Origin of the sequence: Pseudophaeobacter arcticus DSM 23566 (assembly GCF_000473205.1) — a bacterium.
Classification (GTDB): domain Bacteria; phylum Pseudomonadota; class Alphaproteobacteria; order Rhodobacterales; family Rhodobacteraceae; genus Pseudophaeobacter; species Pseudophaeobacter arcticus.
Map to the genome: position 1 here is coordinate 1 of NZ_AXBF01000007.1, position 57,671 is coordinate 57,671.

The following is a 57,671-nucleotide window of genomic DNA, read 5'->3' on the forward strand; positions in this document are numbered from 1 at the left end:
GTGATGGCCGTGGCGGAGCAGGCTGGCCAAGAGGATGAGGCTGGCCAAGATAGCCAGGACGGGCAGCAGGAACAGGGCGCCGAGGCTGTTGCAGCGGCAGGCGACTGGCTGCGCGCCCAGGCCGTAGCGGGGCTTCGCCCGGCGCAGGCGGCCTTTGGGCAGCTGCTGCTGACCCGCGGTGAGGCCGCGGCTGCAGCGCCCTGGCTGACCAAGGCCGCCGCGGCCGGGGAGGTGCAGGCCCAGCATGATCTGGGGCGGCTTTATATTCAGGGCGACGGGGTGCAGCAGGACTATGTGCAGGCGCATAAATGGCTCAATGTGGCGGCGGCGGGGGGCAGCTCTGCCGCCCTTGAGATGCGCGCCGTGGTGGCGGATCTGATGACCCCTGAACAGGTGGCCGAGGCCCAGACGCTGGCCCGGCAGTTCTTTGCGGCGGCCAAGCCCAATGTCCTGCCCAGTACAGCCCCCAATGTGGCCCCCAGTGTGGCTCCCGGTACAGCCCCCGGCGTGGTGACAGAATGACCGGGGCGGGTGGCATCGCGCAGCCCCGGCGGTTGGGGCTGTCACGGGCTCTTTTGAGGGGGGCTGCGATTATACTGGGTGCGGGCGTTTTGATCCCCGAGGCCCAGGCTCAGCAGGCAGGACAGGCTCAGCAGGCAGGACAGGCCCCGCAGGGGGAACCGGCCAAGAGTGCACAGGCGTTGCAACCGCTACGGGCCCAGGCCGAGGCCGGCAATGCCCAGGCGCAGTATCAGCTGGGCCGCTATCTGCACCGCGGCGAGACCGTGCTGCAGGACTATGCGGCGGCGGCGCAGTGGTTTCGCCGGGCGGCAGATCAGGGCGTTGTCGAGGCCCAAAGCCAGTTGGGGCAGATCTATCTCTATGGCCTGGGGGTGGCACAGGATCGCAAACAGGCCCTGCACTGGCTGCAGCTGGCCGCCCAGTCGGGCAGTGCCGAGCCGCTGTTTCAATTGGCCAATTTTCTGGAACAGGCGCCGCCGCCGCTGGCCGATCCAGCCCGGGCGGCGCGGCTGTATCAGCGGGCCGCGGATCTGGGGCATGGCGATGCCGGTGTCAGCCTTGGGGTGCTGTATCAAAACGGCATCGGGGTGGCGCAGGATCTGGACCGCGCCCGCCAGCTTTATGAGGCGCCGGCCGCAGCGGGCCATGCCCGCGCCCTGAACAATCTGGGCCTGATCTACGTGCGCGGTGAGGGGGTGGCCCAGGACTACGGGCGCGCCGCACAGCTGTTCCAGGCCGCCGCCAACCGGGGGCTGGCGGTGGCGCTGAACAATCTGGGCACGCTGTATGAAAACGGCTTTGGGGTGGCGCTGGACGAGACCCGGGCGCAGCAGCTGTACCGTCAGGCGGCAGATCTGGGCCGCGGCGGCGCGGCGCTGATCAACAGCAAACGTCCCGGTGCGCTTTATGCCGCGGATCTGGGAGCGCCGGATCTCAGCGCCGCCGGGATCGGCGCGCTGCAAAACCGGGCGCAATCGGGAGATCCGGCGGCGCAGTTCCAGCTGGCCTGGCTGATCCTGCAGCCCGAAAGCGGCGCGGGGCGCGGGGCGCAGCTGCAGGCGGTGCAGCTGCTGCAGGCGGCGGCTCAGGCGGGGCAGGCGGCGGCGATGGGCAATCTGGCGCTGCTCTATGTGGAAGGCCGGCTGCTGCCGCAGGACTATATGTTGGCCTATATGTGGCTGGTGCTGGCCATTGCCGCCGGTCAGCCCGAGGCCCCGGCGCTGGCCGCCAGCCTGGCGGCGCAGATCCCGGCGGCGCAGATCCTGGAGGCGCAGCAGCGCGCCCAAAGCTGGAGCAGCACGGCACAGCGCTGAGGCCGGGCACAGAGGTTGGGCACAGAGATCTGGTCCTGACTTTGGGCGGGCCTGGCTTGGGGGTCTGGCACTGGGGTCTGACTTGGGGGTCTGGCACTGGGCCCGGACTGTCACGCTGAGAGCGATCCAAATGAAACAGCCGCGCCTGATCAGGCGCGGCTGTTTTATGTCTGTCTGCGGCGGCGATCAGAAGTCGAGGCGCAGCCCATGTTCGATCTTGAAGGCGTCAGAGCTGGGCATCGACAGGCGGGTGACAATGGAGCCGCGCTCATTGGCAAAGCGCCGCTCGCGGTGGAAATCAACGCTCACCCGGTCGGTTTCATCGACATTTTCATAGTCGATCTCAAAGCTGTAGCTCAGCCCGGTCATCGGGTTAAAGACCTCGCGGCTAAAGCTCAGCCCCAGGCCACAGCCCAGACTGCTGTCATAAGAGGACATCTCGCAGATCACCCGGGGGGTCAGCGACATCTGGGCAAAGACAGAGCGCGGATCATCACCCTGCTGGCTGCCCAGCCCGGCGATCTCCACCTCGGCAAAGAAGCGGCCGCCGTTGTAATTGGGGATATCAATGCTGCCGGTGCTGGTCAGTCCCAGTTGGGTCGCGGTGACATCGGCATCCCCGGCCAGCGCATAGGCCAGATCCAGCCCGACCCGTGGGATGATCAGCAGCTTGTCCCGCTGATGCCGCCCCGACAGGGCGACCCCGGCATAGGCCGCGGCATAGTCATAGCTGCCATCCGCCTGGATGGTGCCGCCCGCATTGGCAAAGCTGAGATCAAAGCGGTGATGACCAAAGCCGCCGGCGGCGTAGTAATCCAGGAACAGGCCTGTGCCGAGCTGCCGGGCACCATAAAGGCCACCATTGACGCCAAAGCCGTGGATCGCACCATCTGCCAGCCCGGTCACATTGGTCCGGCTGAGATAGCCGCCCCAGAATCTGCCGCGCAGATCACTTTCTGACAGGAAGCGCTCGCGCTGGCGAGAGAACTGGACCAGCGCCTGGGTGCCGATGTTCTCCGTGCGGGTCAGGCTAAAGCTGCCCGCCAGGATATCCCGGCTGCCGGTGCCACAATTGTAGACATCATAGCCAAAGGTGCCGTCGCTGCCGCCGGTGCCGCCCTGGGTGTTGATGCTGCCATCCACGTCAAAGCTGGCCAGAGTGCCACAGCCCAGCCCGGCTTCACCCGCCTGCAGCCGCGCCAGCGCCCCCTTGGCGATGCCGCTGAAGTGACGCTGCTGGCTGCCCAGGGTGTCTTCAAGATCGTTTTTCAGGATCTCGGTCAGCGGCGCGCGGATCTGGTCGATCAGATCATCCGTCACGGTGACCTGCGCCAGGGTGAGGCCAAAGCCGTTAAACGAGGTATCGGCGGAGGTCACCGTGACCGTGGGCTGACAGCTGTGCGGCCCCTCGACAATGGCGTCGTCGATGGCGGTGATGGTCAGGACCTGGGCGCTGGCGTAAGTGACGCTGGTAAAGGTCGCCTGGGCTGGCGAGACACTACACTGGGCATCGCCGGCAAAGCTCAGCAAGACATCCTGGGTCGGCTGACCCATCAACACAAAGGACATCGAGGCGGTATCGCTGCCGCCCTCGGCGGCGGTGAGATCGGTATTGGTCACCGCAATGGTGGCAAAGTCATCATCATTGATGGTGGCAGCGCCGCTCAGGTCCGCGGTGGTGGCCGAAAGCGCCACCCCGGGGCTTGCCGTGGTCACAGCGGTGAGGGTCAGGGTGATGGTCTCAGCCCCCTCGATCAGCCCGTCTTCGAGCACCGGCAGATCAACCTGGGCCGTGGTGTCGCCGGCCAGGATGGTGACGCTGCCGCTGGGCGCGGTGTAATCGCTGCCCGAGGTGGCGGTGCCGGTCAGGCTGTAGCTGATGACGCTGTCCTGGGCGGTGGCCAGGCTCTGGCTGATGGTAAAGCCGGCGCTGTCGGGGATGGCGCCATTGGCCTCGGCGCCATTGTCGCTGGCGCTGACGCTGACCTCGATCACCTGGCAATTGGTCATCGGGATATTGTTGGCCAGCACATCCGGGTCGCCCGCCTCGATCACAAAGGTATCATAGAAACTGGGGTTGGCGGCCAGCGAGCCAGAGGCCAGAACCCCGGTGGAGCCCACTTCGGTCGAGCCCAGAACCGCCGGGTTGGCCGGCAGGAGTGAGGTCACATCCAGGGTGCCGGACGACAGGCGCGTGGTGCTGGCAACCCCGGTCGAGGGGTAGCTGTAGGCGACGCTATAGCTGCCGGGCACCAGGGCGAACCACTGGTATTCCCCGGTGGAGCCATCGCGTACGATATTGATGTTGTTGGAGATCCCGACCGTGCTGTTGGAGCCACTCGGGCCGGTGACGGTGATCCCGCCGCCGGACAGAATACGGCCATCGTCTTCGCAGTAGAAATAGCCCTGCGGATCATAATCGGCGCTGTCGACAATACCGTCGCCATCGCGGTCAGCAGAGCTGCTTTCCAGGTAATCGGGGACGCCATCGCCATCCGCATCGGCGGGCGGGGTGGGATCGGGGGTGCCGGTCAGATCCGCCGCAACGGTGAGACTATTGCTGTCCAGGTTGCCATTGCCAATGCCATCCTGCGCACTGCCGGCGGGCAGCGAGATGGTGATGGTGCCATCGTGATCCGGGGTCACGGTAAAGCTGTAGGTGGTACCGCTGCCGGTCAGCGCCGAGGCGCTGCCGCCGTCGATCACAAAGGCGGTATCGACCAGGCCGGTCACCGCTTTGCCAAACACAAGATCAACGCTAAAGGCGCTGCTTTGGGCCGTTGTCGGGCCGCTCAGGGTGGCGCTGGCCTGGCTGGTGTCCTTGCTGGTGGTATCGGTGGCGGCGGTGCCCGCCTGGCTGGCGCTGTCGGTCAGGATGACTGCAAGCGTCAGCGTGCCATCGCCCAGCCCGGAGACATCAATACCGGTGATCTGATCGCTGGCACTGGCAATGGTGCCGCTGCCGGTGACATCCGTGCCGCCGCCATCCGAAGAGATGGTATAGGCGTATTGGCTGCCAACCTCGGCGCTGGCAAAGGTAAAGCTGAGCGCGGTTTCAGTGCTGAGAGTGACCGGATCCTGATCAAAGCTGGCGCTGTAGCCGCTGGGCGCATTGAGATCCAGGGTCAAACTGGTGCTGGCCTGGTCCACCGGATTGCCAACGCTGTCGCTGGCATCCGCCGTCAGGCTGAGAGCGCCATCGCTGAGGGTGCTCAGGTCCACCACCAGGCTCCAGGTATTGCTGCTGACATTTGCGCTGCCAGAGACGCTGGCCGTGGCGCTGTCGGTGACAATGACGCTGACGCTGCGGCCGTCTTCCAGACCAGAGGCGCTGCCGGAAATGGTCAGCGCACCGGCCTCTGTGGCGGCAACGATGTTATCGCCGGCCAGGGGGCTGTCAAAGCTGACAGAGGGTTTGTCGGTGTCCAGGGTGAGGCTGGCGCTGGCCTGTGGCGTTGGCGTGCCTGCCGCATCCGAGACATCGGCGGTCAGGCTCAGCGGGCCATCGCTGAGACCGCTGAGGTCAATGGCCAGGGTCCAGACGCCAGCGTTGACACTGGCGCTGCCACTGGCCGTGCCACTGGCGCTGTCGGTCACGGTGACGCTGACGCTGCGGCCGGTTTCGATCAATGTGGTGGTGCCGGAGATGGGGGTGGCGGGGGCCTCGACGGCATTGACGATATCATCGCCGGCCAGCGGGCTGTCAAAACTCAGTGTTGGCAGCTTGAGGCTGGCTGAGGCGGGGCCGGAATTGCCCAGGCTGGAGGTCAGATCGCCGGTGGTATTGACCAGGGTGCCGCTGGTGCTGGCGATGACATCAACGCTGAGACCACAGCCGCTGCTGGCTGCAACAGCGCCGCCGGTATAGCTGATGGTGCCACTGCCGGCCAGGGCGGTCAGGCTGCCACCGCTGCAGGTGACACTGGCATTTGCCGGGCTGGCCACCACCATGCCGGCGGGCAGGGTATCGGTGAAATCCAGCGCCGTGGCTTCGATCAGGGCGCTGCTGTTGTCGATGGCAAAGCTGAGCGTGGTGCTTACCCCCAGGGTGGCGCTGCTGCTGGTAAAGCTTTTGGTAAAACCGGGCAGCGGTGCGGCGCTGACGGTCAGGCTCTGTGTTGCGGTCCCGGAATTGCCCAGGCTGGAGGTCAGATCGCCGGTGGTATTGACCAGGGTGCCAACCGCGGTCGCACGCAGATCCAGGGAGATGGTACAGCTGGCGCCGGCAGCGACGCTGCCGCCGGTATATGAGATCACCGACCCGCCCGGCACAGCCGTGGCGGTGCCCCCCGTACAGGTGACACCGGCATTGGGCGTTGGCGCCACCACCAGACCTGCGGGCAGGGTATTGCTGACATCCAGACTGCTGGCCGCCAGGGCAGAGGCGCTGTTGTCGATGGTAAAGGTGGCGGTGGTGACCCCGCCCTGGGCAATGGGTGCAGGTGACAGGGCCTGGGCAAAGCCCGGTGCCGGCTCCACCGAAAAACTGCCCGTGGCGCCACTGGCGGCAAAGCTGCCGCCGGCAGAGAGGTCGCCGGAGGTACTGCTGTAGCTGCCGGAGGAGGCCGAGCCGGGCAGGGAGACGGTCAGCGCGATGGTGCAGCTGGCACTGGGGGCCAGCTCGCCCCCAGTCAGCGTAATCAGGCCAGTGCCCGAAACGCTGGAGCCGCTGCCACACAGATCGCTGCCAGTGCCTGCGCTGACCACAAGGCCGCTCAGCACCGCATCCAGATCATCGCTAAAGCGCAGCGCGGTGAGGCTGGCGCTGGGGTCGGTATTGGTAATCACATAGGTCAGCGTGGTGCTGCCGCCTGCCGCCAGGGCCGGATCGGCAAAGCTCTTGCTGAAGCTGGGCAGGGAGGTGCTGGAGACGGTGAGATTGGCCGCGGCCACAGTGCCGCTGACAGCTATGCCACTGCTCATACCGCTGGGCGTTCCGGTGGCACCGACATAGGTATTGGCGCTGGCGCCTGCGGGAACCACCTGGGTGATATCAAAACTACAGCTGGCTCCCGCCGCCAGAGTACCACCGCTAAAGCTGAGGGTCGAGGTGCCGCTGAGGGCAGAGCCTGTGCCGCAGATATTCGACAGGGCGCCGGCACTGGAGGTCAAGCCAGAGAGCTGCGCATCCAGATCATCGGAGAACACAATGCTGTCGATGGCATGGCTGCTGCTCAGATTGGTGAGGGTATATTGTGTGGTGACCGTATCACCCGGCGCTGTTGCTGTGGTGGCATAGGATTTGACCAGCGAGAGCGCCGCGCCTTGCACTGTCAGCGTGTCGTTCATGGTCGGCAGGGTCACGGAGGTGCCGTTCAGCGTGCCGGTGACATTGGAACTGATCAAGGCATAAGACCCATCCGAGGCCCCGGCGGGCACCAGCAGATCAACGGAAAAGACGCAGCTGCCATTGGCAGGGACTTCGATCGACGAAAACAGGCCAGAGGTTGTACCGCTGGCGCTGCCGCTGCCGCCACAGAACCCTCCGGCGGGCAGCGAGGCCGGAACGATAGCCAGCGAGGACAGGGCAGAGGAGTAGGACTCGGTGAAAAACACCGAAGTATAGCCCAGGGTCGGATCCGGATTGGTCAGCGTATAGGTCAGGGTGATGGTTTCACCAGGCAGGGCGGCGCTGGGAACAAGGCTCTTGGAGACTTCCAGAGGCGCGCCTTCCAGAACCTGCAGGCTGTCGCTGCTGGCGGGCACCACCAGGGATTCGCCACCGGCGGTGCCGGTCAGGGTGCTGGTGGTATTGCTATAGGTGCCGTTGGAGACGCTGCCGGGGATCGACACGGTGGTCACCAGGCTACAGCTGGCACCGGGGGCCAATGTGCCGCCGGTGTAGTTCAGCAGGGTATCGCCGGCAGAGAGTGCCGCGCTGCCGCCGCAGCTGTTGCTGGTAATGGCAAGGGTGGCGCCGGACAGAAAGCTGCTCAGATCATCGCTGAAGGCCAGACCAGTGGCGGTATTGGGGGATTCCGCCGCGCTGGTGATGGTAAAGGTCAGGGTTGCGGTATCTCCCGCTCCCACACGGTCTTCGCTGAAATTCTGGACAAAGGTGAGATTGGCGCCGCCCTCAACCTGCAGGGTATCGCTGGCAGCAGGGCCGCTGACACCGCTGCCGCCCATGACAGCGGTCAGCAGGCTGGTGCTGCCCGCATAGTCGCCGGGTGTCGTCTCGGCAGGGATCTGCAGCACCAGCGGGATGGTACAGCTGGCCCCTGTCGCCAAGGCCCCCCCAGAGAAGGTCAGGATCACGGGGCTCGCGCTGGTCTGGCTCATGGTGCCGCCACAGACCGAGCCTGTGCCACTGGCGATGGTCAGCCCGGAGAGGTCATCAAAGCTCTCGGAAAAGCCGATGGCGCTGGCGGCCTCGGTGGTGCTGCTGTTGGTCAGGGCGTATTCAAGAGTGACGGTGTCGCCGGGGGCCACCGGATCGGTGGTATAGGATTTTGTCAGGCTGGGCGCGGTCAGATCCGGGTCGGCGATTGTCAGGCTGCTGCTGGCGCTGGGGCCGGTATAGGGCGTGCCGCCATAATTTGCCGTCACCGCACTGGTGGTATTGTTATAAGAACCGGGCGTGGCGCCGCCGGGCACCGTCAGGGTGACATCAAAGCTACAGCTGCTGCGCGCCGCCAGGGTGCCGCCTGACAGGATCAGGGTGGAGCTGCCGCTGAGGCTGGAGCCGCTGCCACAGGGATCGGTTGGCAGGCTGCTGGCCACCAGGCCGGTCAACATCGCGTCCAGATCATCGCTCAGCGCGATATCGGTGGCGCTGTCAACCGTGTCCAGATTGGTCAGATCAAATGTCAAGGTGACGCTGCCACCTGGGGCGACCTGGCTGAGATCAAAGCTTTTCAGCAGATCCAGCCCGGCTGTTGGCGGCGCCGGAACGGTCAGGGTCACAGCAGCGGTTTCGCTGGTCGTGCCGGGAATATTGTTGCTAAAGGTAACGCTGTTGCTGAGGACATAGCTGCCGCTGGTGACGGCCTGCAGCCCCAGGGTCACACGGCAGGTGCCGCTGGCTTCAAAGGTAGGACCGGCAAAATCAATGGTGCCAGCCTCGCTATCCAGATCCACGGTGCCGCCACAGTCTGTGGTCGCCTGCAGCGGGCTGCTGAAGGTCAGCCCGGCAGGCAGGGTCTCACTAAACGAGGGCGTGGTGTAGTAAAAGAAATCCAGGCTCGGCGAGCCGGGATTGGGGGCCACCGTGACGGTCATGTCATAGGTCAGCACGGTTGTATTGCCCCGTGTGACGGTGCTCTGGCTCAGGGATTTGCTGAAATTGGCGGCGGCGGCATTGACCGTCAGATTATCTGTGGCGGTGCCGCTATTGCCCAGATCAGAGGTCAGATCACCACTGGTAAAGACATGGGTGCCCACCGTGCTGGAGGTGACAGGCAAGGCAACCAGACAGCTGGACCCATTGCCCAGACGTCCGCCGCTGAAGCTGATGCTGGTGCCGCCGGCTGTGGCCGTCAGATTGCTGTTGCTGCAGGTATTGCTTTGGCTGCCGGCGGCAATGGTGACCCCTGTGGGCAGGGTGCCGCTAAAGGCCAGATCCTGCGCCGGGGAGCCGCTGTTATTGCTGATGGTGAAACTCAGCGTCGTCACATTGCCAGAGTTCATCGCGTCCGGAGAAAACTGCGCCGAGAAGCTGGGCACCGCAGGGCTGGCCATGGACAGGCCTGGCAACACAATGAGACCCCAGGCAAGAAGCAGATGTGAAAAGCGGCGCAGCAGATCGGTCATGGGTAATCCCGGAAATATGAGAGGTCTTCAAAATGCACGTTCCCCCTGCACGCGGCAGCTTACAGGGTTGCGGCAACCTAGGGCGGTGGCGCGCCCGGCAGCAATGGCGCATTTTCAAAAGAGAAAGTTTTTCGACAACTGTCGCAGATTGGCCAGTTTCCGCTGATGGCGCCAGTAAAAACCGCTCTGGTTGCGTAATATGCGCAGAAATTGCCCCCCAAAAGGGGCCTTCCTACAGCCGCCAGCACCGGCAAGATGCGGTCAAAATACGGCGCGGCGCCCCTCTGCGGCGGGCTATGTGACCCAGGGTATTTGAGCCGGATTATTTGACCCAGGGTATTTAAACCCCGGGCCTTTTACAGGCGGGCGTCTACAGGCGGGCGTCGCGCGCGGTTCCTTTTGGGCCCCTCACTCTGCCGGCTGGCGGCGAATGTGATAAAGCTGCCCCGGCAACAGCGGCCCCTGCAGGTGGGCCTCGGCCCCATCGGGCCAGCGGATGTGCAGCCCCTGGGCCGCGCCGCTCTGGCCGAGGCCAAAATGGACGCGCGCCGCATCAAAGCTCATGAAGCCGCCGCCGAGCTGGATCTCGCGGGTCTGGGTGGCCCCCATGTCCGATCCCGGCGCCATTTCCAGGGTGACACGGGCGCCAATGGCGGCGCGGTTGCCCCGCTGATCTTCCAGCTGCACCGCCAGCCCCGGCTGCTGGCCATTGTTGCGCCACAGGGTCAGCGGGCCATTGACCGGATGCGCCAGCAGATCAAGATCGCCATCGCCATCCATATCAAACTGGGTGGCGGAGGCGGTCATCAGGTAATCCTCCAGCCCCATCTCGCCCGAGGCCTCGCGGAAGCTGCCGTCGCCCGTGTTGTGAAAGAACAGATTGGAGGGCGAGACCTCATTGGGCACCCAGGTGCCATTGACAATATAGAGATCCTGCCAGCCGTCCTGGTCAAAATCCGCCACCTTGGTGTCCCAGCTCCAGCCGCCGACCTCAAGCCCGCGGGCCGCCGCCGTATCCGCATAGGCCGTGCCCTGCCAGTCCAGCAGCACATTGGCCCGCAGGATCTGCGGATGGCTGAGGGCAATTTCTTCGGCCAGGGGGGGACGGCTGGGTTTGAAATGCACATCACAATAGGCGCGCGGCACCACCTGCGACGCCGGGATCAGCGTACAGAGGCTGGCGTCGCGCTTTTGAATGGCCAGATCCTTGATCAGCATCGCCTTGCACACCTCCCGGTTGCGATCTGTCAGCGTCTGGCAGCGCCCGGCATAAGAAGGATCAAATCTGTTGCCGGATTTGTACCAGTCCTTGATCGCCATGTTCTGCTGGCAGGTGGCGCGGGCCTGGGTGTCCTGGATGGCATCGCAATAGAGCGCCAGCGGCTGCATCTTCAGCCGCTTGGAGACCCCGGAGGAGCGCCCGGCAATCTGTGCCAGATAGATCTCGGAGCGCCCATCATTAAACAGGTCCGCCACCTTGACCGCCATGGTGGTGGTGGTGGTATGGGGGATCAGCCCCTCGGGCTGGGTCACCATCTGCAAGCCCCCGGCGCCATCGCCGCGGTAAAAGTAATCGGGGATGTCAAAATCATTGCCGACAATCAGATCCTGGGCGCCGTCACCGTCAAAATCGCTGAACAGCAGCGACAGGGTCTCGCCGGGAATACCGGGCAGGTCGCGAAAGCTCTGACCGCTCAGCGCCCCATCCGGGTTAAACACCACCCGGTTGCGCGATTCCTCGCCCGGAATGCGCCGGTACCAGCCCGCCGCCCAGTTGCCGAGGCCAAGATCGAGATAGCCATCGCCATCCAGATCGGCAAAGCTCAGCGCCATGGAAAGCGGTGTCTCGGCCTGGTTTTGCACCGGGCTGAGCGGCGTGGCGCCAAAGGCACCGGCATGGTTGCGCCACCAGAAATTGCCCTTGAGGTAGCTGGCCAGGAACAGATCCAGCCAGCCGTCATTGTCGATATCCACCAGCACCGCATTAAACACATGCAGATCCGCCAGCGGCCCAAGATCCAGATCCACCCGGGAAAACTGCCCCTGGCCGTCGTTGGTATAAAGATACAGCCCCGCCTCGGTGGAGGCCACGGCCAGGTCGATGTCGCCATCGCCGTCGATATCGCCCGAGGACAGGCTGCGCCCCTCCCAGAAGGGCGGCCACATATCGCGCATGGAGAATTCCAGCGGTTTATCAATGCCAAATTCACTGGCCTCGGCGCGGGTGAACAGGGTTTTAGCTGCCGCTGAGCGCGGCGCAAAAGCCGTGGCGGTGATCTGGATCGCCGCCGCATCCTCGCTGGTCACCTGCGGCAGCGCAGCCGCCTCCAGGCCTGCGGCATCCAGGGTTGCCGCCTGGGCGGCGCTCCAGAACAGGCTGTCTGCCGGGGCGGGCTGAACCGCCTGTGGTGCCGCGCTTTGCAACAGCATCTCCAGGGCGCGCTGGCTTTGCCAGTTGTGATAGCTCTGCGCCCCGGCGCCGGCCAGAATGCCAAGGCTGGCAATGGCCGCCGCCAGCAGGGCGGCGGTGCGCAGCCCCAGCATCTGGTGGATGATAAAGAAGGAATAGATCGAAAAACTGCCCAGGGTCATCAACAGCGCCATGACATAGCCCTGCGCCAGCCCGCTGGCGATCAACACCCCACACATCACCACGTCAAAGCCGATCGGCACCGGCATGAACAGCCCCACCAGGGCCACCAGCAGCAGCACCCCCAGGCCAAAGGGCAGGGTGGTAATCATCGCCGAGGGCAGCAATGTGCCCACCAGGGCGCCGAGGAATCCCGCCGCCAGCATCAGCGGCACTGTCATCCGCACAATATACCAAAGATTGCTCAGATAGGCCTTGATCACCTCCCAGAAGGCGCGGATCAGCCCTTCGCGGTGGATGTCACCCGCTTTCAGATTGCCCGTCTCCAGATTACCTGCCGCCAGTTCGGCGGCGCTCCAGCTTGGCGGCACCGATCCGGTGACCTCTGCCTGTTGCGGATTCTCTGACGGGTCGGCGGAGGGCAGCAGGCGGCAGATCAGCGGCACCACCGCGAGGATGATCACCAGCGACAGCGCCACCTTGATCACCACCATATAAAACGGCACCAGCGCCAGCAGCATGGTCAGCACCACAAAGTTCAAACTGGGCGAGGCCACCATGGCCGACAGCGCCGTCTCGGCCCGCATCCCCGAGGCATAAAGCCCGCGGCCAATCGGCGCGGCGCAATTGGCACAGACCCCCAGGGGGGCACCGAGAAACAGCCCCAGCACGGAATTGGCAAAGCCGCCCTGCAGGCTGCGGCGGCGCAGATAGCCAAGTGTTGTCATAAAGCCGGCGGCAAAGAGGATGCCAAATGTCATCCCCTTCTTATTGGTATTGATCCAGTTCAGGGTTGAATAAAACACCCTCTCCGGGATGCTCATCGCCTCGGTCAGCGGGTATTTTGCCTCAAAGCTCAGCGGGTCTTCCAGCTGGATTGCCCCCGACATCATCAGCTTTTCATTCAGCGCCGGATAGCGCGAGCCGGTCCAGAACAGCACACAGAGCAGAGCCAGAAGCAGCAGCATCAGGACAAAGCGGGTGCCAAAACGAATGCCAAGCTGCCTGTGCAGCGCCGCGATGACCCCCCGGTCAGAGGTGTCAGGCTGGGGATTTGCGCTCATGGGATCTCTCTTTGATGTTCATCGTTGCGGATGGCGGCGGCATGCAACCACGCCGCGATCTGTACCTGTGCTTATGCCTGTGCCGCCAAGGCTAAAGCCCACAAGAGCCGGTGCCAAGCGACGACTTGAGCCGCGGTGCGAAACGCGCGCTTTTGAAGGCGCGCGCGGGGGATTGGGGGGTATCCCGGGTCTGGCGCCCTGCCCAAAGCAGACAGGAGGCCAGAAGGACAGGGGAGGACACCGGGCACAAAGGAGGGGGCGCCCTGCTTGTGTACCCGGATCAAGCCTGCTTCAGGCTCAGATCAGCCCTCGTTCAGGCGGGTTTCCAGCTCTGAAATCCGGGTGTTCAGCTGTTCGATATAGATATGTGCGGTTTCCAGCTCGTTCAGCATCCGCAGCATCTTTTGCGAGATATTGACCGGGATGGTCGGGCCGGTCGGACCAACCGCTGGCAGGTGTTTGTTGGCCCACATATCGGCGGCGTGATCCTCGATCGAGGGCACCTGATAGATCTCGGGGTCAAAGACCGCGTCACAGGGGTCGGCCGCAGTACAGACGCCGCCACCGCCGGTGGTGATCAGATGGCCGGGAATAGTGACATTGCCGGCCTGGTCCAGCAGCAATTCGGCATCGCCGGTGCCATCAAAAGACAGACGGAAGGTGCCGCCACCCAGGACCATTTTCAAATCGGGACCGGGGTCACTGCTGTCAGACATGATCAACGAGGTGGTCCCAGCATTGGAAACCGTGAGCGTGCCGCCCGTCGTCCCGTTGCCGGTGACATTCAGATTGCCGCCCGTCGAGACGCCAGCGGTGACATTAATATCGCCGCTTGCCACATTAATATCGCCGCTTGCGATATGCAGTTTGGCATTGGGGGATGCGGTGCCCAGGCCGATCTCCCCAGTCGACTCGATAAAGAGCGCATTGGATGGCGCCGAAGGCTGGATCCTAAGGGGCATGCGGCTGCCATTGGTGGCATCGCGCACAAAGAAATTGGCCTCGTTGCTGGCGATATCCCAGGTCTGCGGGGTAAAGCCGGAGGAGCCGTCCTGCTCAAGACGCAGGGTTGGGGAATCCCCATCCACCACATGCAGCTCGACCACCGGAGTGCTGGTGCCAAAGCCAATGCGGCCGCCGTCATCCGTATAGAGCGAATGCGACGGTGCATTGGCTTCGATGGTAAAGGGGGTGCGACCGCCATCGATATCATCGATGGAGAACTTGTCCTGCCCGCCGTTTGCCGTCTCGTTGAAGGTCAGCTGCCAGTCACGGCTTGGGAAACTGCCGGAATTGGAGGTATCCATGGCGCGGATCCGCAGGTTGTTTTCCTTCAGGCGGAGGGTGTCAAAGCCAAAGCTTTCGCCATTGGTGCAATCGAACCCGACGCAGAGGCTGTTTTGCACGATCAGGTCGTCAGTGATGACCTGATCCGCCTGCGCCACCCCGGCCATCAGACCCAGAGAGCTAACGCCTGCAATCAGGCTCCGCTGAAATGAAACTGTCATGATAATTCCTTTTATGCACCGCAGGTGTCCCTGCCTGTCGACTATTGGGGGAGGGTTCAGTCTTCGCGGATCTCTTCCGGGATGATGATCACCCCGCGAGACACCGTGAAGAACCCGGTCATATAAAACGCCTTGGCCTTGGAGCTGGGGGTCTCCCCCCGGCCATTGTCGATTGGATTGACGATTTCAACCATCTCCTGCGTGGCGGCTTTTAACTCGTATCGGTAAATACCATCCTGCACCTCTCCCCGGTTCAATTCATAAACGGGGGTGCCGGAGGCGGCAAAGACCTCGGTGACTTTGCCATTTGGGGCGGCAACAACCAGCGTCGCATTGCTGAGGCCGGACCAGTTTTCAAACCAGACCGCGTTTGAATTGCTCTGCTGCACCGGATCCACGGTCATGGCCGTCGCCGCCAGGGGCAGCAGAACCAGACCAAGCAACAGGCCAAGCCCCCGACCAAGAAGCGGGCCAAATGTCGCCCCCAGCCGGGCCGTCAGTTTGCGGGCCAGTCTGTAATCCTGACTGTAATCCGGGGATCTTACTGAATAGGACATCGTCAAAAGGGCCTTATCTGGAACATGGTAAAGCGCTTCAGCTGAGGTCTCTCGACCAGGTCGCGCCGCAGGATCTGACTAAACTGGCGCGATATTAGAGGAAAACGCGCAAAATCTTAAGCAATTTCTTGCCGTTTGTTGCCGCCGGAGACGTTTTCCCTTGTCCTGTTCCCTTGTCCTGCGACCGCGCCGAGGCTCCGAGGCCGGATCGGACCGCCATGTCAGCGCCCTGTCAGGGCCTGCCATGGCCCTGCGGATCACAGAAGACCGGCGCGACTGAAGACGCCAAAGAAGTTACCGATGATATTGGAGATGGTGAGCGCATCATTGATCGGCGATTCTGTTGCAATCACCAGATCTCCGGGGTTGATCTGGAACTGGCGGGCCGAAAACAGCCCATCAGCCGAGGTCAGGTCCAGAGTAAAGACCACCCGGGTCTGGCGCGGACCGCGCACCCCCGGTGCCACGGCCTCGGGGCCATATTCGCGCAGCACCAAAAGCCCCTGCGGATCGGCACGCCCGTCCTGAAAACCGCCAGAGATCGACATCGCGTCCATCGCCGAAAGCTCATCCTTGCTGAAGATATGCAGATCTTCCTTGCCGGTGGCACCAAAGGAGAGGAAATAGCGCTCATCCTCTTCGACAAAGACCCGGTCGCCGCCGCGCAGCAGGGTATCAAGCTGCGGATGGTTCAGCAGATTATCCACCGAGGTGCCATAGATGGTGCGGCCCCGGACCAGACGGATCTGCGGGTTGTTGAGATGGGGGCCAATGCCGCCGCCCATCGAGATCAGCCCCATCACCGAAAAGTTGCGGTTGGGCATCGGATAGGTGCCGGGATTGGCAACGCCACTGACCAGATCAACCGAGTTGTTGCGCCCCTCGGCCATATCCAGCTGCAGCTGGGCCGAGGGCACAATCGACTCCAGCTCGTCCTGCAGTTTTTCCCGCGCCAGATCCGGCGTCATCCCCAGCACGTTCACATTGCCCACATAGGGCATGAAGATGGTGCCATTGGCCGCCACCCGGACGTCCTGCAGCTGCACCATCTTTTGTTCAACCGAGGTGAGCAGGGAATTATCGCTGCTGTCCCAGATCCGCAGCGTCAGCTTGTCGCCGGGCTGGATGATCTGGGTCTTGGCGCCATTGCTGGCGCCGAGCCAGTTCAGCCGCTCCTGCTTGCCTGTGGCCGGCCACTGCGCCACCGTTGGCAAAAAGGCGCGATTGACGGAATACAGCGCAAAATTTGCATCCAGATCCGCAGACTGCCTGACGATGTCTTCGCTGGCAGGGCCGCCACTGGGCAACCGCCCGCAGGCCGCTGGCAACAAAAACAGGCTGGCAGCAGCGAACAGAAGAATAGACAGGCGCATGGAGGCTCTTTTCAGGAATGGTCTTGATTTTTGCTGACCGCAAGATACTGGGCTTGCACGGCGCGTCAACAGCACGGCGCGTTTCACGCAAACAGAGGCGATATATGGGCTTTCCGGTCACAGTTGTTCTAGGGGCCTCGGGGCGGATCGGCACAGTGCTGCGCCACTGCTGGCCCGGGATTGTCTCCCCCTCCCATATCCCGGCCCAAATCCAGGCCCAAATCTTCTGGCAAAGCCGCCGCGGGCTCGGAGCGCTGCCGACAGTGCAGCCGACAGTCCAGCCGATAGCGCAGCCCGCACCTGCCGCAGCCTGCCTGCTGGATCCCCTGGCCGAGCCTCAGCGCCTGACAGAGCTGCTCTGCGGCGCCGAGGTGGTGCTCTGTCTGGCTGGCAGTGTTCCGGGGCGCGGCACCGATCTGGGCGATAACAGCCGCCTGGCCACAGCTGCGGTGCAGGCGGCGGCGGGGGCGGCGGACCTGTCAGGAGCGCCTGCCGCCCGGGTGCTGCTCGCCTCTTCGGCGGCGGTCTATGGCAATCAGCCGGGGCTGCTCGGCGAAGACAGCCCGCTCAAACCCGCCAATGCCTATGGGGTCGCCAAGGTCGAGATGGAGCACCAGGCGCGGGCCCTGGGGCAGCAGCTGGGCGTGCCGGTCACCGCGCTGCGCATCGGCAATATCGCCGGGCTGGATGCGATCCTGGGCGGATGGCAGCCGGGGTTTTGCCTGGATCAGTTTGCCGATGGCCGCAGCCCCCGGCGCAGCTATATCGGCCCCCAGACCCTGGCCCGGATATTGGCCGCACTGGTGGCCGCCGCCGACCTGCCTCCGGCGCTGAACCTGGCCCAGCCCGTGCCGCTGGAAATGGCGGCGCTGCTGCGCGCCGCCGATCTGCCCTTTGCCTGGCGCCCGGCGCCGGGGGCGGCCATTGCCGAGGTCGAGCTGGATCTGCGCCGCCTGCAGCATGTGCTGCGCGGCAGCGCCGCGCTGGCCCCGGCCGAGGCGCCGCAGATTCTGGCAGAATGGACCAAGATAGAGCCTGTTTTGACAGCCGGACCGCATCACTCTACAGATCAGAAACCCCCCAAGGAGCCCCACAGCTGATGACTTGGTACACACAAATGACTTGGTACAAATGACCTGGCACAAACGTCTTTTTGATCTGTTTTTTGTCTCCCTGCTGATTGTGATCCTGGGGCCAATCCTGCTGATGATCCTGATCTGGCTGCTGTGCAAAGAGGGCCGCCCGGTGTTTTACCTGGCCGAGCGCATGACCACGCCGACCCGCAGTTTCCAGCTGTGGAAGCTGCGCACCATGACGGTGGTCGCCGAGGACGCCGGGGTCTCGGGCGGCGACAAGAGCGCCCGCATCACCCAGACCGGCGCCTGGCTGCGCGCCAAGCGGCTGGATGAATTTCCGCAGCTGTGGAACATTCTCAAAGGCGATCTCTCCTTTGTTGGCCCGCGCCCGCCGCTGCGCCACTATGTCGAGGCCAACCCCGAGATCTACGCCCAGGTGCTGAAATCACGCCCCGGCGTCACCGGGCTGGCCTCGATTGCCTATCACAAACACGAGGCCCGCCTGTTGGCCCGCTGCAGCACCGCGGCAGAAACCGATGCGGTCTATTCCCGGATCTGCATCCCCGCCAAGGCGCGGCTGGATCTGATCTACCAGCGGCATCAGAACATGTGCTTTGATTTTGATCTGGTGTTTCAGACCATAGGAAATCTCTTCCGGCGCGGCTAAGGTGCAGGGCAGCAAAAACGGCGTCACCAGTCGTGTTTCACTCTTTCATGTTTCAGGATTTCCGATGCGCAAAAAAGTAACAAAAGCGATTTTCCCGGTTGCAGGTCTGGGGACCCGGTTCCTGCCCGCGACCAAATCGGTGCCCAAGGAAATCATGACCCTGGTGGACCGCCCCCTGGTGCAATACGCCATCGACGAGGCCCGGGCGGCGGGCATCAAGGAATTCATCTTTGTCACCTCGCGCGGCAAGGGGGCGCTGGAGGATTATTTTGATCACGCCCCGGTGCTGGAACAGGAGCTGCGCAAAAAGGGCAAGGATGACCTGCTGGGGATCCTCAAGGACACCTATATGGACAGCGGCGCCATCGCCTATATCCGCCAGCACAAGGCCCTGGGGCTGGGCCATGCGGTCTGGTGCGCCCGCCGCCTGATTGCCAATGAACCCTTTGCCGTGATCCTGCCCGACGATGTCATTGCGGCGGAAAAACCCTGCCTGCAGCAGATGGTCGAAGCCTATGAGGAGATCGGCGGCAATATGGTCGCCACCATGGAGGTGGCGCCCGCGCAGACCGCCTCTTATGGGGTGCTGGATCCCTGCGACGGCGCGCAGATGTCCGGCGCGGTGGTTGCCGCCCGCGGCATGGTGGAAAAGCCCAACCCCGCCGAGGCGCCGTCAAACCTGGCGGTGATCGGCCGCTACATCCTGGCGCCTTCGGTGCTGCGCAATCTCAACAAGATGAAATCGGGCGCCGGCGGCGAGATCCAGCTCACCGATGCCATCGCCGAGGATATCGCCGCCCAGGTGCCCACCCATGGCTTTCGCTTCAAGGGCGAGCGCTTTGACTGCGGTTCCAAGGCGGGGTTCTTGCAGGCAACGGTCTCCTTTGCCCTGTCGCGCCCCGAGCTGCGCGACGATCTGATGCAGCACCTCAACAAGGTCACCCAGCTGGATCAAGCCGCCGAGTAGCACCCCGGCAACACCCGAGCACCCCCCCGGTCGCAGCAGGCAGAAAAGCGCCAAGCGCCAAAGACCACAAAAGAAACGTAATCTTTACAGAAAATACACGTCCAGGTGGTGATTTTTTGGCGCTTTTCTTTGCCCAGAACCCAGTTTCATGCTAGGAAATTCCATGTGAATGCCCCCAGGGGAACAGCTATCGACTTCAGGATTATACCCCCTGAACGGCAGCCTGTCCCGCAACCTGTGACGCACATAATGTTTTGTTATGAAAGACTATTCATGACCAAAGACCGGCCCGTTCAGCGACCAGCCCGTTTTGCAAACCGGCCACGCCCCTGAATTTACCCTGCGAAACGGATCTGTGAAACGGGCCTGAATTCAAACGCCCTCTATTTACTGGCAAACCCGTCAATATAGGGGAATGGTTGTAAAAGGGGATGGTTGCAAAAGGGGGGCGGTTGTAAAAAAGGACTCACTTTAAACAAAAAGGACCCAGTTAAAAATGGCTCCGAGTCTCAAAAGAGGCTCTGGCTCCCTTACACAAATGTCAGTAAACCGCGCGCAGCGGTATGAGAGGCCAAAAAATTGGGCAGTCCGGGGATGTTAGATTTGATTAGTGCGCTCTCGCGCAAGCAGAAATCCTATGTCTTTCTGGCGGTTGACCTGGCTCTGATACCGCTGGCGCTGCTCTTTACCCTGATCATGCAGCCGCCGCCCGTCGCGGCAGTGCAGAGCCTGGTGGCGCTGCTGCCGGTGCTGCCCTATGTGATGGCCGTCATGGCTCTGGCCTCGATCTGGCTGGGCCTGCCCATGGTCCAGCTCAACGCCTATGAGCGCCACGCCGTGGGGTTGACGGCTGCGGTGGCCGGGCTGACCGCCAGCGCCCTGGCGCTGCTGACCCTGCTGTTTGGCCCCGCGTTCTCGCTTGGGACTTATGTGATTTTTGCCACCAGCCTGGTGCTGTTCATGATGGGCACACGGGCCCTGCTGCACCAGATCGTGCTGATGATCTACCGCCGCGCAACGCCGCGCTGCAGGGTGCTGATCTATGGCGCCGGCACCACCGGCACCCAGCTGGCCCAGGCGCTGAAATCCCATGATGGCATTGATCCCGTGGCCTTTGTCGATGACAACAGCTCGCTGCAGGGGATGACCCTGGTGGGGCTGCAGGTCTTTGCCCCCGCCCGCATTCAGGACCTGGTGGCCAGCCGTCAGATCAACCGGGTGCTGCTGGCCATGCCGTCGCAAAGCCAGCCGAAACAGGCGCAGGTCATCCGGCGGCTGCAGCGTCTCGGGCTGGAGGTGCAGGCGCTGCCCTCCTTTGCCCAGCTGATTGGCGAAGAGGCCCTGGTCGACAAGCTGACCCTGGTGCCGCCACAGAAATTCCTCGGCCGCCAAACCCGCAGCCTGCCAATGTCCGAGGCCAGCAGCTCCTATGCCGACCGGGTGGTGCTGATTTCCGGCGCCGGTGGCTCCATCGGATCCGAACTCTGCCGCCAGGTGCTGCTGTGCCGTCCAACCAAGCTGATCCTTTTTGAGCTCAGCGAGCTGGCGCTCTATACTGTGCACCAGGAACTGGCAGAGCTGGCGCAGGAGAGCGGCGTTACACTGGTGCCGGTTCTGGGATCGGTCACCGATCCGCGCCAGGTCCGCCGCGTCCTGGGAACCCATGGGGTGCAGGTGGTGCTGCATGCTGCCGCCTATAAACACGTCCCCCTGGTTGAGGCCAATCCGCTGCCGGGGCTGGCCAATAATGTCTTTGGCACCCAGAATCTGGCCCAGGCTTCGGCGCAGGCCGGGGTGGAGCGTTTTATCCTGATTTCCTCGGACAAGGCGGTGCGCCCGACCAATGTGATGGGCGCCTCCAAACGCATGGCCGAGCTGTTGTTGCAGGATCTGGCGCAGCGCAACAGCGCCACCATCTTCACCATGGTGCGCTTTGGCAATGTGCTGGGCTCTTCCGGCTCCGTGGTGCCACTGTTTCAGGAGCAAATCAGCCGGGGCGGGCCGGTGACGGTGACCGATCCAAGGGTGAAACGCTATTTCATGACCATCTCCGAGGCGGTGCAGCTGGTACTGCAGGCCGGCGCCGAAGCTCTGGGTGGTGAGGTCTTTGTGCTCGACATGGGAGAGCCGGTGTCGATCCTGCAGCTGGCGCGCCAGGTGATCGAAAGCGCCGGCTACTCCCTGCGCGACGCGGAGAACCCCGAGGGCGAAATCGAAGTTGAGATCATTGGCCTGCGCCCCGGCGAAAAACTGGAAGAGGAGCTCACCCTGACGGAGGAGCTGATCACCACCCGGCACGCCAAAATTTTCTGCGCCCGCGAGGCCACCCTGTCGGAGATCGAAGTGGCCACCTTTATGCGGGGCCTGCGCACCGCGGTGGCGGCCGGCGACGAGCCGGCAGCGCGGCAGCTGCTGCACCGCTGGGTCGAGGGCTATGGCCATCAGGACACAGACCGGAAAACTTCCTGAGGCAAAGCCGCCAAGGCGGTGCGCCCGCGTTGATCCCCAGGGGGGATCTGTGTTCTAACCGCTGCAACACTCGTAGAAAATGCGACAGGTGTATCACCCGACCGGCAAAGGCAGTTTCAATTCCGTGACCCGCAGCTCTTCTCTTCCGTTCAGGATCGCCCTGATCAGCGCTGCTGTTCTGGTCTTTGTGGCCAGTTTGCTTTTTGCAGCCGGTGCAACCCTGGCCTGGGGTCCCGATATCACCCGTACCGTGCAAGACCCCGAACCCGGCAGCCTCGAAGCCGCGCCGCGGTTCAAGCCGCTGCCGCCGCCCGCGCTGAATTTCTATGGCACCCCGGGCCTGATCGACACGCCCTCTGCTGAGATGCTGCCAGATGGCACCTATGCGGTGAGCTATTCTTTCTTTGGCGGCCAGAGCCGCTACAACATCACCTTTCAGGCGCTGCCCTGGCTCTCGGCCAGCTTTCGCTACAATGGCATCCGCAATCTGAATCTTTTTGGCTTTTCAACCTATTATGACCGGGGCTTTGATGTGCGCGCCCGGCTCTGGCGCGAGGGCAAATACCTGCCCGAGGTGACCATGGGGCTGCAGGATTTTGCCGGCACAGGCGTCTATGCGGCGGAATATTTTGTCGCCACCAAACGCTTTCAGACCCCGGCGCTGTCGCGCCGCAGCGGCGCGGGCCAGCTGAAGATCTCCGCCGGTCTGGGCTGGGGGCGGCTGGGTTCTTATGGCGCCATTGGCAATATTGGCGGGGTGCGTCCCAGTTTTGTCGGCGGCGGCACCGGCGGTTCGCTATCTTATGACCAGTGGTTTCGCGGCGATTTCGCCCCCTTTGGCGGCATTGAGTGGCAGCCCAATGAGCGCCTCAGCCTGAAGGCGGAATATTCCACCGATGCCTATCGGACCGAGACCCAGACCTCGAATGTCTTTGAGCGCAAATCCTCGCTGAACTTTGGCGTCGAATATCAATACAGCGACCGCACCCGCCTGGGCGCCTATTACCTCTATGGGTCGGAAATTGGCTTTAGCGCCCAGTTCCAGCTCAACCCCAGACAGCCGATGACCGCGATGGTGGTGCCCGCCGCGCAGCCGATCATTCCGCGCAGCCACTGGGCCCGCACGGAGGCCAACTGGAACCAGAACTGGCCCGCCAGCACCCAGCAGACCACGGTGTTTCGCGATCAGGTGGCCGAGGCGCTGAAAAAGGACGGGCTGATCCTCGAGGCGATCACCTTTGACGCCACCGAGGTGGAGCTGCGCTATCGCAACCCGCGTTATCAGTCGGATATGCAGGCGGTGGGCCGGGTGGCCCGGATCATGACCGCAACCCTGCCGGCCTCGGTTGAGACCTTCCGCATCACCCCGGTGCGCAACGGCCTTGGCTTGTCGACGGTGATCATCCGCCGCTCGGATCTTGAGGCGCAGGAATTTGCCGCCCAGTCCAGCGCGGGCATCAATGCGGTGACCGGCATAACCGCAGCCCGCCCCCTGGCCGAGGATGCGGTGTTTTCAAATGAGCTTTACCCGGCGTTTTCCAGCAATTTTTCCCCCTATACCAAACCCTCCTATTTTGACCCGGCGCGGCCCTTTCGGATTGATGCCGGCCTCGATCTGACCGCCAGCTATGCCCCGGCGCCCGGCTGGTTGATTGGCGGCGCCCTGCGCCAGCGCCTGGCGGGCAATATCAGCAACAGCCGCGCGTCAAACTCGGTGCTGCCCCATGTGCGCACCGATATTTCGCAATATGCGCAATATGGCACCACCCTGGAAAATCTCTATGTGACCCGCCACTGGAAACCCGGCCGGGATCTCTATGCCCGCGCCAGCGCAGGGATCTTTGAGTCCATGTTTGGCGGCGTTTCCGGAGAGGTCTTGTGGAAGCCGGTGAACAGCCCGCTGGCCCTGGGGGTCGAGGCCAACTACGTGGTCCAGCGGGACTATGACCAGCGCCTGTCCTTTCGCGACTACAAGACCTTTACCGGCCATGCCTCGCTCTATTACGAATTGGGCAGCAACTATCAGCTGCAACTGGATGCCGGGCGCTATCTGGCCGGGGATTATGGCGGCACCTTCAGCCTGGACCGGGTGTTCAACAATGGCTGGATGGTGGGGGCCTTCTTTACCCTCACCGATGTCTCCGCCGCAGAGTTTGGCGAAGGCTCCTTTGACAAAGGCTTTCGCTTTCGCATTCCGCTGGCCTGGATGCTGGGCAAGCCCAACCGCCGCGGCTTTGGTCTGACCATTCGCCCCACCCAGCGGGATGGTGGCCAGCGGGTGGCGGTGCCGGGACGGCTCTATGGCTCCATCCGCGAGGCCCATCAGATCCGCCTGAACGATCAACACGTGAGGTTCTGGGAATGACTCCGGCCCTCTCCCGCACAGGCCTGCATCTGCGCGCCGCCCTGATCCCCCTGACGCTGATGATCCTGACCACCCTGGCCGGCTGCAGCAGAGGCCCCGACGAGGCCAGCGGTGCGATTGAGCTAGGCCGCGCCATCCGGGCCCTGGTTGCGGAACGCCGGGCCGGCGATCCCGCGCCGCTGCAGATCAACCGGGCCTTTATCGAGCAATTCCAGCAGCCTCACCTGGAAATCCATGTGGAAAAACCCGGCCTGACCGGCTATCTGGGGCTGGTGCTGACCCGGCAGGATGATCTGCCCGGTGAGATCACCACCTGGAGCGCCGCCGACAACAGCGCCCTGAGCTTTCGCAATGGCATGTTGATCGCCACCCGCGGTCTGGGCGGCAATCTGATCTCCGCCAGCGTACCGGTGCAAAACGGCATTGCCGGACCGGCCCATGGCGGCCAGCGACGCTATTATCTGCGCAGTGGCAACAACCAGGAACGGGCTGTCACCCTGGCCTGCGAGATCACCGACCTGGGGCCCGAGCCGCTGGAAATCTACGCCCGGTTCTACAATACCCGACATCTGCAGGAACACTGCGAAGGCCCGGTGCAAAGCGGGCGCAGAACCGTGGTCCTGAATGACTACTGGGTTGATTCCCAAAATCAAAAGGTCTGGAAGTCACGGCAATGGGCCGGCCCGGAGATCGGGTATCTGCGCATTCGTGACCTCTCGAACTAGGCGTTTGTGCCACAGAGTGAGAATTTTCACGCTAATTTTCGCTTAAAAACTATTCGTCAAGCACTTCACGACTATGCCTTGCGTTGAAATTGGACTCCAGCCCGCATAGAGTGGCCACAACTAAAATTCCAAAGGAGATTTGGATTATGAAAGAGATTCTTGCAGCCCTGCTTTTGACCGCAGCAACCACCACAGCCGCCTTTGCAGTGGACACCGATGATACCACCGCAATTGACCCGACTGTTACCAATGCCGCAGGCGCAGGCGGCGGGTTTGGCACAGGTATCGCCGGCGGTACTGCCGGTGCTGCAGCCATTGGCGTTGCCGTGATCACCATTGCCATCACCAACGAAGACGGCACCACCGGTACAACCACCACCACAACTGCAATCAGCAAGTAACTCTGGCGGTTTCCGGATCTGACTGCGCTCCCGCCCAGTGACCCCTCAAAGGTCTGGAACCGGGGCTTTGGTTTGGGTCGAGATATTCAAAAGGCGGGCCTCTTGCAGGTCCGCCTTTTGCTGTCTTCTGTCAGCGTCACACAGGAGAGGACAGCCTCTTGCAAACTGCGGCCCAGAAGCGTCAGCCGCTTGGGCCCTGAAACATGCGGGATCTCGCCGGCGCGCCGCTGACGACAGGTACAGCTCTGGCGCTGCCCGTCTCCTGCTTTATGCTACAGGCAAGGGCTTTGGACCTGGCGGCGGTGACACTGGCCAATGCGATTGAACACTTATGGGACATATTTAAATGCGCAAATTATTTGGAACTGACGGCGTCCGGGGCACCGCCAATATCCATCCAATGACCGCCGATATGGCGCTGCGCATCGGCGCCGCCGTGGGGCGGTATTTTCGCCGCGAGGCCGGTGGCGTCCACCGGGTGGTGATCGGCAAGGATACCCGGCTCTCGGGCTATATGTTTGAAAACGCGCTGACAGCGGGGCTGACCTCAACAGGTATGAACGTGCTCTTGCTGGGACCGGTGCCAACCCCCGCCGTGGGCCTGATGACCCGCTCCATGCGCGCCGACCTGGGGGTGATGATCTCTGCCAGCCACAACCCGGCCGAAGACAATGGCATCAAGTTTTTTGGCCCCGACGGCTTCAAGCTGTCGGATCAGGCCGAGCTGGAAATCGAAGCCCTGCTCGAGGAAGGTGTGACCCCTGCGCAGGCGCAGAATATCGGCCATGCCAAGCGTATTGATGACGCCCGTTTTCGCTATGGTGAACGGGTGAAATCCTCGCTGCCACGGGGCATTCGCCTGGATGGTTTAAAGGTGGTCCTGGACTGCGCCAATGGGGCGGCCCACCGAACCGCGCCCGAAGTGCTCTGGGAGCTGGGCGCCGAGGTGGTGCCGCTGGGGGTTGCCCCCAATGGCAAAAATATCAATCTCGGCTGCGGCTCGACCCAGCCACAGACCGCCGCCGAAGCCGTGGTGGCCCATGGTGCCGATGTCGGCATCTGCCTGGATGGCGACGCCGATCGGGTGATCATGATCGATGAGACCGGCACCCTGGCCGATGGCGATCAGCTGATGGCCCTGCTGGCAGGTCGCTGGGCCAGGACCGGAACCCTGACAGGCAATGCCCTGGTCGCCACGGTGATGTCCAACCTCGGTCTCGAACGTCACCTCGCAGACCAGGGGCTGCGGCTGGAACGCACCGCTGTTGGCGACCGCTACGTGGTGGAGCGGATGCGGGCCGGTGGCTTTAACCTGGGCGGTGAACAGTCCGGCCATATCGTGATGAGCGATCACGCCACCACCGGCGACGGGCTGATGGCCGGGCTGCATATGCTCGCCGCCATGGTCGAGACCGGCAAACCCGCCTCAGAGCTGCTCAACCAGTTCACCCCGGTGCCGCAGCTGCTGCAAAACATGCGCTTCACTGTCGGCCAGACCCCGCTGGACAACCCGGCGGTGCAGGCGGCGATCCGCAGCGCCGAGGCCGCACTGGCGGGCAAGGGCCGCCTCTTGATCCGCAAATCCGGCACCGAGCCGCTGATCCGGGTGATGGCCGAATGTGAGGATTCAGCCTTGCTGAACGCTACCGTCGCCGAGGTCGCCAGCGCGATCGAGGCCGTCGTTGGCTAACCCCGATCGCGCAATGACCACTCTTGGAAGACAGGGGGCTTTGCCCCCTCGCGTCAAGACGCTCACCCCCAGGATATTTTTAGCCAAATGAAATTATAAAGAGGACCTTCCCTCTTCATTTGGCCCCAAATATCCTGGGGGAGGCCCAAAGGGCCGGGGGCAAAGCCCCCTCATTTTTGCCAAGCCAAATAAAACCGCCGCCGGGAGAGGTCCCCGGCGGCGGTTTTACGTCATCTATTTTTTTTCAACCTTTGGGGCGGCGCGGCTTGGCAGTGCCGCCTTTGGTGGCTTTGGATTCGGCCACGCGTGCACGGTTCTTTTTGCTGCTGGCCTTGCCCTTTGGCGGCGGTGGGCCTTTGGGGCCACTGCGTTTTGCACCGGGTTTGCCCGCGCCCTCTTTGCGCCAGCTTTTGCCCGGGTCGCCAGCACCAGCGCGATAGCTTGGCTTGCTCTCGGTTTTTGCTGCAGGTTTACCAGCAGGCTTGCTGCGGGGGCTGACTTCGCTCACCACCGCGTTTGGTTCGCGGGGAGCTTCGGATTTGTGACGAGGGCGCTCTGCGCGGTCTTTACGTTCCGGGCGCTCAAACCGGTCGCCACCAGAGCGCTCGCCGCCATAGGGTTTTTTATCCCTGTAGCCGCCCTCGCGGGGGCCGCTCTCGCGCTTGCCTTTGTAGCCCTCATCGGCGCTGCGCTGCGGGCGTTTGCCCTCATAGTCGCCACCTTTACGGGGGCCACCGGATTTGGCTGGACCAGAGGGACGACCTGCGGGGCGGCCGGCGGGGAGATTGGGCGGGGTGGCCAGACGGGTTACCTTGGTGCCGTCATCCAGCACCATATCGGTGCCCATGGAGTTCAGGAAGCCCGCGACCTGGGCCTCCCGGATCTCGGCAAAGCTCTCGTCTTGCTGAATACGAATCGCACCAATATCGCTTTTGGTGATGTCACCAGCGCGGCACAGCATCGGCAGCAGGCGGCGCGGGTCGGCGCCCTTGTCGCGGCCGGTGTCCAGCGAGAACCAGACGCTGGGGCCAAAGGGCGCGCGTGGCTCGGGCTTGGCATTGGCCGCCGACAGCTCTTCCGGCGCCGAACGGCCGGCATTCCACAGCCGCAGATAGGCCGCGGCCAACTGCTGCGGCGAGAATTCCTCGACCAGCTTGGCAACCATCGCTTCTTCGCTGGCGGCAGGCACCTCGCTCCAGGCGGGATCAGCCAGCATGCGCTCGCCGTCGCGCGCCTTGATCATCTCCGCCGAGGGCGCATTATCCCAGGTTGCGGTGAGCTTGGCCATCTTCAGCAGGCGTTCGGCCTTGCGGGTGGATTTTGGTGGCACCACCAGGGCGCTGACGCCCTTGCGTCCGGCCCGACCGGTCCGGCCCGAGCGGTGCAACAGGGTCTCGTGGCTGTTGGGCAGCTCGGCATGCACCACCAGATCCAGGTTCGGCAGGTCAATACCGCGCGCCGCCACATCCGTCGCCACACAGACCCGGGCGCGCCCATCGCGCATCGCCTGCAGCGCATGAGAGCGCTCGGCCTGGGACAGTTCACCCGAGAGGGCAACCACCGAAAAGCCGCGGTTGGACAGGCGGCTCAGCAGCCGGTTGACCATGGCGCGGGTGTTGCAGAACACAATGGCATTGGGCGATTCAAAATAGCGCAACACATTGATAATAGCGTTTTCATCGTCGCGCGCCGCGACGGACATCGCCTGATATTCGATATCGCTGTGCTGGCTTTTCTCCGCCACGGTAGAAATCCGCTGGGCATCGCGCTGATAGCTCTTGGCGAGGCCGGCAATGGCCGGCGGCACGGTGGCGGAAAACAGCAGCGTCTGGCGGCTGTCGGGGCTTTCGCCCAGAATGAATTCCAGATCTTCGCGAAAGCCCAGATCCAGCATCTCATCGGCTTCGTCCAGCACCACGGCGCGCAGCTCTGACAAATCAATCGAGCCGCGCATGATATGGTCACGCAGACGTCCCGGAGTGGCCACCACGATATGGGCGCCGCGATCCAGGGACCGGCGCTCGTCGCGCATATCCATGCCGCCCACACAGGAGGCCATCACCGCGCCGGCCTCACCGTACAGCCAGGCCAGTTCGCGTTTGACCTGCATCGCCAGCTCGCGGGTGGGGGCAATCACCAGCGCCAGCGGCGTGGCGGCGGGGGCAAATTTATCCTCTGCACCCAAAATCGTATCGGCAATGGCCAGGCCAAAGCCGACGGTCTTACCCGACCCGGTCTGGGCGGACACCAGAAGGTCGACCCCGGCAAGGGCAGGGTCAGAGACCGCCTCCTGTACGGGGGTCAAAGAGGAATATCCACGGCGCTCAAGCGCCAGAGCTAATGTCTGTTTCAAGATGATCTGCTTTTCTATTGGGGCGGAGGCCAAACCAGGTCTGCCGCACGAAAGGCCAGGGCCCCGGCAGCAATTGGCCGCGTATAGGCCATTCAAAGCCCCATGTATAGCCATCTCTGGTCAAGTTGGGTCAAGTCGGGCCCAGTCCGCAGAACCTCCGCAAAGCGACAGCCGGCTTTGCCCACCCGAGGCCGCAAAATGGCGCGGCACCTGCAGTTCAGGCGGCAGGGTCAGTTGTGCCCATGCCTGATATTTTATCTCAATTTTTACATTCTCAGCGGCAAAACCACCCCCCCGAGGCGGGTTTTCTTATCGTTCCATACGCTCATTTAACCAACTGTTGGCACACTCCGCCTGCAGGTTACGACAACGGTGGCTCATTTCATCCGGGCCATCTGCGTTCTGACTGCGGCCCTCCCTGATGCACAGCCAGAGGGGAGGTCACTCATCGCGACCACGCCAAGCACCGGGATCAGGTCAAACCAGAGACAGGTCAAACCAGAGACAGGGATCCGCAAAGAAATGAATTTTTTTGCCAATACATCTTTCCGCACCCGCCTGTTGCTGAGCATGGTGGTTCCGGTTTTCCTGATCCAGTGTTTCAGCATTGTGCATGAGGTGCTGGATCATCGGGAGGTCTTTTTGGCCGCTCTGGAGCAAGAGCGCGATCTGATGCTGCGGTTTATCGCCGCCAGCCTGGCACAGCCAATGCACTATGACGAGCCTGCTCAGATCCAACATCTGATCCAGGATATCCTGCGCGAAGGCCGGGTGGCGCAGGTGCAGGTCTTTGACACCAGCGGCGCTCAGATCTTTGGCGAGCGCAGCCTCGGCTACAGCCCGGCACCAAATGATCTGCACGCCAGTCAGCGCATCACCTATACCGGCTCCGGTCAGCCCCGTGATCTGGGACACCTGGAGATCATCCTGCCGGTTTCTGTCATTGCCGGAGCGATGCGCGCCGCTATCGTCAGCCATCTGGCGCTCTCCAGCGGTGTGCTGGTGCTCATCACCCTTGTCATCTGTCTGGCCCTGTCGCGCCTGTCGCGGCCGGTGGCGGCGATCATCCAGACGCTTTCGGCCATGCGCAACGACAGCTTTGACGGCACCATCCCCGGATTGGAGCGCCGCGATGAAATAGGCCTGATGGCCCAGGCGCTGCACCAGCTGCACGAAAAGACCAACGAGGTCGCCGAGCTGCGCGCCCAGGATGACGAAAGCGTGCGCCGCGAGCACAAACGCATCCGCCGGGCGCTGCAATCCACCCGTGACGGGGTGCTTTTGGCCGATGAAACCGGCGAGGTGGTGCTGTGTAACCCCAATGGCGAGCTGTTCTTTGGCGATGCCCAGGTTGGGCGGAAGCTGAACCTGAAATCCTGGTTGCCCCCAGAGCTGGCAGAGCAGGCCTGCGCCCATATCAAACACAACGAGAGCTTTGCCTTTGAGGCCACCACCACCCATAACCTGTCGGGCCATGTGCTTAATCTTCTGGTGCGCGGCGGGCCAATCCGGGACGAGCACGGGCATTATCTGGGCGCGATGCTGCTGGCCTCGGATCATTCGGATCAGTCGCGCCAGGCCGAGCGGGTCCGGTTCCTGGCCGAACATGACAGCCTGACCGGGCTGCCCAATCGGCGGCTGATGGAGCAAACCCTGACAACCTGGCTGCAGCAGGAGGGCGAAGAGGTTTCGATCCTGCTGGCCGATCTCGACCATTTCAAACAGATCAACGACACCCTGGGCCATCCGGCGGGGGATGCGCTGTTGCGGGTGGTGGCGCATCGGTTTGAATCCTGCGCCAGCACCTATGTCATGGCGGCGCGGCTTGGCGGCGACGAATTTTCCATTCTGGTCAAGGGCGCCGACAGCCTGACCCGGATGACCAATATCGCCAACCGTCTGGTGGCAGAGATGGCCCAGCCCCAGGAGGTCAGCGGCCAGGTGCTGCATACCGGCATGTCAGCGGGCATCGCCACCCTGTCGGGACCGCAGGCCAGGCCCTCGGAAGGCATCCGCCGGGCGGATCTGGCGCTCTATGAGGCCAAGCGGGGCGGCCGCGGCATGGTCGAAATCTTCCACGAGGATCTGGAAACCGAAATCAAACGCAAAAGCCTGCTGGAAAGCGAGCTGCGCCAGGCCTTGACCCAGGGCGACCTGCGGCCGGTGTTCCAGATGCAGACCGATCTGGGCACCGGCGAGGTGATCGGCTTTGAAACCCTGGCGCGCTGGCACCACCGCCAGCTGGGCACAATTTCCCCAGCCGAATTCATTCCCATCGCCGAGGACTGCGGGCTGATCCGCGAGCTCACCTATCAGATGATGACCCAGGCCTTTGTCGCCGCTGCGCGCTGGCATGATGCCGGGTTCCAGGGCCGGGTGGCGGTCAACCTGTCGCCTAAATTATTTGGCGCCCAGGTGGATGAATTTGTCAATGACTGCCTCTATGAGACCAACTGCCCCGCCGAGGCGATCGAGGCTGAAATCACCGAAACCGTGGTGCTGGCCAGCGGCCAGTCTGCCCTGCGCGAAATCCAGGCGCTGCAGGAACTGGGGGTCACCGTGGCGCTGGATGATTTTGGCATGGGCTATTCCTCGCTCAGCTATCTGCAGAAATTCCCGGTCGACAAGATCAAGGTGGATGCGGCTTTTGTCTCTAAACTGCCGGAATCCGAAGAAACCCGCGCCATTGTTGGTGCCATTGCCGAATTGGGCCATGCCCTGGGCATGCGGGTCACCGGCGAGGGCGCCGAGACAGACGAACACCGCCAGCTGCTGAAAGCCTGCGGCGTCGACTATCTGCAGGGCTATTTTGACGGCCCCCCCCTGACCGAGCGCGCCGCCAGCGAACGGCTGTTCCCGGGCCAGGGGCAGCACCTGACAATTCAGGAAATCACCCAGGGTTCATGACACAGGCCTCATAAAACAGGCCTCACAATACAGGCCCCATAAAACGGGGCTGACCAGCCGCCCAGGCAAGGCAGGTTGGCCACACCTTCATGACAGGCCCAAAGGACTGGGCAAAACCGGCGCTGCGTCAGGCCGCGTCCTCTCCTGCGCCCTCCCCCATGAACAGCTTTTGGATATCGACAAACATGCTGGCCCCCAACAGCGCCTGCACCGCGGCCCAGGGGGCGGGCGCTGCGGCAATGTCATCATAAAGAGCGCGCGAGACCTGAAAGTCATTCAGATGTTCCTCGCTATCAGAGCGGATCCAGGCCAGCTCCAACATATCCTGGCGCAGTCCCAGAAGGCGCAGATCCACGCCCTCGGCCAGAGGCGCATCCGGCAGGCTGCGCAGCAGATCCAGCTTGGCCGCCTCCCAGAGCACATCATCAAAGCCGATCTCCTGCAGCACCAGTTTTTCACGTAAAGCCGGCCAGCCAAAGACCAGCCGCGGCTGCAACCCCTGGCCAACGCTTTGCGCCGCCGCCGGCGCCTGCGCCCCGTAGCTCAGATCAAACACCGCCTGTTTGTCCGCTGCGATCTCCAGATGGTCCCGCAAACAGCGGGCGGGCAGGGCGGCAATCCACTGGCCGCGGCCCACATCAAGATAGTTGAAATCCGGCTCCAGACGAAATTCATGGGCGCAGGCGCTGCACTGCACCGTCTGAAACTGCCCCTCCAGGATCTCGTCGCGCAGATCAGAGCGGCGGTCGGCATTGACGCTGCCCACCGCCTCATAGGTAAAAACCTCTGCACATTCAGGGCAGGTCAAAGTCATTGGAACAAAAAGTGACATCGTTAATTTCCCCTCACACCAGCTTTGCCAACCATTGGACAGCCGGATGCTGATCTTTCAGTTTCTTGCTGTGATACGCGGCGTAGAGTTCTGAGAACCACTCCCCCGGCGCGCGGAATTGATAGCCGGTAATGGCCTGTTTTCGGGCGGCAAAGGCATAGCTGTTCCAGGAACCGGTATCATAGCTTTCATGATAGACCCGACCGCCGATATTAAGCTTGCCGGCAATGGCGGCGCTGCCCCAGGGGTTATTGCCCGCCCGCGCCATATCCACATGGGCGCAGGCCTGGCGGCGGCGCTGTTCCCAGACCTCCGGGTCCACATTTCCCGGACAGTCCGGCAGCGCCGGAGCGGCGGCGGCATTGCTGATATACTGCGCCACATAGGTGGCATCAAAATCATAATGCCCCGCAATGGCATCAGCCACCGGTTTGACATTGCCGCCATGTTCCTGCCAGCCGCCATAGGCGGCATCGCCTGCCACCCCGGTCATAAAGCTGCGCTGATCATCCACCGCATGACCGGCCTCATGCAGGGTGTTCCAGGAGAAGAAATCCACCTGCTCCTGATCCGCCGGTTCGCAGTCGGCATCAACCACGCCCACCTCATGGGGGCGGCCAAAGCCATAGGCATCGCTGAGATTGGCATTGCCCTCGCGCATCAGCACCTCTTTGTTGCCGCCAGAATAGACCGAGCCCTTTTGCGTCTCGACCATCTCATAGCCGACAATCGCCATGGAGCGGTTGTCGCGGGTATCCTGCGGCGGCAAGATCGACATCACCTCATAGAGACGGCGGATATTGGGGCCCTTCTTGGCATCCGCCGCCACCAGATTGCCCGCCGCGTGAATGTCGCGGGCATTGCCTGCGGCATCCGTGCCAGAGGCATCCCTGTACAGGTTCAGCTTGCAGCCATATCTGGCCTCAAAGGCCACCTTGAGCACCCGCCGCTGCGCGGAGCCATCCAGCCCCTTGATCATCTCATCAAGCTGCGCATCGCCGCCGGGGCGGGCGATGATGGCCTTGATCTCGGCAGTATCCGGCGGCTGGTTGGCGGCCATCTTGTCCTTGACCCTGGCATCCACCACCAGGGCCTGGGCGGTTTTCACATGGGCTTCGCCACTGTCGTGGTCGCGCCCTTCGGCCGCCTGGCGGGCCTGGGCCACATAGCCTGCCAGCTGTTCCAGATCCTCGCGGATGACATAGCGATGAGCGCTGCCCAGCAATGTCTTATGCGCGGCCTCCAGCGCGTCGCAGTCCTGCACCAGCTGATCATGACGGGCGGCCATCAGCAGCAGCGCGTGGTGCTTGTCCATCACCGCCTCAATCGCCGCGCTGGCCGCAGCCAGATCGCCCCCGGCGCGGGCCGCTTTCAGCGCCGCGGCAACCTCTGCCGTCAGCGCCGCGGCATCCTCCTGGATGATGCTGTATTTGACAAAGGGCGCGGTTTTGTCGGCGATGCGGCTGCTCACCCGGCTGGCCAGCTCGCTCAGCTGCTGGTGATGGCTGATCTCCAGCTGCAGCTCTTCGCAGGCCGTCAGCGCCGCAGGAAGCGCCTGTTTTACCTTATTTGGCTCTGTTTTCAGCTGCGCCTCCAGGGCCTCGACCTGGGATTTGGCGCCGCCAAGCTGGGCGGCATACTGTGCCTCCGCCTCACCGCTGAGCCGATCAAAGACCGCGCGCAGCGCCGCAACCGCAGTGGTGAGCCCGGCAGTATCCTCCTCCGCCAGCCCGGCCAGATCGTCGCCAATCGCGGTCAGAGCCGCGTTGTTTTTTGCCGCGGCCAGCGCCTCGATGCAGTCCTGAGGCAGCACATCCACCAGCGCCTTGGCCTGGCCGATGTTGCCCTTGGCGGCCAGCTCCAGCGCATTGGCATATTTGCCCTCCAGCCGGGCGATCATTGGCGCGATCAGCCGCTCGTTTTCCGGCGTCTTCACCGCCGCGATCCTGGTCTCGGCCTCGGCACGGGCGGTCTCAAACACCAGATAGGTCTTGGCGGCGTCAATCACCGGCTGGCAGTCAGCCACCAGCCTGTCCATCGCCGGGGCGGCCGTATCAAAGGCACGGGCCGGCACCGCCGTTGTGCCATGGGCCGCGCTGTAGCGCTGACGCAGGCCAACCGCCTGGGCGGTGAGCGCCACATTTGACGCCACCTTGGCACATTCGGTCTCCGCCTCGATGACCTTGGCCTCCGCCGCCTGGCGCTTGAGCTCATAGGCGGTGCGGGCCACCAGAAGGGCCTTGCCGCGATCAATGGCAAAGGAATCGTCATTGGTCACCTTGGCGGCGGCCTTGAAGGCCCGCTGCTGCAGCAAAGCGGCGATCTTTACCTTGGCGGCGGCAATCTCGTCCCGCTCTTTCTGCAGCAGCGGATCGCCTGCGATATTGACCTCATCGTCATAGATCCACTGCTGGCGCCGCTTGATGGCGGTGACATAATCGGCGCGGCTGGCCTCATAGGCCTGGGCCCGTTGCACATCCGCCTTCAGCTTGGTGAGGCTGGCCGCATGTTTGCCTGCGGCCCAGTTGGTATCAAAGGCGCTGGCAAATCCGGTCACCTTGTCGATCTCGATCTGCAGGCTTTCCTTGGCATCAATTGGATTGGTAAACCCCAGCGCCCTGTCGCGGCTGCGAATAAGACGGCGCTTGGCGTCCCCAAGCTGGACCTTAAGCAGCTTGGCCTCGGCATAAAGCGCCAGTTTCTTGCGCGCGGCCGCCACCGCCGCCTGCGCCTCATTGACCGCTGCCAGACCGCTGCCAAAATCCAGACCCGGCGCCTTGACCGCGTCATCTGCGGTTGTCAGCAGCGCCGTGATGGCCAGCAGATCACTGGCCAGACAGGCATCATTGGCGGCACTGCCGTCTTTCAATTCGGTCTCGACTGCGGGCCGGATGGCGGCGCGCTGACTGGTGAAACTTGCCTTGCAGGCGACCCGCTCCAGCACCCCCTCAAGCTGGCTGATCGCAGCGCCCAGATGCGCCCGCACCTGATCCAGATCGGGGCTGGCCCCCATGGATGCCGTGCGGCCCTTTTGCGCCTCGGCCGCTGCTGCGGCGCGCAGGCTGGCAAAGGTGCCGTCATCCTTGCTCTCGACATAGCTGGCCAGGGCCTCGTAGTTTTTGAAGGCCGCCACCACGTCCTTATCCACCGCCGCCAGCACATCGTCCTTTTTCAGCGCCGCCATCTCGGCGCGCATCTCGATCAGGCTCTGAGCCACATCGGCGGCGGCATCCCCGGCGGTGACGCTGTCCAGCGCGCTTTTGTAATCGCGGGCCGCGCCCTGGGTCGCAGCCTGACGCAGGTAGAGATCACAGGAGGCCAGCTCCTCCACAGCCGCAGCAGCCTGCGGGGTCTTGCGCAGCGCGACCAGCCGGGCCTCCAGCGCGTCGCGCTTGGGCTTATAGGCCAGATAGTCATCGGCGCGCTGCTTATAGGCGGGCCACTCCGCCTGGCTGGCGGCCAGAATACGGGCGGCGCCATCAAATTTACGCTGGCCTGCGGAGGTTGCTGCACTGGCGGAATCCGCCTCCATCCGCGCGATCACATCATCAATGCCCGGATGACCGGCATGGGCCTTGAAATCCCCGAGCTTGGCATCAAAGACCCCGCGCAGAGCCACATAGGCCTTGGCCCTGTCCCCCCGGTTGCGCAGATCGCGGGCCTCGCGCTCGGCCAGTTCCAGGGCCTCTGCCGCTTTCACCAGATCCGGCTGCGCCCCGGGCTGATTGGCCGTCAGCGCCGCCTGACAGCGCGCAATGCCGGTGCTCAGCAGCGCCTTCACATTGGCCGGATAGGAATTAAAATAGGTAAGATAGGTCTGCATGGCCTGCAACAGGCCCTGCTGCTGGACCCAGCCAGCTGCCGCCGGATCCCCGTCCAGCTTTTTGGCGCGGTCCAGCATCAACGCCACCTTCTGGTCCAGCGCCGGCACCTTGTTCATCAGCTGAACCGCCGCCTCATAGTCTTCGGTCCCGGCCCGCGCCACACCGTCATCATAGGCCGTCAGCACAGCATCAATTGCCGCCTGGACCGGCGCCCGGGGCGAGACCTTGCCGCGAATGGAGAGAACCCGTACCGAACGTTCCTGCTGGATCGCCCGGTAATGGGCAAAGTCATCCGCCAGAGCCTCCAGTGCGTCACCGCGCGCCAGGAAGGAGACAATGCCGCTGGCCGCCTTCTGAAAGTCAAACCGGGCGGCATCAGCCTCGGCGGCGGCAATCTCATCCTCCAGCGCCTTGAGCTTGCTCTTGACCGGATCGACCGCTTTTAGGGCATGGGCCTTGATCGGCTCCAGGCGGGCGGAAAACAGCGGCTGCTGCTGCTGCCAGGTCTGTTTGTCCAGAGTGAGCTGCTTGACCTTGGGTTCCAGATCGACCAGCAGGCTATCGGCCTGTTTGGCGGCCTTCTCGATCGCCTCTGCGGCGCTCTCCTCAGCCGGGGAGAGCAGCCCGCCGGCCTGTTGCACCAGGGTGCTCCACTCGCCGGGATAGGGCGCGCCAAAGGCGGCAATCAGCCCCTCAACCCGCAGCAGGGTCCCGCGCACCTTGTCGATATTTTGCAGCGCCTGCTTTTTTGCCGGATCATCGGTGCTGTCGGCCAGCGGGGCCCCCTGTTCGGCGGCGGCGGTTTTTTTCGGCCCGGCTTCTGGTGCTGCCTCCGGTGCAGCCTCTGGTGCTGCTTCTGGTCCGGCCACAGGATCTGTCCTGCCGGCGGCTGGCGCGGCAGCTTTAGGGGCGGCAGCTGCAGCAGCGGGGGCCGCGTCCAGAACCGGGCGCAGCCGGCCAACAATCATATTGGCCTTGTCAAAATCCCCGGCCTGACCCGCCGCCACGGCCATATCCCAGGCCGTCTGAATCTTTGTTGCCCGCGGATCCTGCGCCGCCGCCAAAGCAGCCACAACCGGTGCATAACGCGCCAGAACCCCGTCCCAGGCCGCCTGCAGCTGGCTGTTGTCCTCCCCGGAGGCCACCTCGGCGGCCTTGGCAACCTTGGCCGCCTCAGCCGCCTGCGACAGCAGGCTGGCAAGCTGACCAATGGCCTTGAGCGCCACGGCAAAATTCCCGGCGGCGGCCTTTTCCTGGGCATAGGACCAGATTGTTTGAATTTTGGCCACATCCCCATGGCCCGCAGCCAGCACCCGGCGCACATGCGGTTCCAGCTTGGCAGAGCTCTCCTGCCAGCGCGCCTCTAGTGGATCCGGCGTCGCGCCCGGATCCGGCGTCGCGCCGCTCTCTTCGCCTGCCTGTTGACCAGCCTGTTGACCAGCCTGTTCAGGGGCCTGTTTTCCGACCTGTTGACTGGCCTGATTGCCGGCCTGTGACGCCGCTTGTTTTGCTGCCGCCTGCGCGATCTGCTGCAGCGCCTTTTCCAGCTGATCCAGCAGTTTTGCCGCCTTGGCCCCGGCGGTCTTGGCGCCGTCGCCCGCGACCAGCAGCATCTGCGCCCGTCTGTGTCCTTCGGCAATCTTGTCCAGAACGGCGCCTTCAAGCCCGCCAAGCGCGTCTTTGACAGCATCAATCCGCGCCTGCAGCGCCCGGGTCTCTGCTTCGCTCAGCCCGGGATCGGAGGCGGGCGCAGCGGCGGCAGCGCTCTGCGTCTCGGTATCGCCAGCCGCCTGCGGGGCAGGGGAGTCCGCCGGTGAGTCCGCCTCTGCCGCATCTTCCGGATCCAGTTTGAACTCCGTCTCGCCGGGGGCCAGAACCGCCAGCTTCATGGCAATGCTATTGCTGCGAAAGAAGATTCGGAAGTTTTTCACCAAGCCGGCCGGGGGATCACTGCGGCAGGTCAGTTTCACCAGCTGGCCATCCACTGTCAGGGTGCCATAGCAGGATTTCTGCGGCTGCACGCCGTCGATTTTCTTGACCTGCAGCAACAGCTTATCACCGCCCCGCTCCTTGTGCATAATCAAGGCGCAGTCTTCCGGCTTCTTGCCCAGAGCCAGCGCAAAACTCAGCTCCTTGTTGCGGGCCAGTTTAATCTTCTGCTTCAGCTCTTTTAAGGCTTCCATGTCCAGCGGCATGACCATCCCCCCAACTAATCAATTGATAATACTATTTAAAACGATAATGCAGAGACCATTCCAAGCCAGGATGGCAAGCCTCCCCCGGTCAGGATGCACTCAGATGGCAATGTGGTCCAGTTTTTTACCCGCCAGGCCAATTTTATCCGGCAGGCCCGTTGTCTCCGGCAGGCCCGTACTCCAGCCGGGGCCAGTGTTCCAATCGGGGCGGGCTTTGGCGCGGGAAAGCACAGACGCGGGACCCAAAGGCCCCGCGCCAGCAAAAGGTTAGGTGCTAAAAAGAGCTTGTCGACTCGCCACCACTCACGGTTCTTTACAGCTGTCGGACTGCGGATAAGTTTAAGCCAACACATTCAAGTGTCAATATGATACGGGCAAGTGTCAGTGTGATCCTAAAAAGTGTCAACATGATACGGGGTGTTCGGAATTCTGTTTACTTTTGTGTAACACTCGGCAAAATAGTCGCCCATGCCCCGGCCCTAATCGTCGCAGAACCGCAGTCACAGAACCTCAGAGAGCCTATGCCCGAAATTTCCAAACTGACAGAGTTGAGAAAATTGCTTTTGGACATGGAACAGTCCATGGGGCTGCAGGATCTGTCGACTGTTGAGCGCGATATCTACTATGCGGCCAGCGATCACACCTCCAGTGCCGGCGCCGTCAAGACCACTCTGTTGCAAGAGCACGCGCTGCTGGCAAATGTTTCGCGTCCGACGTTTTTTCGGGCTCTGAAATCCCTGCAGGTCAAAGGCTACCTGGAACAGTGCAAAAACTCTGTTCGTGGTTATTATATTGTTAAGATCCCGGCGAGATAACCCTAGGTAGCAATACGCGAGGGCAGCAGTGGCAACAGCACACACAGGGAAGCTACGCGACCTGGGAAAAGAGACAGCCATTGTGTCTTTGGCCTATCTCGGAGCCTTTTTTGCCACCTTTGAGGTGCTGATGCCGATGCAAAACAGCCTGTTTCCCGGTTTCGACAGCCGGGCCAGCCTGTTGTTCCTCCCCCATGGGGTGCGGGTGCTGGCCGCCTGGCTGCTGGGGGGGCGCTCTGTGCCGGCGCTGCTGCCGGGGGTTGTTTTTGTGTTTTTCTATCTGGTTGGCTGCAGCGCCTTTAGCCCCAGTCGCCTGGCAGCCATCGCCGGTGCCGTCACCGTGCCCGCGGCCTGTTTCTTTGTGCTGCGTCTGCTGGGGCATGATCTCAGACCCTCCCCCGAGCGCAGGCCCTGCTGGCTCTGTATCATGGGCATCGGGCTGGTGATCTCCCTGGTGACCTCGCTGGTGACCAACTATGCCTTTGACAGCGCCCCACAGGATTACATTGCCTATCTGATCGGCGATATGTTTGGGTTGTTCTTCCTGATGCTGGTCCTGATGCTGATCTTTCGCGCCCTGCGCCAGTCCAACCTGTCCACCCCCTCCAGCTAGTTCGCTCCCGTCCAACCCGGCCATGCAAGCAGCCGGGTCAATCGGCCCATTCAACTGGCCTGCTCAACTGGCCCATTCAACTGGCCTGCTCAACTGGCCCGCTCAACTGGCCTGGCGCAGATCTGCCGCCGCCGGATCCCAGCTGGCCTGCTCCGCGCCGCCGCCAGTGCGAAACCCGCCCAGAGCCGCATCCATCGCCTGCGCCTCCTGCGACAGCCCGATGCTGGAGGAGGTCACCTCCTCGAACAGGGCGGCATTTTTGGCGGTGGCATCGTCCAGATTGCCCATCGAGGCATTGATCTCTTTCAGATTGCCGGACTGTTCCGATGAGGCCCGGGAAATATCCTGCATCAAGGCCGCCGCACTGGTCACAGAGGTGGAAATCTCCCCGATCACCGCGCCGGTGCGCGCCACCAGATCGGCGCCCAGCTCGACGTTTTCGCCGCTTTCCGCCACCAGGATGGCAATCTCCGTGGCCGCTTCCTTGGAGCGATGCGCCAGGGTGCGCACCTCCGAGGCCACCACCGCAAACCCCTTACCCACATCCCCGGCCCGCGCCGCCTCGACACCGGCATTCAGCGCCAGAAGGTTGGTCTGTTTGGCAATGTTTTCAATCATCCCGATGATCTTGGCAATCTTGTCCGAACTGTCTTTGATACTGTCCATGGCCGCAACGGTCTGGCGCACCACATTCAGGCTTTCATCCGCATTCTGCCGCGCCACCTCCACCGAGGCCGAGGCCTCTCCGGATGCGGTGGCCGTCTGGGAGATCGAGACCGAAAGCTGGTTCACCGCCGCCGCCGTGCTGGCCAGCGTCTGCGCGGTGCGTTCCGAGCGTTCCGACAGATCGCGCGAGGCGGCGGAGATTTCCGAGGTGCCCCCGGCAATGGATTTGCCGCTCATGCTGAGGCTGCTGACAGAGACTTCCAGGCCTTCGAGGGCGGCGTTGAAATCATCCCGCAGCTTGGCATAGCCGGGGCTCATGTCATCGTGGATGCGAATGGTCAGATTACCGCGTGACAGCTGCGCCAGACCCTCGCCAATGGCGGTTACCGCTGCGGTCTGATCGGCCTGCCGCTTCTGGCGCTCGGCCGTGGCGGCTTTTTCGTTCTCGGCCTTTTCCACCAGCCCATCCCGGAACACCGACAGGGCGCGGGCAATGCGGTAGATTTCATCACTGGCGCGGTCAAACCCCGTCACCGGGCTCAGATCGCCCTCGGCCAGACATTCGGTGGTTTCGCTGATCCTGGCCAGCGGCCGGGTGACCAGAATCCGGGTCAGCACCAGCGCCAGCACCAGCACCCCGGCAAGCCCCAACATCAACATCTGCATGCGCTGTTGCGCAAGCCCCATGCGGGTGGTGATCCCATTGGCCATTTCGGCAATTTCAACCTGGCTGACCGCGCCCAGATCAGCCGCATGACGGGCAATGCTCAACACCACCTCGGCGGTATGATGCGAGGCCTCAGCGGCGGCGGTATTGGCTTTCAGCGAGCCCACCTTAAAGGCTGCCAGCCCCTGCTCGGGATCGGCCAGGGCAATCATCCCCTCCAGTTCGCCGACAAGACTGCCTTCGTTGAAGTCCAGAAACTCGGTCAGCCCTGCGGCGGCCTGTTCTATCGGTGCAATGGTGGCTTCGGCGGCAATGATATCCGAGGCGGCGACAACATCCAGAGCCGCCAGCTGGAACGCGCTGATCGCGCCGGTCACCCGCAACAGATCCTGCAGAACCCCCACCTGGTTGTCCAGCAGGTCCTGGATCGCCTGCTTGTTGTTGTCGCTGGCCTGGCTGGCGGCCACCGACAGGGTAAAGACCATCTTGTCCAGCGCCCGTGACAGCGGCGCCGAGCTGGTCTCGCGCGCCTTCAGCACAACCTTGCGGTTTTCTTTCTGGTCCTTGCGGCTGGCATTCAGGGTGCTCCTGAAGACCTCAACCCCGTCGCGCACCCGTCTGGCGCCAAAGGCATCCAGGCCAATCTCTTCCAGCTGATCCAGAATCGGTTCCAGATGGGCCAGCGCGTCGATGGCCATGACCTCCAGCGCCTTGCGGGTTTTGACATCGCGCACATGGCCCAGAGCCAGCGCCGCACCGGACAGCAAATTGATATCGCCGCGCGCCTCCAGCAGGGTCTGCAAACCACCAAACTGTTTTTCCACCAGATCGCTCAGCACCCCGTCCACCTGGGTGATGGTCTCGTCGCCGCCCGCGCGCAGATTGCGATAGGCCTCATCGGCAACCACCAGAAGTTTGCCCTGCAGCAGCTCGCTGTAGCCCTGCAGTTCAGCGGTCTGGGCTTCGATCCGGGCCTGATTGCGAAAGACGCTTCGGCGGGCGGCGACCAGGCTTTTCAACGTCGCTGCCGCATCCGCCGCCTCCACCTTGAACCCCTCTTGTTCACCAGCCGGCATGGCCGCGATACTGGCGTTCAGCGCTTCGGCCGCCTGCGCCACCAACTGTTCGGCATTCGCCAGCTCAGCCTCATCTGTCGACAGCAGGACCCGGGTCATGGCGTTTTTGCTTTTGCTGGCGGACTCGCCCAGTTTCCGGCTCATCTCAAGATGCGGCAGCTTGTCCCCTGACAGCTGCTGCATCTGGCTGCCGACATCGCCAAAAACCAGAGTGACCAGAACACCGCCCACCGCCGTAGCCGCCCCCAGCGCCAGCAGGATCAGGGTAATCTTGGCACCAATGCTGGAGAAGGGCAGCCTTCTGCGTTTGGCACCCGCCGGTTTCTTTTCCGCGTCTACTATTGTCATGTTTTACCGCGCCTTCAGCTAATTCCAAACAGCCCCAAAACCAAGCGGAGCCGATACACCCTGATCAAACGCCACAGCTGCCGGAGCCAACAACTGCAGACACAACTCACCAGAGAAGAGCCTGACCGTTCCCAACAGACAGGCCATAAGAGGGTAAAAGAAGCATGATCAGTGGATAAAAAAACGCCGCGAACTTTAATGGTCTCCAGGCCCGCCGCCAGAACATCCGTGCAAAGACTGCACCAGCAAGCACGACCCAAAAGACGGTCCTCGCGATCTCATGCAAAGAGAGTGACAGATCTGCTTGGCCGATGGGTGACAGTACTGCTTTGCGGCTACAGGAAAGTCGCCAATAATCCATATTATGCAAAATATCTTGATATGCCGGGGGTCAGAACAGGAAATCATCCGCCGTGACCGCCTCCAGCTCGAGCCCCTGCAACAGGATCTCGCCATTGCCGGTGACCACCAGAACGCCGCCCGCCTGCTGGCTGACCACAAGATCCGAGAAATCATCCCCCGCGACCCCCATGGCGCGCAGATCAATCACATCCTCCCCCGGGGTGAAATCGGTGATCTCGTCGCGCCCGTGTGTGCGGCCAAAGATAAAGCTGTCAGCGCCACCACCACCGGTGAGCCAGTCACCGCCGATATCCCCCGACAGGCTGTCATTGCCATTGCCCCCAAACAGGTGGTCGCGGCCACGCCCGCCCCGGAGATCATCATCCCCGTCATAGCCCCAGGCCCAATCCGCATCCGCGCCCCCCTTCAGGGTATCATTGGCGGCGCCGCCAAACAGGCTGTCGGCGCCGGCCTGACCAATCAGCAGATTGGCCCCTGCCTCGCCCCAGAGCCGGTCATCGCCGGTGCCGCCGCGCAGGTCATCATTGCCCGCCCCGCCATAGAGAAAATCCACCCCGGCATTGCCCTTGAGCCTGTCATCCCCGGCGCCACCCCAGAGGATATCATCGCCCTTGTGGCCCTGCACATCATCGTGCCCCGCTCCCCCCGACAGGTGGTCATTGCCGCCGCCGCCCAGCACCAGGTCATCGCCCAGCTCCCCCTCCAGGGTATCAGCGCCCCAGCCGCCGCGCAGGGTGTCATCGCCATCGCCGCCCAGCAGCTCATCATTGCCGCCCTGCCCCAGCAGCTCATCATTGCCGCCCAGCCCCTGCATCCGGTCGGCGCCGGTGGTGCCGGCCATTTGATCCGCCCCGCCGCCGCCATATTGGATCTCCTGATCCGAGGGCTCTGTCGGAGAGATCCGGTCCGGCGTCGCAAAGCGCCCATCGGGCCAGAGATCCGTCAGGCTCAGCGCCCCGCCACCGGCGCGCAGGATCACAATCTGGCTGCCGCCAAACTGCAGCCGCAGGCCTCCGGGGATGTTTTCAACCTGCAGCTGCGCCGGACTGTAAAGCCCGGGGATCAGCGACAGATCCAGATGATCGGTGCCGGGGTGGAAATCGGTCACGGTCACCCCTGCCGCTGTCAGTGTCGGCGTTGCGCCAACCACAAAGCAATCGGCGCCCGCGCCGCCGGTCAGCCGGCTGCCATCGCCGCTGGCCACCAGAATGTCATCGCCCAGGCCCCCATTTAAAGTCACCAAGGCCGTCGCGCCCCCCTGCAACAGATCATCCCCGGCGCTGCCCCAGAGCGTGCCCTGATCAAGACTCTGCACCACCCCGAGGGTCGAAAGATCCAGACTGAACCGGGAAATACCGCCCGCCGTGCCGGAGGTGACATAGATCTCCAGCTGATCCCCCAGCACGGTCCCCTCCAGCGCGGTGACATTCTCCAGCCCCAGACCCTGGGCATGGGCCAGGCTGGTCACATGCAACAACTGCCCCGAGGGCAGCAGCCGCAGCAGGCTGATGCCATCATCCGCCCCCGCCGCCAGCACCAGCACATGCTCCCCGACCTGCACCACCTCCAGCACCGCCACGCCGCCAAACCGTGTTGCCAGGGTATCATTCAGCTGATCACTGAGCTCGAGACTGCCATCCGCCGCCACCCGCAACAGGCTGAGCGATCCAGTCCCGGAGGCGGCCAGCAGCAGCCAGCTGGCGCCATAGGCCTGAAAGCTTTGCAGCGCGCTGGGATCCGACACCGGCAGCCCCTCGGCCATGCCAAAGCTATCCGCCGCCTGCAGCGCCCCGGTCTGGGTGGTGATCCGGTAGCTCCGCACCCCCTGCCCCATGGCATCCAGCGCAAACAACAGATCACCGTCGGCGCTGATCTCCAGCGCGCCTTGTCCGGGCAGGTGATAGGAGGCAGAGGTGCCGCTGGTGGCCACCTCGCCCAGGCTCTGCCCGGTGGCATCCAGGTGCCAGCCCGTGAGCTGACCTGCGGCACTGATGCCGTAGACCAGGCTGTGGCCCGCATTCAGGTCTGCATTCTGGCCCCCATCCTGGCCTGCATCTATCGGCGCCGTCACCAGCGCCTCCAGCCCCTGTGGCCCGCCAGTAGAGCCGCCAGTAGAGCCACCAGCAGATCCGGTCTCCAGCTCCTGTTGCTGCTGCCGGGCCAGGTTTCCATTGCTGCCGATCTCATATGACAGCAAGGCCCCCGAGCTGCTGCTCTGCTGGATCAGCCGCAGGCTGCCGCCGATCTCGCCCCAGCTGAGCCCGCCGGTGCCGAGGCTGGCGTTTTCATGCCAGTAGCGCTGCAACAGCTGCGGCGCCGCGGCGCTGCCATCCAGACGATAGAGGCTCAGCCCGCCATTCATCCCATTGCTGGCATAAAGCCAGCTGCCGCTTTCGGTCTGTACCACCGCAAGGTCGCGCAGATCCGCATCAAAGCGATCGCTGCCCGTCTGAAAGCGCTGCTGAAACTCAAACTCCATGTTCATATCCCCAGGCCGTCTCGTGACCCAGGATGGCCTCCGCAGCACGGCAGGTATCAGGATCTAAACCGCACAATACAGTGGCGATTGTTAACAAATTGGCGACAATCCCAAGGGCTTGCTGGTGGGCGAAAAAATCCCAGTGGCCTGGTCATTGGGGCAAGAATCAGCGCCCAGAACGGGCGCTTTTTTGCCACCAGATTTGCCCCTGCGGCACCCTGCTCGGGCCCGGATTTTCCCTGTTGCCCTGCGGCTGTTGCCGCCACCGCGCCCGCGCGGTTAGCGCCGCTTTGATCTGCACAGCCGATGCTGGCGCGCAGCTTTCTTGCCCTCTGTCCCTGCCCTCTATCCCTGTCCTCTGTCCTTGTCCGCTGCCCACAGGAGCCCAAGCCCCATGTCCGAGACCTCTGCCATCCTCGCCCTGCCCTATCTGCTGGCCGCGCAGGCGCAAAAACATGTGACCCACAATGAGGCCCTGCAGCTGCTGGACGCGCTGGTGCAGCTGCGGGTCAGCGCCTTTGATGCCGAAACCCCGCCGTTTACCCCCAGCCCTGGCGATGCCTATGCGCTGGGGGCACTGCCCAGCGGCGCCTGGGCCGGACAGGCCTCGCAGCTGGCGATCTGGCAGGGCGAAGGCTGGCTGTTCATCGCGCCGCAAATCGGCTGGCGCGCCTGGGGGGTTGATGTCGCTGAGCTGCGGATCTGGCAGGGCAGCGCCTGGCAGCAGATCAGCGCCGAGACCCAGAACCTGGCCCAGGTGGGGGTCAATACCAGCGCCGATACCAGCAACCGGCTGGCGGTGGCCGCTGAGGCCAGCCTGTTCAGCCATGCAGGCGCCGGTCATCAGATGAAGCTGAACAAATCCGCCCCGACTGAGACCGCCGCGGCGCTGTTTCAATCCAACTGGTCCGGGCGCGCCGAAATCGGCCTGTTGGGCAATGACGACCTCAGCGTCAAGCTCTCCAGCGATGGCAGCAGCTGGGCCACCGCCCTGGCGCTGAGTGCCAGCGGAAATGCCGGCTTTGGCACTGCCAGCCCCACGGCCCATGTGGAGATTGCCGGCAGCGGCGCCGACTATCTGCTGGCCGGCGATGGCAGTGGCCCGGCCTTTCGGCTGGGATCGGATGGCAATGGCGCCTGTGACGGCGCCTGGTCGGGGGGCGGCGCCGATTATGCGGAATGGTTTGAATGGGAGGATGGCAACCCCGGTGGCGAGGACCGGCGCGGGCTGGCCGTGGTCCTGCAGGGCGCGCATATCCGCCCCGCCCGGACCGGGGAAGAGCCCATCGGCGTGATCAGCGCCGCCCCGGCGCTGATTGGCGATGATGATATGGGCGGCTGGAAGGGACGCTGGCAGCGTGATGGCTTTGGTGCCCTGCTGCTGGACACAGATGGCCAGCGCCAGGAAGACCCCCGCTATGACCCCACCCGCCCCTATCAGCGCCGGGGCAGCCGCCCGGAATGGGCGCTGGTGGGATTGCTGGGCAAGCTGCGCCTGCGCCGGGGCCAGCCCTGCGCCGCCCGCTGGCAGCGCATGCGGCAGGTGTCGCAGCAGGTCGAGGAATGGCTGCTGCGCTAGATCTCGGCCAGGGCCGCAACGGCCTCGGGGATGGGATAGTGGTGGTTGCCCACAAACAGCCCATTGGCATCGATGTAATCGGCATTGGTCAGGCTGCCGTGGATTTCATAGTCGAAATACTGCATCACCTGGTTCTTGGCAAAATTGCCCGCCACGATGGGGCGACACTCAAAGCCCTTGGCCAGGAGCTGTTTCACCAGATCGGCACGGGCCAGCCCGCAGCCTTCGCGAATGACCAGCGCAAAGCCAAACCAGCTGGAACAGCCAATTTCCTGCTGGATGGCAAATTTGGCGTGGTTGCCCAGCTGCGCCTGCACCAAGGCGCCATTGGCGCGCCGCCCCGCGATCAGATCCGGCAGTTTCTTCAGCTGCTCGCGCCCCAGCGCGCCGGACATCTCCAGCGGGCGCAGATTGTAGCCCGGCAGCACAAAGCGGAAGCTCTCCTCAAAGGGGTCCTCAGATTTCTCGCCGGTCACATGGTTGAACTTTGGCAGGTTGCGGGTCCAGCCATGGGCGCGCAGGGACAGCATCACATGGTAAAGCTCTTCGTCGTCGCAGGTCACCATGCCGCCTTCCATGGTGGAGATATGGTGCGAGAAAAACGACGAATAAGACCCCATGACCCCAAAAGTGCCGGCCTGTTTGCCGCCAAAACTGGCGCCCATGGATTCGCAATTGTCCTCGATCATCACGATGCCGCGCGGCGCACAAAGCGCCTGCAGCACCGCAAAATCATTGGGGTTGCCCAGAAGGTTCACCACCATCAAGGCGCGGGTACGCTCGCTGATTGCCGCTTCCAGGGCGTTCAGATCATAGTTCAGGGTGGCGCGGTCGATATCGACAAATTTCAGCCGCAGGCCATATTGCTGCAGCGGGTAATAGGTGGTGGACCAGCTGACGGCGGGCACGATGATCTCATCGCCGGGCATCAGCCGCAGATCGTCATTTTTGGTATAGCGCAGCGCCGCCAGCATCAGCAGGTTGGCCGAAGAGCCGGAATTGACCATCACCGCATATTTGCTGCCAAAATAGGCCGCGAACTCTGCCTCAAAGGCGCGCACCTCGGGGCCCATGGAATACATGTCACTGTCGATGACACGCTGCAGCGCATCCTGTTCCGCCTGATCCCAGGAAGAGGTGGCGAGGGGGTAAATGGGGCTCATGCGTATCCGCTTTCCAAATAGTGACGATAGGTCTGTGCAATGCCGTCGCGCAGCGAGGTCGGAGCCTGCCAGCCCCAGTCCTGCTGCCGCGCGGGATCGCAGAGTTTCTGCTTCATCCCCACCGGCTTGCTCAGATCATGGCTGAAGTCACCGGTCCAGCCAATCACCTCGGCCACGGTGGCGTAATAGTCGTTGATGCTATGATCCTGGCCCAGGCCGATGTTCATGCTGCCCGGCAGGCGCTCCATATCGGCGGCGGCGCGCAGCACCGCATCGGCCAGATCCGCGGCAAACATGAACTCGCGCCGCGCCGTGCCATCGCCCCAGATCTCGACGCTGGTCTCGCCCGTTTTCTGCGCCTGATGCACCTTGTGGATGATGGCCGGCAGCAGATGTGACTGTTTGGGGTCAAATGTGTCATGCGCCCCATAAAGATTACAGGGGATCAGCGTCTTGTACTGGGCTGTGTCATCCTCGCGGCGGATATAGTCGCACAGGCGCAGCGCCATGATCTTGGCCAGGGCATAGCCCTCGTTGGTGGGTTCCAGCGGGCCGGTCAGCACCATGTCTTCGCGCAGGGGGTTTTCGGCGGCGCGAGGGTAGATGCAGGTCGAGGCCAGGTTGAGAAAGCGACGCACCCCGGCCCGGTAAGCGCCCATGATGATATTGCGCCCCATGGCGGTGTTTTCATCCAGGAAGGCCACCGGATTGGCCATATTGGCCTGGATGCCCCCCACCCGGCCTGCGGCATGCACCACCAGATCGGGCTGGTGTTTGGCAAGATAGCTCTCCACCGCTGCCGCATCGGTCAGATCCAGCTCGGCGCTGCGCGGCGCCAGAATGGTCCAGTCGGCCGCCCCGGCGTGCTCTTGGATATTGCGCCCCACCAGGCCGCCGCCCCCGGTCAGGAGCATGGTTGCCTTGCCGCCCTGTTCTGCGCTCATGGGATCAATCCTCACGCGCGACGGGTTCATTATAGCCGTGGTCCTTCAGCACCCGGGCGCGCTGCGCCGCCTTTAGATCTGCGGCGGCCATTTCGGCACACATTTCCTGCACGGTGATCTCTGGCACCCAGCCCAGCTTGGCCTTGGCCTTGGCGGGATCGCCCAGCAGGGTCTCCACCTCGGCGGGGCGGAAGTAGCGCGGATCAATGCGCAGCACCACATCGCCAACCCGCAGCGCCGGAGCCTTGTCGCCGGTGATCGCCGCCACGGTGGCGATCTCATCCAGGCCCGTGCCGCTGAACGCCAGGGTGATCCCCAGTTCCGCCGCCGACCATTCGATAAACTGGCGCACCGAATATTGCTTGCCCGTGGCGATGACAAAATCCTCTGGCGCGTCCTGCTGCAGCATCATCCACTGCATCCGCACATAGTCCTTGGCATGGCCCCAGTCGCGCAGCGCGTCGATATTGCCCATATAGAGGCAGGGCTCCAGCCCCTGGGCGATATTGGCCAGCCCGCGGGTGATCTTGCGGGTCACGAATGTCTCGCCGCGCCGGGGGCTCTCGTGGTTGAACAGGATGCCGTTGCAGGCATACATGCCATAGGCCTCGCGGTAGTTCACCGCGATCCAATAGGCATACATCTTGGCCACCGCATAGGGGCTGCGCGGGTGAAACGGCGTGGTCTCGCTCTGCGGCGTCTCCTGCACCAGACCATAGAGTTCCGAGGTGGAGGCCTGATAAAACCGGGTCTTGTTTTCCAGCTTCAAAAAGCGGATCGCCTCGAGCAGGCGCAGGGTGCCCATGGCATCCACATCGGCAGTATATTCCGGGCTCTCAAACGAGACCGCCACATGGGACTGGGCCCCCAGGTTATAGACCTCATCGGGTTCCACTTCCGACAGGATCCGCGTCAGGTTCGAACTGTCGGTCAGATCGCCGTAATGCAGCTTGAAGCGGGCATTGTCGGTATGGGGATCCTCATAGATGTGATCCACCCGCTGGGTGTTGAACGACGAGGCGCGGCGTTTGATCCCGTGTACCTCATAGCCTTTTTCCAGCAGGAACTCCGCCAGATAAGATCCGTCCTGGCCGGTTACACCGGTAATAAGCGCTCGTTTCATCCGCATTCCTTTTCTCCCTGTCCCCGGGACTCGCCCCCCTGGCGCGGAGGATATTGAGCCCTGTTTACCGGGGTACGATCCGGGTCGCCAGAGTGCAAGCCTTGCGCCGCCCCCCGACAGTTCCATTGCAGGCCCATTGCAGGCCCCACTACGGCCCCACTACGGCGCCACTACGACGCCGGTGCAAAGGCCCGTGAAGGCCCCAGTGATGCGCCTTTGATGAATTTTGCGATGGGGTTTGAAACTTTTAAGATGTGCCGCCATACTGGAAAACATGCAAAGGTTGCTTTTCTCAGGATTTTCCGCAGGCCGCCCATGATCTGTAAAAAGACACTGCATTTCCATATCGGGTCCCACAAGACCGCCACCACCACGCTGCAAAACGCATTGGCCGCCAATGAAGATCTGCTGGCGGGCGCCGGGCTGCTCTATCCCAAATCCGGGCGCTATTTCACCGGCCATCACCCGCTGGCGCTGCAGCTGCGCGACCCTGCGCTGCGGGATCAGCCGCTGGAGACCCTGGGCGACTGGCCCGCCCTGCTGCGCGAAATCCAGGCCAGCCCGGCAGATCATGTGCTGCTGAGTTCCGAAAACTTTGAATGGCTGCAGGATCTCTCGCGGCTGCAGGGGCTGAGCCGCCACTACCGGGTGCGGGTGCTGTTTTACATGCGCAGCCCGGCTGGCTATCTCGAGAGTTTCTACAACCAGTTGGTCAAGGATCTGAAAACCCGCGAGAGCCGCCCCCTGGAGAGCTATATCTGCGAACACGGGCTGTTCTTTCTCGACAATGACAGGCTGCTGCGCCGCTGGAGCGAGACCTTTGGCGCCCAGGCCCTGCAGGTGCGGCTCTATGACAGATCCGGCAGTGCCGAGACCCTGGTCAGCCGGTTTCTCAGCGCCCTGGGATGCCAGAGCCAGCCCCGGCTGCTGCTGCCACAGGAGGCAGCGCTGCAGAAGGTCTCCTTGCCGCCCGATGCGCTGGAATATCTGCGGCTGCGCAACCTCTACCGCGCCCCCAGCACGGGGCAGCACCGGATCACCATGAGCCTGGCGCAGATCGCCCAGGCTGGAACCGGGGCCGGAACTGGGGCTGGAATTGGGGCCGGGGCGCTGCAACGCACCCGTGCCGGGCTGCTGTCCCTGGCGGCGCAGCAAAACCTGATCCGGCGCTTTGCCGAGGGCAATCGGCGGGTGGCGCGGGCCTATCTGGGCGCCGACCGCGCACCGTTTGACCCCGATCAGGCCCGGGCCCACGCGGATTTTGACCAGCGGTTACCAGTGGGGGATGATGTGATGATTTCCCGGGTCGAAGCCCTGCTCAGCCGCTTTGCCAAAACCGCCCCCGCCCCGGCGGATGCGGTGGATCCGGCCCATTCAAGTCAGACCTGCCCAAATCAGGCCAGCTCCAATGCCAGCAGCACAGATTTCACCAGTTCTGATGTCGCCAGTCCTGACTTCGACATCCCTGATTTCACCAGTTCTGATCCCACCAGTTCTGATTTCACCAGTTCTGATTTCACCAGTTCTGATCCCACCAGTTCCGATGCCGCCACTCGCCCCCCTTCGGCGCTGCCCGCCCCCCCTCTTCAACCTCCAACAGGCTAGGGTACAACATGCATGTCGTGGTCCATATCGGCCCCTATAAAACCGGCTCCACCTCGATCCAGGCTTCGCTGCGCGCCAACCCAGAGGAGCTCTGGCGGCAGGGCTGCTACTATTTTGACGAACCCCATATGCCCGAGTTCGCGCTGCAGACCCTGGCGCTCACCGATGCCGAACAAATGACCCCGGATCTGCGCCACCGCTTTCCCAGCCTGGCCGCGGCCAAGGCCTGGAGCGAGGGCTGCTGGCAGCGCTTTGAGGCAGAGGTCCAGTGCCGCCGCCCGCCGCTCACCCTGATCTCCAGCGAACATTTCTCCGGGCTGAGTGATCCCAGGGTGCTGATCCAGCGGCTGCGGCGCAGTTTCTCGCGCATCACCGTGCTGGCCTATCTGCGCGACCCGGCGGATCTGTATTGCTCCACCCTGCAGCAGCGCATTCGCGGCAATGGCGACCGGCTCTCGGCCCTGCCCAGCCCGCTGAGCTTTTTCTACCCGGCGCGCAAGCAGCTGGAGCCGTTTCTCAATCTGGTGGGGGCTGAAAATATGCGGGTGCGCCGCTTTGGCAGCCCCGCCGCCACGGCTGCCGATACTGCCACCACACCCATTACCACACCCATTACCACTGGGCGCCACGATGTGGTGCAGGATTTCTTTGCCACCCTGTCCACCCTGGGCAGGCCGCTGTCGCTGCCCAGCCATCACGCCAATGAAACCCTGCCCGCCGCCGTCATCGCCTGGGTGCTGAGCCTCAATGAGACCCTGGATGACCAGGGACCCGGCGCGGCGCGGCATCTGCTGCTGGAGCGGCTGGAAATCACCCCCGAAGTGCAGGCGCTGCCAAAGCTGCGGTTTTCTGACCCCAGCCTGCCCGCCCTGATCCATGCCAATGCCCGCCCGGCCTGTGCCTGGCTCAATCAGACCTTTTTGCAGGGCCAGGAGCCGCTGCCGCTGGCCGCTGCAGACCTGCCCCGCCCCGACCGGTCGCCCCAGGCCCTTGCCGAGGCCCGCGCCGGCCTGCGCGACTGGCTGCTGGACCAGCTCACCCCCGAGGCCACCCAGGTGATCAGCCGTGCCATCGTCAGCCTGGAACCGCCCCACCTGGATCCAGACCGCCCAGACCCATCCGATCTGGCCCCATCCGATCTGGATCCACCGCCATGCCCCTGAACAGCCATCGCTATATCTTCATCATCACCTATGCCCGCTCGGGCTCAACCCTGTTGATGAGCCTGCTGAACCACTGCGATGGCGTCTGCATCCGGGGGGAAAACCGGGCCACGCTCTATCATCTCTACCGCGCCAGCGAAGGCCTGCGCGATACCTTCCGGCGCGGCCAAAGCGGCAGGCAGGAGGCCCGGGACCGGCCCTGGTTTGGCGCCCATGCGGTGCGCCCCGCCCGGTTTCGCCGCCAGCTGCTGGCCGCTTTTGTCTCTGAGGTGCTGGCCCCGCCACCCGGAACCAAGGTCACCGGCTGCAAGGAAATCCGCCATCATCATCCCTTTCGCGATGACGCGGATTTTGCCGCCTATATCGCCTTCCTGCTGGACAATTTCCCCGCCGCCCAGATTGTCTTTAACTGCCGCAATCTGGAGGCGGTCAGCCAGTCTGCCTGGCTGAAAAGCCGCCCCTACGCGCAGGTCGAAACCATGGTCAAAACCTGTGAGCGTCGCTTCAAGGCCGCACTGGCGCGCCATCCGGAGCAGTGTTTCTGGGTGGATTACGACGCCTGCATCGCCCGGCCCCAGCGCTACGCCGCGCTGTTTGCCTTTCTCAAGCTGCCCTATGCCGCCGACCAGATCGACCAGGTGCTGCGCAAACCCCTGGACCACCAGCCACAAAAATGACCCGCCCCCGCCTGCGCAGGCAGCCCCCCTGCCCCCTCAGAAGGGGTTTGAGGCGATATTTCAGACATTTTCCTGATGCTTTTTCCTGATGCTTTTTCCCGACACTTTCCTGGCGCTTTGCTGACTCTGCGGCCGCGCGCCTCGCCCCCTCTCGCCAGCACCGCGCCGCTGCTCTAGGATCAGTTCACCAGTGACCACAGCGCCAACAGGACCTCTTTTATGATGCAGCCCGCCCCCGCCCCACAGGATCCCGAAACGCCACAGGCCTCACAGGCCCCGCAGGCCTCGCAAACCGTCTTGGTGCATATTGGAAAATGTGGCGGCGCAACCCTGCGCGATGCCCTGGAGAGGAGCGACACCCGGATCGATAGCATCACCCATGTGCACCAGCCGCCCCTGGGACCACAGTATCGCTATTACATCACCCTGCGCTGCCCGATCGCCCGCGCCATCTCGGCCTTTTACTGGCGCCGCACACTGGTGCTCATCGAGGCGAGCCAGGAACACCGCCTCCCCGGAGAGGCGCAGATCCTGCGCCATTATGGCAGCCTGGATGCCCTGGCGCAGGCGCTGTATCACCCCGACGGCAGCCGCAATGCCCTGGCCCAGGGTCATTACCGTTCGATCCTTCATCTGAGCGAAGACATCGCCTTTTATCTGCGCGATCTTCTGGCCGTGAGCCAGCCCGATCAGATCCTCGGCATCTTGCAACAAGAAAGCCTGGGCGCGGATATGCTGCAGCATTTTGGCATCGAGAACCCCGGCCGGGTCAATGACAACCGCCACAACACCAGCGCCGAAGAGCGCCAGCTCAGCCCCAGGGGAGAGGCCAATCTGCGCCGTTTTCTGCAGGCGGATTTTGACTGCATCGCCAAGCTGCGCGACTGGGGCAAGCTGCCCGCAGACGCCCCGGCGCCGCTGTGACGGCAGCATGCTCAGGCAGGGTTTGCCCCTTCCCCACAGAGCGCGTGCTGCATCTCGATGAATTCCGGCTGCCAGCGCCAGTCCTCCATATGCAGCATGCCATAATCCACCGGCTGATGAGCGCTGTCATGTAGGTGCCGCGCCACCAGAAACCCCAGCCCCTCGATGCCCACCCGCTCCAATGACACCGCCTGCAGCAGCCAGGGACCAAAGCCCTTGGCCAGCATCACCAGAAAGGCAACCGCCGCCTGCTGGTAGCTCTCTTTCAGATCCTCCCGCAGGCCGGCATAGGACCAGGTCATGGTGTTGAGCAGCGATTCAACCACCGGCAGGATATCCGGCCAGGCCTCGCGCTCGGCCCGCAAAAACACCTGCCGGTACATGTTGAAACTGTAGAAATGGCGGCTGTCGCCCTGTTTGATGTCCTGGCCGCTGTGCTGGCGATAGTGATAGCTCACCCCAAAGACATGGGCCATTTCGCCGCCATGCTGGGCACAGAGCAGCTGGAAAATCTGGTCGTCAAAGGCGCGCACATGTTCGGGAAAGCGGATCTCCCGGTGATCCAGAAAATCGCGCCGGTAGATGCGCCGCCAGATGGTCGGCTGCCCCTGCATCATCTCCAGACTGGGGCGCAGGCAATAGGCGATCTCTCCCAGCCGGTGGCTTGGCCCGGTGGCAAAGCGCGCCGTCTCGTAGCTGGGCTGGCGCTGTTCAGCCCCGCCTTCTGCCCCCTGCTCCGCCGTTTCAAACAGCAAAAACTCCCCCTCGGTGATATTAAACCCGCCATAGCGGGCCAGCTCCAGCAGCTGCGCAAACAGCGCTGGATCCACCCGGTCATCGGCATCGACAAAGGCAATATGGCTGGCATTGGAATGGGCGCGGCCATAGTTGCGCGCCGAGGCGCAGCCACCATTGGGTTTTTGCAGCAGGGTCAGCCGCGGATGCTCCCCGTAGCGGGAGGCCACCAGATCGCCACTGCCATCGGTGGAGCCATCATCCACCACCAGCAGCCGGATTTCGGGGCTATCCTGCGCCAGCAAACTGTCGAGACACTCCGCGATGAAATCACGGCCATTATACAGCGCCACCACCACGTCCAGCCCGGCACGGCGCCCTGGCAGAGTGTCTTCATAGTCGCGCCGCAGCACATGGGGCCCATAGGGCAGGTAGATCTGGCGGCGACAGGGCGCCTCATCCGATCCCTGCCCCTGCGCCTGTCCCTGTCCCTGAGGGATCAGCTCGGCGCTGGGAACATGGCAAAACAACCGACCCGTCACAAAGCTGGTCGGCGCCCGCCGCAGCGCTGCGGCCAGGTCCCGCTCCACCCCCGGCGCCTCCAGCCGGAGCAGATCCGGGGCCAGGGCGGTCAACAGCGCCGGATCAAAGCCCGGGCTGCTGTGGGACCTGCCCCCCAGCGCAGCCCCTGCCGGCGCCAGACGGTCCTCCAGCCCCGGCAGGGCGCAAAACGGCACCGGCGCGGCCCGTTGCAGGGCTTGTGCCAGGGGGGCGGGCGGGTAGACGCCGGTTTTTTGCCAATTTAGAGCCTGATCTGCCGCCTCTGCCGGAACAGAGACCGGCGCGGCCAAGGGGTGAAAGCCGCCGTGAAAGCAGCTGATGTTTTTTAATTCACTGCGCCTGATTGTTGCCTCCAGCGCCTGATAACGCGCCGCATCGGCCTCTAGGCACAGCACCCGCCAGCCGGGAAAGGCGGCGGCAAAGGGCAGGGCAAACCAGCCCGCCCCGGCGCCAATGTCCAGACAGGTTCCCTGTTTTGGCAGCACCCGCGAGGCCAGGAACAGCTCATAGATCTGGCGCAGATCCTGCACCTGCGGGCGCAGCGCACCGGTTGGCGCCTCCCCCTCGCCGTGCAGGATCTCGACCTCCTGGCCAAAGCCGCGCAGATGCTCCACCTGCAATGCCCCGGCCCCCGCATTTTGCCCATCGCTCTGCCCGGCGGTTTGCCGCCCCCGTTGTGAGCCGGGCTGCGGCGCCCCCTCCGCCGAAGGGGATATCCAGAATTTCATTGCCAGGCTCCTTTCTGTCTCTGCTCAGCCTGTCGCAGGCCATCAAATCCCGGGCAATCACACCTCAGGCCATCAAGTGGTCTTGGGCGTAGCGCTGCAGCATCAGCCGCTCCCCCCGTGGGTCCGGCGTGTCAGGGCTGATGGTGAAAAACCGCACATCCACCTGCGCAAGCGCCGCCCTGAGGGCGGTGCGATAGGCCGTCAGCCGATGCCGCGCGATGCGCTCTTCGCACCATTTCAGCAGCCGCAGCGCCCCAATAGCCACCGCACCGCGAAAGCGCGGATTGGCAAA

At 63.3% G+C, this 57,671-nt stretch carries 32 protein-coding genes and 1 pseudogene (1 of these 33 running past the window's edge); 18 read left to right on the top strand and 15 right to left on the bottom strand.

Annotated features, from left to right (window positions below):
* Both ARCT_RS28195 and ARCT_RS26915 read left to right on the top strand, forming a co-directional pair.
* Window positions 1–522, top strand: a pseudogene (locus ARCT_RS28195) (sel1 repeat family protein); the annotation flags it as partial.
* Entirely contained in the window at window positions 519–1,835 is a 1,317-nt protein-coding gene (locus ARCT_RS26915; RefSeq protein WP_051360512.1) for an SEL1-like repeat protein, read from the top strand. The pseudogene ARCT_RS28195 and the gene ARCT_RS26915, both read left to right, overlap by 4 nt.
* A gap of 186 nt (window positions 1,836–2,021) precedes the next feature.
* Here the strand turns inward: ARCT_RS26915 and ARCT_RS0103560 are convergent, their stop codons facing one another.
* The 5 genes from ARCT_RS0103560 to ARCT_RS0103580 all read right to left on the bottom strand — a co-directional run bounded on the left by ARCT_RS0103560 (window position 2,022) and on the right by ARCT_RS0103580 (window position 16,679).
* The gene (locus ARCT_RS0103560; RefSeq protein ID WP_027238850.1) at window positions 2,022–9,587 is read right to left on the bottom strand and encodes a DUF7933 domain-containing protein; all 7,566 of its coding nucleotides are present in this window, start codon (window positions 9,585–9,587) and stop codon (window positions 2,022–2,024) included.
* A 408-nt stretch (window positions 9,588–9,995) separates the two neighbouring features.
* On the bottom strand, window positions 9,996–13,241 hold the full coding sequence (locus ARCT_RS0103565) for an FG-GAP-like repeat-containing protein (RefSeq protein WP_084300697.1): 3,246 nt from the start codon (window positions 13,239–13,241) through the stop codon (window positions 9,996–9,998).
* Between the two features lie 302 nt (window positions 13,242–13,543).
* A complete protein-coding gene (locus tag ARCT_RS26920; RefSeq protein ID WP_051360513.1) occupies window positions 13,544–14,749 on the bottom strand; it encodes a hypothetical protein in 1,206 nt (401 codons plus the stop codon).
* 56 nt (window positions 14,750–14,805) lie between these two features.
* Window positions 14,806–15,306, bottom strand: a complete 501-nt coding sequence (locus tag ARCT_RS0103575; RefSeq protein WP_027238852.1) for a hypothetical protein — start codon at window positions 15,304–15,306, stop codon at window positions 14,806–14,808.
* Window positions 15,307–15,563: 257 nt separating this feature from the next.
* The gene (locus ARCT_RS0103580) at window positions 15,564–16,679 is read right to left on the bottom strand and encodes a polysaccharide biosynthesis/export family protein (RefSeq protein ID WP_027238853.1); all 1,116 of its coding nucleotides are present in this window, start codon (window positions 16,677–16,679) and stop codon (window positions 15,564–15,566) included.
* A gap of 263 nt (window positions 16,680–16,942) precedes the next feature.
* Between ARCT_RS0103580 and ARCT_RS25220 the strand changes: the two genes are divergently transcribed.
* From ARCT_RS25220 to glmM, 8 genes are all read left to right on the top strand, one after another.
* Window positions 16,943–17,779 (top strand): NAD-dependent epimerase/dehydratase family protein, encoded by an 837-nt coding sequence (locus ARCT_RS25220; protein WP_240476225.1) that lies wholly within the window; start codon window positions 16,943–16,945, stop codon window positions 17,777–17,779.
* 31 nt (window positions 17,780–17,810) lie between these two features.
* Window positions 17,811–18,422, top strand: a complete 612-nt coding sequence (locus tag ARCT_RS0103590; RefSeq protein ID WP_027238854.1) for a sugar transferase — start codon at window positions 17,811–17,813, stop codon at window positions 18,420–18,422.
* Between the two features lie 64 nt (window positions 18,423–18,486).
* Window positions 18,487–19,389 carry a UTP--glucose-1-phosphate uridylyltransferase gene (locus tag ARCT_RS0103595; RefSeq protein ID WP_027238855.1) on the top strand — a complete coding sequence of 301 codons (903 nt, stop codon included), beginning with the start codon at window positions 18,487–18,489 and terminating at the stop codon, window positions 19,387–19,389.
* 594 nt (window positions 19,390–19,983) lie between these two features.
* On the top strand, window positions 19,984–21,858 hold the full coding sequence (locus ARCT_RS0103600) for a polysaccharide biosynthesis protein (RefSeq protein ID WP_027238856.1): 1,875 nt from the start codon (window positions 19,984–19,986) through the stop codon (window positions 21,856–21,858).
* A 124-nt stretch (window positions 21,859–21,982) separates the two neighbouring features.
* Window positions 21,983–24,223 carry a YjbH domain-containing protein gene (locus ARCT_RS0103605; protein WP_240476226.1) on the top strand — a complete coding sequence of 747 codons (2,241 nt, stop codon included), beginning with the start codon at window positions 21,983–21,985 and terminating at the stop codon, window positions 24,221–24,223.
* Window positions 24,220–24,948 (top strand): YjbF family lipoprotein, encoded by a 729-nt coding sequence (locus ARCT_RS0103610; protein ID WP_051360514.1) that lies wholly within the window; start codon window positions 24,220–24,222, stop codon window positions 24,946–24,948. The genes ARCT_RS0103605 and ARCT_RS0103610 overlap by 4 nt, the downstream gene beginning before the upstream one ends.
* A 146-nt stretch (window positions 24,949–25,094) precedes the next feature.
* Window positions 25,095–25,349 (top strand): hypothetical protein, encoded by a 255-nt coding sequence (locus tag ARCT_RS0103615; RefSeq protein ID WP_051360515.1) that lies wholly within the window; start codon window positions 25,095–25,097, stop codon window positions 25,347–25,349.
* Between the two features lie 346 nt (window positions 25,350–25,695).
* Window positions 25,696–27,039 (top strand): phosphoglucosamine mutase, encoded by a 1,344-nt coding sequence (gene glmM / locus ARCT_RS0103620; RefSeq protein ID WP_027238860.1) that lies wholly within the window; start codon window positions 25,696–25,698, stop codon window positions 27,037–27,039.
* A 244-nt stretch (window positions 27,040–27,283) separates the two neighbouring features.
* Here glmM and ARCT_RS0103625 read toward each other — a convergent pair whose 3' ends face one another.
* Window positions 27,284–29,392, bottom strand: a complete 2,109-nt coding sequence (locus ARCT_RS0103625) for a DEAD/DEAH box helicase (RefSeq protein WP_027238861.1) — start codon at window positions 29,390–29,392, stop codon at window positions 27,284–27,286.
* 522 nt (window positions 29,393–29,914) lie between these two features.
* Between ARCT_RS0103625 and ARCT_RS26925 the strand changes: the two genes are divergently transcribed.
* A complete protein-coding gene (locus tag ARCT_RS26925; protein WP_051360516.1) occupies window positions 29,915–32,299 on the top strand; it encodes a putative bifunctional diguanylate cyclase/phosphodiesterase in 2,385 nt (794 codons plus the stop codon).
* 127 nt (window positions 32,300–32,426) lie between these two features.
* Here ARCT_RS26925 and ARCT_RS0103635 read toward each other — a convergent pair whose 3' ends face one another.
* Together ARCT_RS0103635 and ARCT_RS0103640 are read right to left on the bottom strand one after the other, a co-directional pair.
* Window positions 32,427–33,131, bottom strand: coding sequence for a CpXC domain-containing protein (locus ARCT_RS0103635; protein ID WP_240476228.1), 705 nt, complete (start codon window positions 33,129–33,131; stop codon window positions 32,427–32,429).
* 13 nt (window positions 33,132–33,144) lie between these two features.
* Entirely contained in the window at window positions 33,145–39,150 is a 6,006-nt protein-coding gene (locus ARCT_RS0103640; protein ID WP_027238863.1) for a hypothetical protein, read from the bottom strand.
* A 569-nt stretch (window positions 39,151–39,719) separates the two neighbouring features.
* Here ARCT_RS0103640 and ARCT_RS0103650 point away from each other — a divergent pair.
* A complete protein-coding gene (locus tag ARCT_RS0103650) occupies window positions 39,720–39,965 on the top strand; it encodes a hypothetical protein (RefSeq protein ID WP_240476230.1) in 246 nt (81 codons plus the stop codon).
* An 82-nt stretch (window positions 39,966–40,047) separates the two neighbouring features.
* Window positions 40,048–40,578, top strand: a complete 531-nt coding sequence (locus ARCT_RS0103655) for a hypothetical protein (RefSeq protein WP_240476231.1) — start codon at window positions 40,048–40,050, stop codon at window positions 40,576–40,578.
* A 102-nt stretch (window positions 40,579–40,680) separates the two neighbouring features.
* Here the strand turns inward: ARCT_RS0103655 and ARCT_RS0103660 are convergent, their stop codons facing one another.
* Together ARCT_RS0103660 and ARCT_RS0103665 are read right to left on the bottom strand one after the other, a co-directional pair.
* Window positions 40,681–43,335, bottom strand: coding sequence for a methyl-accepting chemotaxis protein (locus ARCT_RS0103660; RefSeq protein WP_027238866.1), 2,655 nt, complete (start codon window positions 43,333–43,335; stop codon window positions 40,681–40,683).
* A gap of 391 nt (window positions 43,336–43,726) precedes the next feature.
* The gene (locus tag ARCT_RS0103665; protein WP_051360517.1) at window positions 43,727–46,177 is read right to left on the bottom strand and encodes a hypothetical protein; all 2,451 of its coding nucleotides are present in this window, start codon (window positions 46,175–46,177) and stop codon (window positions 43,727–43,729) included.
* Between the two features lie 394 nt (window positions 46,178–46,571).
* On the opposite strand from ARCT_RS0103665, the gene ARCT_RS0103670 reads away from it, so the two are divergent.
* A complete protein-coding gene (locus ARCT_RS0103670) occupies window positions 46,572–47,756 on the top strand; it encodes a DUF2793 domain-containing protein (RefSeq protein ID WP_027238868.1) in 1,185 nt (394 codons plus the stop codon).
* Here ARCT_RS0103670 and ARCT_RS0103675 read toward each other — a convergent pair.
* Genes ARCT_RS0103675 through gmd form a run of 3 tightly spaced genes read right to left on the bottom strand, consistent with a single transcriptional unit; the run spans window position 47,753 to window position 50,986 of the window.
* The gene (locus tag ARCT_RS0103675; RefSeq protein ID WP_027238869.1) at window positions 47,753–48,919 is read right to left on the bottom strand and encodes a DegT/DnrJ/EryC1/StrS family aminotransferase; all 1,167 of its coding nucleotides are present in this window, start codon (window positions 48,917–48,919) and stop codon (window positions 47,753–47,755) included. The two genes, ARCT_RS0103670 and ARCT_RS0103675, sit on opposite strands and share 4 nt — an antisense overlap.
* Window positions 48,916–49,863, bottom strand: coding sequence for a GDP-L-fucose synthase family protein (locus ARCT_RS0103680; protein WP_051360518.1), 948 nt, complete (start codon window positions 49,861–49,863; stop codon window positions 48,916–48,918). The genes ARCT_RS0103675 and ARCT_RS0103680 overlap by 4 nt, the downstream gene beginning before the upstream one ends.
* A gap of 4 nt (window positions 49,864–49,867) precedes the next feature.
* Window positions 49,868–50,986 (bottom strand): GDP-mannose 4,6-dehydratase, encoded by a 1,119-nt coding sequence (gmd, locus tag ARCT_RS0103685; protein ID WP_027238871.1) that lies wholly within the window; start codon window positions 50,984–50,986, stop codon window positions 49,868–49,870.
* A 315-nt stretch (window positions 50,987–51,301) separates the two neighbouring features.
* On the opposite strand from gmd, the gene ARCT_RS0103690 reads away from it, so the two are divergent.
* From ARCT_RS0103690 to ARCT_RS0103705, 4 genes are all read left to right on the top strand, one after another.
* Window positions 51,302–52,591: a hypothetical protein gene (locus tag ARCT_RS0103690; protein WP_154665285.1), complete on the top strand. Its 1,290-nt coding sequence runs from the start codon at window positions 51,302–51,304 to the stop codon at window positions 52,589–52,591.
* 8 nt (window positions 52,592–52,599) lie between these two features.
* Entirely contained in the window at window positions 52,600–53,754 is a 1,155-nt protein-coding gene (locus ARCT_RS0103695) for a hypothetical protein (RefSeq protein ID WP_027238873.1), read from the top strand.
* The gene (locus ARCT_RS0103700) at window positions 53,745–54,431 is read left to right on the top strand and encodes a sulfotransferase (protein ID WP_027238874.1); all 687 of its coding nucleotides are present in this window, start codon (window positions 53,745–53,747) and stop codon (window positions 54,429–54,431) included. Before ARCT_RS0103695 ends, ARCT_RS0103700 begins: the two co-directional genes overlap by 10 nt.
* Before the next feature lie 219 nt (window positions 54,432–54,650).
* Complete coding sequence (locus ARCT_RS0103705; RefSeq protein WP_027238875.1) at window positions 54,651–55,355, top strand: hypothetical protein; 705 nt, start codon at window positions 54,651–54,653, stop codon at window positions 55,353–55,355.
* An 11-nt stretch (window positions 55,356–55,366) separates the two neighbouring features.
* Here the strand turns inward: ARCT_RS0103705 and ARCT_RS0103710 are convergent, their stop codons facing one another.
* Both ARCT_RS0103710 and ARCT_RS26930 read right to left on the bottom strand, forming a co-directional pair.
* Window positions 55,367–57,379 (bottom strand): glycosyltransferase, encoded by a 2,013-nt coding sequence (locus ARCT_RS0103710; protein ID WP_027238876.1) that lies wholly within the window; start codon window positions 57,377–57,379, stop codon window positions 55,367–55,369.
* 64 nt (window positions 57,380–57,443) lie between these two features.
* A protein-coding gene (locus ARCT_RS26930) for a glycosyltransferase family 2 protein (protein WP_051360519.1) crosses the window boundary here: on the bottom strand, window positions 57,444–57,671 show its final stretch. Its footprint extends 750 nt past the window's final position; only the last 228 of its 978 coding nucleotides appear in the window; its start codon lies beyond the right edge, outside the window; the stop codon is at window positions 57,444–57,446.

Bases quoted from the DNA above. Each gene is read 5' to 3' on its own strand.
- ARCT_RS26915 (WP_051360512.1), top strand. From the start codon at position 519: ATGACCGGGGCGGGTGGCATCGCGCAGCCCCGGCGGTTGGGGCTGTCA.
- ARCT_RS0103560 (WP_027238850.1), bottom strand. From the start codon at position 9,587: ATGACCGATCTGCTGCGCCGCTTTTCACATCTGCTTCTTGCCTGGGGT.
- ARCT_RS0103565 (WP_084300697.1), bottom strand. From the start codon at position 13,241: ATGAGCGCAAATCCCCAGCCTGACACCTCTGACCGGGGGGTCATCGCG.
- ARCT_RS26920 (WP_051360513.1), bottom strand. From the start codon at position 14,749: ATGACAGTTTCATTTCAGCGGAGCCTGATTGCAGGCGTTAGCTCTCTG.
- ARCT_RS0103575 (WP_027238852.1), bottom strand. From the start codon at position 15,306: ATGTCCTATTCAGTAAGATCCCCGGATTACAGTCAGGATTACAGACTG.
- ARCT_RS0103580 (WP_027238853.1), bottom strand. From the start codon at position 16,679: ATGCGCCTGTCTATTCTTCTGTTCGCTGCTGCCAGCCTGTTTTTGTTG.
- ARCT_RS0103590 (WP_027238854.1), top strand. From the start codon at position 17,811: ATGACCTGGCACAAACGTCTTTTTGATCTGTTTTTTGTCTCCCTGCTG.
- ARCT_RS0103595 (WP_027238855.1), top strand. From the start codon at position 18,487: ATGCGCAAAAAAGTAACAAAAGCGATTTTCCCGGTTGCAGGTCTGGGG.
- ARCT_RS0103600 (WP_027238856.1), top strand. From the start codon at position 19,984: ATGTTAGATTTGATTAGTGCGCTCTCGCGCAAGCAGAAATCCTATGTC.
- ARCT_RS0103610 (WP_051360514.1), top strand. From the start codon at position 24,220: ATGACTCCGGCCCTCTCCCGCACAGGCCTGCATCTGCGCGCCGCCCTG.
- ARCT_RS0103615 (WP_051360515.1), top strand. From the start codon at position 25,095: ATGAAAGAGATTCTTGCAGCCCTGCTTTTGACCGCAGCAACCACCACA.
- glmM (WP_027238860.1), top strand. From the start codon at position 25,696: ATGCGCAAATTATTTGGAACTGACGGCGTCCGGGGCACCGCCAATATC.
- ARCT_RS26925 (WP_051360516.1), top strand. From the start codon at position 29,915: ATGAATTTTTTTGCCAATACATCTTTCCGCACCCGCCTGTTGCTGAGC.
- ARCT_RS0103635 (WP_240476228.1), bottom strand. From the start codon at position 33,131: ATGTCACTTTTTGTTCCAATGACTTTGACCTGCCCTGAATGTGCAGAG.
- ARCT_RS0103640 (WP_027238863.1), bottom strand. From the start codon at position 39,150: ATGCCGCTGGACATGGAAGCCTTAAAAGAGCTGAAGCAGAAGATTAAA.
- ARCT_RS0103650 (WP_240476230.1), top strand. From the start codon at position 39,720: ATGGAACAGTCCATGGGGCTGCAGGATCTGTCGACTGTTGAGCGCGAT.
- ARCT_RS0103660 (WP_027238866.1), bottom strand. From the start codon at position 43,335: ATGACAATAGTAGACGCGGAAAAGAAACCGGCGGGTGCCAAACGCAGA.
- ARCT_RS0103665 (WP_051360517.1), bottom strand. From the start codon at position 46,177: ATGGAGTTTGAGTTTCAGCAGCGCTTTCAGACGGGCAGCGATCGCTTT.
- ARCT_RS0103670 (WP_027238868.1), top strand. From the start codon at position 46,572: ATGTCCGAGACCTCTGCCATCCTCGCCCTGCCCTATCTGCTGGCCGCG.
- ARCT_RS0103675 (WP_027238869.1), bottom strand. From the start codon at position 48,919: ATGAGCCCCATTTACCCCCTCGCCACCTCTTCCTGGGATCAGGCGGAA.
- ARCT_RS0103680 (WP_051360518.1), bottom strand. From the start codon at position 49,863: ATGAGCGCAGAACAGGGCGGCAAGGCAACCATGCTCCTGACCGGGGGC.
- gmd (WP_027238871.1), bottom strand. From the start codon at position 50,986: ATGAAACGAGCGCTTATTACCGGTGTAACCGGCCAGGACGGATCTTAT.
- ARCT_RS0103690 (WP_154665285.1), top strand. From the start codon at position 51,302: ATGATCTGTAAAAAGACACTGCATTTCCATATCGGGTCCCACAAGACC.
- ARCT_RS0103695 (WP_027238873.1), top strand. From the start codon at position 52,600: ATGCATGTCGTGGTCCATATCGGCCCCTATAAAACCGGCTCCACCTCG.
- ARCT_RS0103700 (WP_027238874.1), top strand. From the start codon at position 53,745: ATGCCCCTGAACAGCCATCGCTATATCTTCATCATCACCTATGCCCGC.
- ARCT_RS0103705 (WP_027238875.1), top strand. From the start codon at position 54,651: ATGATGCAGCCCGCCCCCGCCCCACAGGATCCCGAAACGCCACAGGCC.
- ARCT_RS0103710 (WP_027238876.1), bottom strand. From the start codon at position 57,379: ATGAAATTCTGGATATCCCCTTCGGCGGAGGGGGCGCCGCAGCCCGGC.